Raw genomic sequence first — 57,671 nt, 5'->3', positions numbered from 1 at the left:
CACAATTATACATTAAAATATCTCGCAATAGCCCTGCTTTCTATCATTGTCTTGTGGGGCGTACTGTTTTATCTGCATATCAGGCAGCAGATAGGAGAGAGCCTGGACAGGAATCTCAGTAATTATAAACTGGATTTTATAGAAGCTGCGCAGAAGGACACATCCGTATTGACACGCTTATCTGTAGCTGGTAACTTCTTTCATGTACAGGAAATTGGTGAAGAAGATGCCTTACAGGTCCGTGACCGATATGAAGACAATACAATTGAACAGGATGGAGAAAAGATCGCAGCCCGCAGATTAGGCTCCGCTTTTGAATTGAACGGACGTTATTATACACTTGAAGTCACCACTTCAACCTTAGAAGAAGATACCCTGGTTAAGAATATCCTTTATGGTATTATCCTCTTGTATCTGGCCTTGTTACTGAGTGTGTTGTTTATCAATAATTTATTACTAAGGAAACTCTGGCGGCCATTTTATGCGGTTATCCGGCAGATAGAAAAATTCCAGTTAGGGAAGAATACCCGCATTGCTACTACACCCACAAAGATTGCTGAATTTGCATCCCTGAATGAGACCATTCAATCACTGGTAGCAAGGGCGGAAGATGCGTTCTCCGGGCAGCGGCAGTTCGTTGAAAATGCATCGCATGAATTACAGACGCCACTGGCGATTAGCTTAAACAGGTTGGAATTACTGCTGGAAAATGAACCGCTTTCTCCTGAAGGAGCGACGGCTGTTACACAGGTGATGAAAGGATTGGAGCGACTTTCCCGTTTGAATAAGACATTGTTGTTATTAACCAGGATAGAAAATAACCAGTATTTAGATACTACGGCGGTGAATTTCAACAAACTGATCGCTTCTCTGATACATGAGTTTGAAGATCTGGCAGGGCATAAGGGCGTTACTATCCGGTTTGTAGAAAATAATCCTTCACTGCTGCTTTCTATGAATGAAGATCTTGCCGGCATATTGATTGTCAATCTCCTGAAAAATGCGATAGTGCATAATGTAGAACAGGGAAATGTGATTGTGGCTACTTATGCAGACAGACTGGAAATTTCGAATACCGGCGCAGCGGAACCACTGGACGTAAAAAGAGTTTTTGATCGTTTCTATAAAAATTCAGCTAATAAGCAATCAACCGGATTAGGTTTGGCTATTGTAAAAGCTATTGCGAATCAATATGGACTGCATGCCATATACAGCCACAGAGATGGCTTGCATGTTATTACTTTATTGTTTCCAAAGAAGTCAGATCGTTAATTAGTCAGCTGTTATTCCCGGATTCTTCCGGTTTCGGGTCCTAATCTTGTCATCGTAACAAATTACTACGATGATGAAGAGAGCAATACTATTCCAGTTATTAATCATGTATACCATCACTATCAGCGCCCAGTCATCCGTCAGGCAAAATATCAAACATGTAGAGCCATTGCAGGTAGATCTGATACAGGACCTCAATGCGCGTAAAGGAGACAGACAGCTGGAGATTGATTTTGATATTGATCTGCAACAGCGTTATAATGCGGTAAGTGTTGAACTGGAATATGAGCATACTTTTTCACAAAGACTCGGTATGGAGCTGGCCGTACCACTGAGTGTATATGGTCCGAAGTCGGGCTATAATGCGGGCGCAGATCTCCCGCACAACAAAATTGAAGGACTTAAACTGGGGTTGCAATATACCTTTTCAACTATTCAGCGGGCCAGGACTACAATGGCCCTTGCGCTGATCCATGAAAGTCATTTTCATTCTTTTACATCGATGAAAAAGGGTAGTCACCTGATTAAAGGTTATTCCGAAACGGCGGCTTTTGTAGCGGCCAGACGCTGGGGCAAACGTATACACACCATGTTGTATACAGGACCGGAGTGGGAAGTAAAGCCTGGTACCGCCTTAAAGCCTGTTTTACACGGCGATATCAGTATTCACTGGCAAGTGGCAAAGCGTCAGTTTATAGGTGTAGAATACGTCTATAAAAGCGGAAAAGAAGCTATCCCGGAGATCTATCCGCAGCTGAAAATGGCACTGACCAGGCATACAGATATTTGTCTGGCGGCGGCTATTCCCGCAAAAAGAACACAGGAAGGAATGAATATTCAGGGAAGTCTGGAGATAAAATTATAGTCAATTCCAGATTCTTTCCGGTTTCAGGTGGCAACTTTGTTTTATCAATCAATATTATCATTGAAATAACAATAAAATGAAAAGCATGAAGAACAGATTATTAGTAATAGGCGTAGCAATGTTGACTCTTAGCACCGTATCGGTATCTGCACAGAAGCTGTCGTCGAGGGAGGTGCCTTCAGTGATACTCAACAATTTTCAGACAAAATTCCGTAATGCTGAAGATGTGGAATGGAAGCATAAAAACGGGTACTATAAAGTGGAATTTGAGGTAGCGCACCGTGATTATGAGATCAAATACGATACGAAGGGTGCGGTGATCTTTTACGAAGAGGAAATGGATACATCCGCCGTTCCGCAGGCAGTACGTGCCGCCGCCATATCTGAACATCCCGGAACCCGGTTAACGGAGGCTAAAAAGCGTGAGGCGGGCACTGTGACTTACAAAATTGAGGTAAAAAACAATACTGGTGAGGAATGGGACCTTGTAATAGACCCTGCTGGTAAAATTATCTCCGAGAAGCGTGACTAGCGCAAGAAATAGCTGTTCTGCTCCCCATTGCCTGCCTCTTCTTTCTGCTTAAAACAGCCAATTCTTCCTTTTCTTTCACAATTCTTTCGTAATTTTGGAACAATCATTCTAAAAAGACGAATTCATGGCCGACAGCAAATTAAGAATCAGTGTATTGGATCAATCGCCCATCAGAAGGGGCAGCAATGCAGTGGAAGCATTACAGGAAAGCATTCAGTTAGCCCAGATGGCAGACCGTCTGGGTTTTACCCGTTACTGGCTTTCAGAACATCATAATACGCGTTCTCTCGCAGGTGCATCACCTGAAATATTAATTGCCAGACTGGCGGCAGCTACCAAACATATCCGCCTGGGGTCAGGAGGGGTGATGCTGCCGAATCATAGTACCCTTAAAGTGGCGGAGAATTTCCGTCTGCTGGAGGCCTTATATCCGGGACGTATCGATTTGGGGATCGGTCGGGCACCAGGAGGAGACCGTCTGACAGCACATGTACTGAATCCTTCCAACACTTTCGAACCAAGGGACTTCGTACAGCAGATTAACGACCTTGAAGGATATTTATCCGATTCCAGGGAAGCAGGTACGGTTCACGAGAAAGTAATGGCTATTCCTCATATTGAAACAGCTCCGGAACTGTGGATGCTGACATCCAGCGGAGAAAGTGGTTTACTGGCTGCACGGCAGGGTTGGGCATTGTCTTTTGCACACTTTATTTATCCCGTAGGTGGACCACAGGCAGTCAGGAATTATCGGGAAAGATTTAAAGCCTCCCAGTTTTTACAGGAACCGGCCGCCAGTGTAGGCATCTTTGTTTTCTGTGCAGATACCCAGGAAAAGGCAGATGAATTACAGGCGATGATGGATTATCGTTTACTGAGTTTTGAAAAAGGTAGGTTCGACGAGTTTCCATCTTATGAAGAAGTGAGAGACTATGAATACAGTGATATGGAATGGCAGCGTGTCATGGCTAACAGAGGCCGTATGATAGCGGGTACGCCGGAACAGGTGAAAGAACGTATGTTAAAACTGGCAGCAGATTACAATGTGGATGAGATTGTGGCGGCTACCATGGCAGAACATGCGGAAGATCGTTTCCGGTCATATGAGCTGCTGGCAGAGATCTTTGAGCTGGAACCCAGAAAAGTTTAAATAAAATATCCCCTGACATTTACGTAGTATTGGCAGATATTGCCGATTATTGTTCCTTTACAGGATTAGCAAATTAAATTCGTCTGTTTATACTGCAATGGAACAAAGAGATAAGGAAGTAGATCCGGTTACGTACCAGGGTGAATATCAGGAGTGGATGCGCTTTGCGTTACAGTCTGCCGGGCTCGGTACCTGGGACATGGATCCTATCAATAAGCATGTGATTTGGGATGATCGTTGCAGAGAACTGTACGGATTTCCGGATGGTAATGTGACATCGTTTGATAACGTAATGGCCTATATTCATCCGGAGGATAAAGAGCTGGTGCAGAATGCTGTCAACCGCGCCCTTTCTGACGAACACGGAGGCCGGTACGATACGGAATTCCGTACGATCGGCGCTGCAGATCATAAATTACGCTGGTTGCGGTGTATCGGACAGGCTTATTTCAACGAAAATGGTGTTGCGTATCGTTTTGCCGGTACCGCTCAGGACATCACAAAACAGCGTAAAAGCAGGGAAAGACAGGCGATGTTGTTTTCCCTGGTAGAAAGTAGTTCTGATTGTATGGCCGCTTCTGACATGGATGGCGGCCTGTTTTATATGAATGCGTCCGGCAGGAAATTGCTGGGCATTCCCATGGACCTGGACATTGCACAACTGGAAGAAAAAGAGCTGTATAATGTTGAAAATTATCAGTCTTTCTGCAATGATGTACTCCCAGGATTGAAAAATGGCAGAAAATGGACCGGTACTATTTATCTGAAGCATTATCTCACCAAAGAAACGATTCCCTTTCACGCGGATTATACCGTTATCAGAGACCCGAGAAACAATAGTATTATTGGCCACGGGGCTTCTTTGCGTGACCTTCGTCCGGAACTGGAAGCCAAGAAGGAGCAACAGAAATTACTTGCCTTATTGGAAAATAGCCGTGATTTTGTGAGTCTGTCCGATGAAAACGGACACGTCTCTTATGTCAATGCTGCCGGTCTGAAACTTGTCGGACTGGATAGTTTACAGGAGGCAAAGATCCATAACAGCAACTACCTGATGCCGGAAGAACAGGAACGACTGAAAAAAGAGGTAAATGCGCAATTGTTCAACCGGGGACAATGGTCGGGTGAAATATCTTATCGTCATTTCAAAACAGGAGAAATCATACCGGTACAGGCGACTACCATGCTTGTATACGATCCGGTAACGGGGGTTTCTCAGGGAAGGGCCAGTATTGCACGTGATCTGCGGGAAGAGAAGGCGTTGCGTCAGCAGATGATCGATAATGAACAGGAACTGGAAAGGTTGGTGGAACTGAGAACAGATGAACTGAAAAAGGCCAATATCGACCTGAATATTGTGAATCAGAACCTGGAGCAGTTTGCGTATGTGGCCAGCCATGACCTGCAGGAACCGTTGCGTAAGATCAATATGTTCTCCGCCCTGCTACAGGATAAATATGCCAATGAACTGAATGAAACGGGTGTACGTAATCTGGGCATTATCCGGAATGCGGCTACCCGTATGACCACATTGATTCAGGATCTGCTGGCTTTCTCCAGGGTATCCCGTCAGGATCATCTGTTTGAAAAAGTCGATCTGCGGCAGATACTTGAGCAAGTAGTAGCCGATGTAGACGTCACAATACAGCAAAAAGGCGCCAGGGTTGAATACGACGGACTTTGTACGGTGAATGCCATTCCGCTGCACATGACACAGTTATTCCAGAATCTGTTAAGTAATGCCTTGAAGTTCAGTAAGGTAGATGAACCGCCGGTGATCACTGTCAGTTCCCGGATGATGGACCCTCAGGAGGTAGCGGCACATCCACAGTTACAGAACAGCACAACTTATTGTGAAATAAGGGTAAAGGACAACGGCATCGGTTTCGCCCCAACGTATGCGCGCAAAATATTTGTCATCTTCCAGCGACTGCACGGAAGAGGTGAATATGAGGGAAGCGGTATCGGGCTTGCGTTATGCCAGAAAATTGTGATCGCTCACCATGGTATTATCTACGCAGAATCAGCAGAAAAAGAGGGCGCTACCTTCACAGTTATTTTACCGGCGTACACTTGATTATATTTTTTTATATTTTTGCTGGAAATAACTGATCCTATCCTATGAGAAAATACTTCCTGCTGATTGCAGCTATAGCGCTTACGTTTGCTGCCTGTACCAAGGAATCCGGCGTGGGCGGTGGAACAAACAATCCGGGTGATTCAACGTCTACACCTGGAAATGGATCCGGCTCCAATGGTGGCGGAAAGACTGCTGATAGTGTAGTAACCTTTACAGATCTGAAATTCTCCCTGACTCCCGGTAATGAAAGTTATGGTCGTGCGTTCTCTTCTTTTAAAGGGAAAGTCTACCCGGATAAAGAGATTCCTGATACCATGGGAAAATACATTGACGTATTTTTCAACAACTTCGGTGCAAACTCTATGTTCTTTGCCAGTGCAAATGATGCCACCGTTGATCTGAGAATACCTGGTACGCTGACTACCCTGGTGCGTAACTATGTACCAGTAGATACATTTGATGTGAGTGCCTTTGATACGATCATGCACGCATCTACTATCAAGAAGCTTACTATAAAAACTGATGATCAATCCTTTGCAACAGCTGACCTTCCGCTGGTAGTGTTCTTCCAGAATGGGTTTGGTAAGAAAGGTATCATTAAAGTGAAAGCACTGAGTACTGACTACATAATTGCAGATGTGAAAGTAACGTACTGATATTAAGATATTTATGCAGAGAAAATAAAGGCTGTCCGCTGTGTGCGGATGGCCTTTTCTAATTTTAGCCCAGTAGGAGTGTGTAGGACAGTTGCCCCATGGTGTTTGTTTAAATTTGAAAGGTTCCACGAATAAAACAAACAATTCCACATTTATGCAAGCTATTTTAGGTGTATTCTTTCATTTTATCGGAGGTTTTGCCTCGGGCAGTTTTTATATCCCTTTCAAAAAAGTGAAAAACTGGTCCTGGGAAAGTTACTGGATCGTTGGAGGTTTCTTTTCCTGGTTGATCGTGCCTTTCCTGGCTGCCTGGATCACTGTGCCGGACTTTCTGAGCATCATCGGTGCGACAGATGGAACAACGCTCTTCTGGACGTATTTTATGGGTGTATTGTGGGGTATTGGTGGTCTGACTTTTGGGCTGGCGATGCGTTATCTCGGCATGTCGCTGGGGATGTCAGTTGCATTAGGATATACTTCGGCATTCGGGTCACTGATTCCACCGGTATACCGGGATATTTTCACAAATGATACAGAACATACTTTTTCCAATATGATCCAGAGTCCAGGCGGACTACTGGTTTTATCCGGCGTAGCCGTATGTCTGATTGGTATTGCGATTTGTGGCGCTGCAGGTGTGATGAAAGAACGGGAGCTGTCTGACGAAGCAAAAAAGCAAAGCATCAAGGAGTTTAATCTGCGTAAAGGGCTGATCGTGGCCACTGTTTCGGGTGTGCTGAGCGCCTGTTTCAATTTTGGGATAGAAGCAGGTAAGCCAATGGCGGCTATTGCTATAGAGCAGGGTAGTAATCCGCTGTTTCAGAACAACGTCATTTTTGTGGTATTGCTGTGGGGGGGATTGACGACTAATCTGTTCTGGTGTATGATCCTCAATGTACGAAACAGGACTTTCGGCGATTATGTAAATAAAGACACTCCGCTGGCGGGCAACTACTTCTTTGCCGCCCTGGCAGGTACCACCTGGTTTTTCCAGTTCTTCTTCTATGGTATGGGTGAAAGTAAACTGGGGAATGGCGCCAGTTCCTGGATCTTACATATGGCGTTCATTATCATGATATCCAGCCTCTGGGGCATAACCCTGAAGGAGTGGAAAGGCGTAAGCCGTAAAACATTTGGGACAATACTGCTAGGTGTATTGACCATCTTTTTGTCTGTGATGCTGGTCGGATATGGTAACTCTATCTGATACAGCAAGAGAATCATTGTAATTCATTTAAACAAGAATATATGTCGGTTTCTTCCTTAACAAATTTCAAACACGTAAGCTATCTCTGGGATGAACAGAAGGCCGCAGCATTGGCGGGGGATGAAGTAGCACTGCTGATTTACCGTTCTAACCTGCTGGGAGCCGATTTAAGGCTGACGAACTATGGTGGCGGTAATACTTCCTGTAAGGTAATGGCCAGAGATCCGCTTACTGGTAAACAAACGGAAGTCATGTGGGTAAAAGGTTCCGGCGGAGACCTCGGAACACTGAAACGCAGTGGCCTGGCTGCTTTATATGTCGACAGACTGCATAGCCTCGAAAACATCTACAGGGGAATAGAGCATGAAGATGAGATGGTGGAACTGTTCAATCACTGCATCTTTGACCTGAGCTCAAAAGCACCTTCTATTGATACGCCATTACACGGTTTTCTGCCGTTCAAACATATAGATCACCTGCATCCTGATGCTGCTATCGCGATTGCTGCAGCGAAGGATGGTAAACGTATCACGCAAGAGTTATTTGGTGGTACAATTGGTTGGGTACCCTGGCAGCGTCCGGGTTTTGATCTTGGTCTGCAACTGAGGCAATGCCTGCAGGATAATCCAGGTATCAGAGGTATTATGCTGGGTTCACATGGTCTGTTTACCTGGGGAGATACCGCATACGAAAGCTATATCAATACCCTGGAAGTGATTGAGCGTTGTGCTGCTTACCTGGAAGAACATTATGGCAAAAAAGGACCCGTATTTGGCGGTGCGCGTATTAGTGCTCCGGATGCGGAAGTGCGTAAGAAACAGGCAGCTGCACTGGCGCCGGTATTACGTGGACTCTGCTCTGGTCATACACGCATGGTAGGACATTTCACGGATGATCCGCGCGTACTGGAATTTATCAATTCAAAAGACCTCGACAGATTGGCTCCACTGGGTACCAGCTGTCCGGATCACTTCCTGCGTACGAAGATTAGTCCGCTGGTATTGCCATTAGATCCTCAGGCTTCGCTGGAAGACGTAGCGGCAGTCAAGCAACAGCTGGAACCGTTGTTTGCCGCCTACAGGGCGATGTATACCGACTATTACAGCACCTGTCGTCATCCGAACAGTCCGGCTTTACGTGATCCTAACCCTGTAGTGATCCTTTATCCGGGCATTGGTATGTTTACTTTCTCAAAAGACAAACAGACAGCCAGGGTGGCAGCGGAGTTTTATACCAATGCAATTAACGTCATGAAGGGCGCAGAGGCGATCTCTGAATATACCGCTTTGCCCAGACAGGAGGCTTTTGATATTGAATACTGGTTGCTGGAAGAGGCGAAGTTACAGCGTATGCCAAAGCCGAAGGCATTGTCTGGTCGTATCGCATTGATTACCGGTAGTGCAGGTGGTATCGGAAAGGCGATTGCAAAGAGATTTGCCGATGAAGGCGCATGTGTGATCATTAATGATAATGATGCCGGCCGACTGCAATCTGCAAAAGAAGAATTTACTAAACAGTACGGAGCAGATGTTTTTACAACGGCTGTGCTGGACGTCACAAAGGCGACAGATATACATGCGGCTTATGAGGTGGCCAGCCTGGCATTCGGCGGCGTTGATATGGTGGTGAATTGTGCCGGTTTGTCGATTTCCAAACCATTAGAGGCGCATACGGAGAAAGACTGGGATCTGTTGTATGATGTACTGGTAAAAGGTCAGTTCCTGGTAACACAGCAGGGCGTGGAAGTAATGCGTAAACAGGATCTTGGCGGAGACGTCATTAATATCGTCAGCAAAAATGCATTGATGAGTGGTCCGAATAATGCAGGCTATGGTTCTGCGAAAGCTGCTCAGTTACATCTGAGCCGTCTGAATGCAGCAGAACTGGGTAAAGACGGTATACGCGTGAATGTGATCAACCCGGATGCTGTTATTGCAGATAGTAAAATATGGGAAGGCGACTGGGCTGCCGGTCGTGCGAAAGCGTATGGTATTACGGTGGAAGAACTGCCGGGTTACTATGCGAAACGTACCCTGTTAAACCAGGTGATCCTTCCTGAAGATATTGCCAGCGCCTGCTTCGCTGTTACCGGTGGTTTGCTCGGCAAATCAACCGGCAATGTGATCAACGTAGATGGCGGTGTTGCGGCGGCATTTGTAAGATAATGTCATAAGTTCTTCAGTTACATCCCTTAACATTGAGACAACACATGCTTCTGGTTTCTACCAGAGCGGCATGTGTTGCCAATGTGAGGAGATTTGCCGCTACTAACGAAAAACTTTTCCTAATTTACTCATGACCCAAACCACCCGTTATGAATATAGAAAAATTCCAGGCCGCTGCTTTTAATGATTTCCATATACAGGCACATGAGCGCAATTTTGAGCATGTTGCAGCGAATGTTCCCGACATACAGAACCTCATTCAGAAATTACAGGATTTCCAGGTAGCGATTCCCAGTTGGGCACTGGGTACAGGTGGTACCCGTTTTGGCCGTTTCTCCGGAGGTGGGGAACCGCGTAATCTTGAAGAGAAAATCTCCGATATCGGCATATTACACGCACTGAACAGAAGCAGCGGGGCTATTTCTCTGCATATCCCCTGGGATATTCCGGAGAATGCAGCCAGCATTAAAGCATTGGCAGCGCAATATGACATCCGTTTTGATGCGGTTAATTCCAATACTTTCCAGGACCAGGCGGATCAGGCGCATAGCTATAAATTCGGCTCCCTGCATCATGTAGACAAGGCTGTCCGCAAACAGGCCATAGAACATAACATTGAAGTGATCAGATATGGCGTAGAACTTGGATCCAACGCGCTCAGTCTCTGGCTGGCAGATGGTTCCTGTTTCCCTGGTCAGCTGAATTTCAGAGGCGCCTTCAAACGTACGCTGGATAGTTTACAGGAGATTTATGCGGCATTACCGGATGCCTGGAAATTATATATCGAATACAAGGCATTTGAGCCTAATTTTTACTCTACCACCATCGGTGACTGGGGACAATCCCTGCTTTTCGCGAATAAGCTGGGTCCTAAAGCGTATACGCTGGTTGACCTGGGACATCATCTGCCGAATGCCAATATTGAGCAGATCGTTTCCCTATTGCTGATGGAAGGCAAACTGGCCGGTTTCCACTTCAACGATTCCAAATACGGTGATGACGACCTGACTGTAGGTAGCATCAACCCTTATCAGCTTTTCCTGATCTTCAATGAACTGGTGGAGGGAATGAATGCCCGTGGTATGAACCATGCGACTGACCTGGGTTGGATGATCGATGCTTCTCATAATGTGAAAGATCCGCTGGAAGACCTTTTACAATCCGTTGAAGCCATCATGATCGCGTATGCACAGGCGCTGCTGGTAGATACAAAAGCATTACAGACCGCCCAACAGAACAACGATGTGGTGGCAGCACAGGAAATATTACAGGCTGCTTACCGCATGGATGTTCGTCCGCTGGTAGCGCAGGCACGTCTGCAGGCAGGAGGTGTTTTACAACCTGTTGCGTTCTATCGTGAGTTTAAGATAAGAGAACAGCTGATTAAAGAAAGAGGGCTGAAGACCGTTGCTACAGGACTTTAGTCAATTAGGAATTAGGAATTACGAATTAGGAATTATGCATACAAATAAGAGAAGAGGATAGAATTTTCTTCTACGATTTCTGGTCAGGGCATTTACAATTGACTTGTCAGCTTCCTAATTTGCCGGTTCCCGGTTCCTACGGCTGAATTCCTAATTCTTAATTCCTAATTCCTAATTTCTCAATGAGATGTATTGCAATACTTGACATTGGCAAAACCAACAAGAAAGCCTTTCTCATAGATGAACACTACCGGATAGTCCGGGAGAGTGGGACCTGTTTTCCTGAAATAAAAGACGAAGATGGTGATCTGTGTGAAGATATTACGTTGCTGACCAACTGGGTAAGGGATAGTCTGCGTGAACTGGTTTCCTTACCGGAATATACGGTAACAGCGATCAATTTCAGTACTTACGGCGCCAGTATGGTCTACCTGGATGAGGAAGGGCATATACTGGCGCCTCTTTATAATTACCTGAAACCATTTCCCCAGGGGATGCAGGAGGCGCTCTGTGCCGGTAGTGGTGGATTGGATAAGGTATGCAGTGATACAGCTTCACCCGCATTGGGCAGTCTGAATGCCGGATTACAGCTGTACCGGATCAAACAGACAAAGCCTGCGCTGTTTGATAAGATCAGGTATGCATTGCACCTGCCACAGTATATCAGTTTCCTGGTGACGGGACAGCCGCTATCGGATATTACCAGTGTCGGATGTCATACGATGTTGTGGGACTTCTCACAACAGCGCTATCATGAGTGGGTGCTGAAAGAGGGACTTACGGAAAAGCTGGCACCGATATTTCCCGGGAACAGGGTCTTGCCAGCCACTATTGAAGGAAGTAATTATATGGCAGGTGTCGGACTGCATGACAGTTCTGCGGCATTGATCCCTTATTTATCCAGCTTTTCTGAGCCATTTGCCCTGATCTCGACAGGCACCTGGTGTATTACCCTCAATCCGTTCAATAATAACCCCTTGACGCCCGCCGAATTAGCGGCCGACTGTCTCTGTTATCTCACCTACGAAAATCGTCCTGTAAAGGCCGCAAGGCTGTTTGCCGGCAACGAACATGAGCAGGAGGTGAAAAGGCTGGCAGAATATTATCAGACACCGGTAAATTACTACCAGCAAGTCGTATTCGACCCTGCTATATTTGCTCAATTGCTCGCGGTAGCGCCGCAACACCAAACACCTGTACATGGTACAGGTCTGTTGCAGTCCTCCCGCTTTGCAGAAAGGCCATTGACTGACTTTATCAGTTATGAGATTGCTTACCACCGTTTACTGATGGATATCATGGAACAGCAGCAGTTTTCTTCATCGCTGGTATTGGCAGACACGCCGGTAAAACGGATTTTCGTGGACGGTGGTTTTAGCAGGAATACGGTATATATGCATCTGCTGGCAGCAGCATTCCCTCATATGGAAGTGTACGCCGCCTCAGTAGCCCAGGCTACAGCAGTAGGAGCCGCTCTCGCTATCCACAGGCACTGGAATACCCAACAATTACCGGCTGACCTGGTAGAGATGAGACACTATAGCCACGGCTCGATTTATATTTGAACAAGATGAAAGTAGGACTATTCATACCATGTTACATCGACCAGTTTTATCCACAGGTAGGTATCGCCACGTTATCGCTACTGGAGAAACTGGGTTGTGAAGTGGTATACCCGCAGGGACAAACCTGCTGTGGTCAACCCATGGCCAATTCCGGATTCGAACACCTCACTTCCGGTTGTAATACACTTTTCGTAGACCATTTCCAGGATTTTGACTACATCGTTGGTCCTTCCGGTAGCTGCGTACTGCATATCAAAGATCATCTGCATGTACCTGAACGGGAAGACCAAGCCACGCATATCCGCCAGCGCATTTACGAACTGGCCGAATTCCTGACGGATGTACTCAAGGTGGAAAGGCTGCAGGCCAGATTCCCTCATAAGGTAGGCATTCACCAGAGTTGTCACGGACAACGTGGTTTAGGACTCTCCCAGATGAGTGAGCTCGTGGCGGAGCCTTTTTCCAAACCACAGCAGTTATTGCAGATGGTAGAAGGACTGGAACTGGTCGAGCTCAAACGTAAGGACGAGTGCTGCGGGTTTGGCGGTACCTTCTGTGTGTTTGAAGAAGCCGTTTCGGTGAAGATGGGGAAAGACCGTATTACGGATCACGTCAATAATGGCGCTGAATATATCACCGGAAATGATGTGAGTTGCCTGATGCACCTGGAAGGGATCTTACGCAGACAGCAGAGCAATGTGAAGGTGCTGCATATGGCGGAAATCTTAAATGCTAGTATAGACTAATCAATTAGGAATTAAGAATTAGGAATTGTTCTATAACACCCCTAATTCTTAATTCCTAATTCCTAATTGTTTTCGATGGAACAGGATCATAAAGAACATTCACTGCTTGCTGAAGCCTTTAACGCCAATGAATCCCGTGTGGACTGGCATGATGAAACACTCTGGTGGGTACGGCAGAAACGTGACCGGATGGCCTGGAGCATTCCGGAGTGGGAGGAATTGAGGGAAGCGGCTTCCCGCATCAAACATAATGTGCTGGGTAATATGCATGATTACCTGCTTGAGTTTGAGACAAATGCGATTGCCAATGGCGCTGTAGTCCACTGGGCAGCTGATGCCGCCGAGCATAATAAGATCGTGCTGCAACTCTTACAGGAGCAGGGCGTGAAACGCATGGTGAAGAGTAAATCCATGCTCACGGAAGAGTGTCACCTGAATCCATATCTGGCAGAACATGGTATCGAAGTCATAGATACGGATCTGGGCGAACGTATTGTGCAGCTGGCAAAGGAGCCACCTAGTCATATCGTGCTGCCGTGTATTCATAAGAAGAAAGAAGAGATAGGAGAGTTGTTTCATGAACATCTGGGCACACCTGCCGGCAATGCAGATCCTAAGTTCCTGACAGCTGCTGCCCGTCAGCATCTCCGGAAAGAGTTTATTCAGTCAAGGGTCGCCATTACCGGCGTCAATTTCGCAGTTGCTGAAACGGGTGAGATGGTGGTTTGTACCAATGAAGGAAATGCCGATATGGGCGCTCACCTGGCGGACGTACATATTGCATGTATGGGTATCGAAAAGCTTATTCCACAGCGTAAACACCTGGGGGTATTTCTCCGTTTGCTGGCAAGAAGTGCGACCGGACAGCCCATTACCACTTACAGCAGTCATTTCCGTAAACCGAAAGCAGGACAACAGCTACATATCGTACTGGTTGACAATGGCCGTAGCCGTCAGCTGGGCAGGGAAGACTTCCGTAATTCCCTGAAGTGTATCCGTTGTGGCGCCTGTATGAATACGTGTCCTGTATATCGCCGTAGTGGTGGTCATAGTTACCATAATGCGATCGCCGGACCAATCGGTTCTATTCTGGCGCCTAACCTGGATATGAAAGATTATGCCGATCTGCCATTCGCCTCTACTTTGTGCGGTTCCTGTTCTAATGTTTGTCCGGTGAAGATCGACATACACCAGCAACTCTATAAATGGAGACAGGTGATCACAAAAGAAGGCTATACCAAAAAGACCAAGGCCGCAGGCATGCACGCCATGAACATTGTGCTGTCCAAACCAGGACTGTATAAGACAGCTGGAGGTGTAGGCCGCTGGGTGATGCGTACGTTCCCTGCCGTGGTGAACAATGGTATGAATCCATGGTATAAACAGCGCGAAATGCCGGCTCCTCCGAAAGAGTCATTTGCCGACTGGTATAAGAAGAACAGGAAATAAGCAGATTGTCCGGCAGTTATTCTCAATTATTAATTTGTAATTACGATATGTCACGCGAAGCGATACTCGCCGCTATAAAAAAGAATCAGCCTGAATACCAGGCATTACCAGATCTGTCAGGCTTCGGCCAGGCAGGCCCGGGAGATCCTGCTGCCTTTAAGAAGGTGGTGGAAACGCTCGGCGGGCAGGTATATGAAATCAACTCGTTCACAGAAATACAGGCACTCGTTGCAGCACATTATACTGATCTGAAACAGGTAGTAGCTATCAGAGAGGAATATCTCCCTGGCGCTGCTACGCAATGGCAGACAGGAGATGGCCGGCAGCTGGAGCATGTGGACCTTGCTATTATCCCCGGGCAACTGGGCGTAGCTGAGAATGGCGCTATCTGGGTGACGGAAAGTGAGATTGAAGTAAGAGTATTACCTTTTATCACGCAACATCTGGCGATTGTTATTGACAGTAAGGATATCCTGCCAACCATGCACGATGCCTATGCGCGTATTGGCGAGCCGTCGACTGGTTTCAGTGCGTTTATCGCCGGACCATCCAAAACGGCGGACATCGAACAGTCATTGGTATTAGGCGCGCATGGGGCGAAGAGTCTGACTGTCTTTATGATCAGATAACCCATCAATTTCCATGTTATGAAAATCGCTTTTAAAATGCAGTTAAAACCGGGCTGCATGGAAGAATACCGCAAACGCCATGATGCCATCTGGCCAGAACTGAAAGCGTTGCTGAAGGGCAATGGCGTAAGCGATTATTCTATTTTCCTGGATGAGGAAACCCATACTTTATTTGGCGTACAGCAGCAGATGGGGGAACAGTCTTCCCAGGACCTGGGAACCTTGCCCATTGTGCAACGCTGGTGGGCATATATGGCCGATATCATGGATACCAATGCAGACAATTCGCCTGTTACAAGACCATTGGTGCAGGTCTTTCACATGGACTGATTATTTTCTTTCCAGTATAAAGTGAATATCATCTATCACATCGCCTTCGCGTTTCGTACTGATATGGAGGTCGTAAGCCGCTTGCTGCGATTTTAGCTTCAGCTTTTTGAGCTGCGCCTTATCAGGTTGGATGACATAATTGCCCGGAGGCAGCCCCATATAGTTGAAATAACCATCTGATTCCGTCAATATGCATTTTACCAGGGTACTATCTGACCTGTAAATACAGATCTTGATACCGCCCTGTTCCTTCAAGGTAGCGTCTTCCCGCAGGCTGACACTCCCGGATACTTCTCCCATCACAGACACTGGTACATCGATACGACGTAGCTGATTCGGCTCTATTGTAATACGGATCGCAGGTTTACGGATCTGCCAGGATACACTTTCAAAACCCTTGGATTCCAGTTCGAACAGATAGGCTGCATATGGCTCCATATCGAGTATACAGATACTGGTATCTCTCAGACTGCGGATCATTCTTCCACCGTTATATTTCATTTGCAAGCCTTCCACTCTTGGTTCCCCTTTATCAAATTTTTCATTGTTATTGAGGTCGAGGAATGGTACGAATACTAGACCCCCTGAACCTACACTGGAGCGGTTGTGTGTACCTGAATAGCCGGAGGCGCCGTCATGAATGATACTACCCCTGGCTGATTCAACGAATGTTGTCAGGTTGTTGTTCCGCCAGAGGGAGAACCCGATCTGTGAAAAAGAGAAGTCGTAACGCAGACCGATACCGATATTGGTAATGTCGGTGCGATAATTCTTTTCGTAGGAAAAGTTCAGGTAGCCGTTTTTAAACAGGTACTTGCCTGCCTCACAGCGGACCGCCATAAAGCGGTTGCTGTTGTATTCATACTGCACCTGCGGCGTCAGCAGGATGTTGCCTGGTACCCGGAAGGTCAGGGCCAGATTGGTATATACAAAAGGTGTTTCGTCTTTGATAAAGATCGCATAGGTAGACAGACTGGTGCCCACTTTATAAAGAGCGCCCGACATCAGCCATTCAGTGGTGGTATAATAGGACCCTGGCAGAATGATCTGGTCGAGGGTCAGTCGCGTAAACATTGAGAAGTTCTTCGACGTAAAAGGCTTGGATATGATCGCTTTACGCTCTTCCAGCCAGTTATAGATGATGGCTGTCTGCCCTTTATTATACCGGGTATAGTTCAGTTCCGCCTGCAGGTTGTTCTGGGAGCGGTAACTCAGGATACCTCTCGATCGTACGCCATGGGTGTATTCGCCATAAAACAGGAGGTTGGATACCAGCCGGAGGGAAGCATTCACAAAAGGCAGCGTATTAGCCTTTCTGATCGAAGAAAGATACTCGACCCCTGCACCTACCGTAATTGTGTTTGTAAGACCGTAATTCGCCTGTATACGGGCTAATTTGCTGTTCACCGTATCTTCTGCCACACCGGCGCTGGCGGTATATTCAAATTCCTTCGCAGGAATGAAGTTGAAAGGGATGCTGATATTCTCTTCCTGGAAGCGTTCTTCTCCCCACGGACCATAGAAACGCAGTTTTATCTGTGAATTACCATACACCAGGGGGACCTGGAAGGTATAGAAGCCGGCGGCATCCGCTACTGTATAATCTACCAGTGCATTGTTGATATATAATTCCACGGTCCATCCCGGATCCGTGAAATTACTGAGTGTATAAGTGCCATAAGAGCGACGGTAGGTGGTAGGGGCATTCGTCACCTGGACACCCACTACCGGCGCGTAAAGGGAGGCGATAGTAGGAGTGAAGATCTTACCTAAAACGACCTGTCGCAGCCATTTTCTGTCGTTATTGACAAAGCGCAGGCGGTAGTATTGCTGGCGCTGGTCAAAAGGGCGGATGATGTTACTGTCCGGATGCGTCGGTTTCAGTTGCTGCCGTGCGAAGTTGTTATAGTTCAATGATACGGTGGCTTCTCCACCCGCAAAGGTGCCGCCCATGGTCAGATTGAACCAGGTATCATTGGTGCTTTGCAGTCGCTGGGTCGATACGACAGACCAGTCGGCCATACCGAATTTAAAGCGCTTATTGCTTCGGCCGATGGTGGTATCTGCGACAATATTCCCTTTGAGTTTGTTCAGGTTACGGTACATCAGCTGTTGCCGCATTTCCCTGATTGCCGGCAGTTCTACTTTGGATTCCACCTTTACAGATAAGCTGCGGAAGTTAAAATTACAGCTCAGCTGAAAGATACTGGCGAAATAGTCCGTACGCAGATACAGACCGGTTTCTGTTTTTACAAGGCCGTTTGCGCCAACTTTGAATACCTTATCCCGGAACCGGATCTGGTTATTTTTTTTATCAATCAGGAAGGCTGCATCCTGTGTGATAAAGAAGCCGGAAAGGGAGTCCAGTGTCTCAGAAGGCGTATTCCGGATCTTCAGGAAGTTGAACACATCCTGAACAGACAGATATGCGACTTCGTCCTGTACAACAGCAGGGATCTCGGCGCCGCCGACACCCTGTAATACAACCATAATAGAAGTTTCTTCATATTTGGGGTCTTCATCGTTATCGCCCTCTTTATCTCTGGCGGAAAGGGGGAGTGTACAAGCCGCCAGCAGCAGTATACAGACTGCTTTGCTGCAAAGCCGCTTCAATGGATTGGTATGGATAGTAATGCCTGTCATCAATGTGTTATTCCTGTATGAATGTGACCTGAAACACGCCGCTGTAATTGCCCGCGGGATTCGCCGGAGGTGGCCCCACTGTGAGGGTTCCTCCGATACGTACGATCGTGCGGGCTGGTGATGTAGCCGTAGCTATGAAAGGGGTGCCGGTACTGGCCGTCCCTATATGCAGGGATAAAAAGCCGCCGTTGCTGCCGGTCAGTGTCACATCCGGACCATTCATGATGGAAATGAGTGTGCCCGGATTTGCATCTACTTCAAAAATGGCGGGGGAGAATGGGTAACCCAGATTCGCCTGCACAATAGTCCCGGTTACAGATCGGGAGCCATCCGGATAAAGGATGACCGTACCGCCTGTGATACCCTGAAAGAATGCGCCGAAGATCAGTCCCTGCGCCGGATTGACGAACACAGAGATCGGTCGTGGAGGCGGTTCCTGCGCGCGAGCCACGCAAGGGGCCAGTAGCAGACCGCTGAAAAAAAGGTGATATATATGTTTGAATCTTCTCATCACACGGTTATTGGTTAGCGATAAACACTTTCTTCGATACCTGCTGTTTGTTTGCGTAGAAGGTGACGACGTAAATACCTCCGTTGTAATGTGACCCCAGCAGATAACGGCCATTGCCGGTATAGTCTTTTCGCAACAGTACCTGCCCGTTTACATTGCTGACTGTGATCGTACATTTCTCTCCGGGTATTTTGTCAAACTGAGCGTACAGATTATTGCCAGTCGCGTAAGCATGATAAAACGGTGTTTCAGCAGAGGTTGCGCCATCATCACCTGCTTTCAATACCAGGAAGAAACGGGTATCAAAACTTCCTTTACGCAGGAACAGCCGGTAGGGCGTCGTCTGATGCAGATCATGCGTTATGCCCGCCTCTTTATCGTACAGGTAGAAATGTCTGCCAGCCGGCATGCGCTCGATCAGTGGCATGGTAAAGCTGACGTATCCTTCCTGTTCAGTCGTGATACCCAGCGGGATCATTTCAGTACTATCTATGTCATTGGGCCATGCGGCAATTGATTGTCGTTCTGTGCCTGCCATGACATACAGATTAGGTACATGTTCGTCTGTATTGATAATTTTCAGGGCGTCAATGTCCTGTTCGAAATCTCTGGAATAGCTATTGTCGAAATAGATCACTGCCGGATCGGAAGGAGATCCTTCATCTGTAAAGCCCGCGCAAAGGCGCAGCAATGGTTCCGTCAGCGGTCTTTCCCTGTGGAAGTTAGGCGTGAGGTTATTGACCCTGGCGGTATTGTTGACCGTCAGCGTACCTGATACCGGGAATGTACCATTTGTCACGTGTACAAAGAAGCCCTGCATGGCAGGAACGATATTGTTAGCTACACCATCGCTGGATACGCCGTTGATGTAAGAGCTATAAGTACCGGTATATTGATTGGTTGTACCTGCATTGAAGTAATAAATTGCATTATCGACATTCACGCGTGTCCATCCACCGACTGCATCCCAGTCAACCGGCGACGGATAAGGATTCCCTACCAGGTTAAAGCCTTTGGTATAAGGCTGGTTATTGTTGGTAAGGGTAGGAGCTGTAATGGTACCGTTATTTACAGTACCAGTCATATCGAGGGTGACAGGGAACATGCTGGTACCCAGATTACCGGCATAGCCTACCATTGATGCAAGGATACCTGAAGCGGCTGTGTAGGATACCCAACCGGAAGAGGCCCTGTTTTCTATATAACGATAGAAAGACGGGAAGCTGGAATTCAAATTCACATCATCCGAAAACTCATTCACGGTAGCTGCGTTTAACGGCGAACTGAGATATACATAACCAAAGCTGTTCGGACGGTAACGCTGGATGGTGACGCTGCCCAATACGGAGCCGACACCGCTACCATCTATCAACGCCGTACGGGTAGCTGTGGACAATAAAGTCAGGTTGGTGCCTGTCACGAACAGACCTGCGGTGGCTTTCAGCACACCGGCAATATTGAGCGCTCCCTGTAGTGTTACACCCGCTACGTTGTTAGTTGTGAGGTTGAGCACTGTATTACCGGCAAAAGTATTTGCAGGTATTGTCTGGGAAGTGGAACCGGTCATTTCGATGCTGCCGTTGCTGGCGGTAAATGTACCGCTATTGGTGATTGCGCCGTAGATCTGTAAGGTACCGCCGCTGACGGTAACAGAAGCCCCGGTTTGTATGATCAGGTTGCCGGTCATTGCGGTACCCGTATTGATCAGCGGATAGTTGGTCAGACCTGTAGGGATCGTTGCGTTGGTTGTACTGACAGGTACCAGGTTATTGGACCAGTTGCCGGTCACGAACCAGTTAACACTTACAGCGCCCGTCCAGACGTTATCAGCGATTAGTTGTCCGACGGCAAGCGCCACACTTAAATTCGTCAGACCAGTAGCCTGTATGGAGGTTGGTAGCGGACTGGCGGTTGCTGGCGTCGTCCAGGCAGAGCCATTATAGCTCCCTACTTTGAAATTAGCCGTATTAGATCCTGCATCTACATCTGCTGCGTTCCAGTTCATCGTAACGGACGCAGTGGTAAAGCCAGTGCCTGTATTGGTGAATGACCAGTAGCGGTTGACGCTTCTGTTAGGATTCACCGGAGAGGTGGCAATATTAGGATGATCTGTTGGCGTGACTGTAGCCAGTATGCTGCCAGAGGTAGTCACATTGGCGAAAGTGATAGATGCAGGACTGTAATAAGTGGCATCACCCAGTTCAAAATTCCTGGTTGCACTACCGGTTGGAAAAGCTTTTTGTAGTCGGCCTATCACCCAGCCGGTAGATTGGGAGGCGCCGGTCACTGTACCGGTAGTAGGCTGAATCAGGGCGAATGTGCTGCCTGTATTGATCTTATTCAGGATGAAATTCAGGACACTGCTGACTGTCACGTTAGATTCGAGATTGATAATACCCGCTGATTTATTAACGGTCAGGTTATTAAATGCACCGGTAGAGGTGATAGTCTGCGTACCGAGGCCATTGAAATAAACCGTTGAACCGGTATTGGTATAAGTACCACTGCTCATTGTCCAGTTACCGCCGACCGTGTCCGTAAAACTACCCTGTACGAAAGTGCCGGTTGACAAGGTAAAGTCATTCAGAATTTTTAATACCGCAGATGCTGTTTTAGATCCTGTTGCAGAGATGACCAGGTTGCCATAAGGTGTAGCAGAGGAGATAGCCTGTGTACTGCCGCCATATTCTACGGTACTGAGCGTGTCCAACGTGTAGGTACTGAAGGCTGGTAAGGTTTGTGTACCACGCAGTATCAGGCGGGCATTGTCTTCAATTGTCAGTGAACCGGTCGCACTTGGTGTGATGGCAAATCCTGCTGCATCCAGTATTCCTGTCGAGATCGTGATATCATCTACCGCGGTGATAGCTTTAGCGAGGGTAGTTGTAACGCCGGGGTCTTTCTGGTTAGTGACCTGTGCCAGGTTGAATGAAGCAGCGGAACCGGTAATGACGGAAGGCAGGCCACCAGTCATGGTCAGGGCGCCTACCGTCCCATCATAGGTGCCGTTATTGGTGAAGTTATGGCTGACGTTATAGTCGGAAATAGCAGTGGTGGTACCCGTAATCGTCAGGTCATAAAAGGTAGTGTTCGGTGTACCTGTCAACTGTGCATCTGCTGCTGTCAAGGTAAACAGAGAGGTGCCACCGTTCAGTGTACCATTGCTTTCTACGTCACCACCTATTGTATATGTATAAGTACCTGCGTTGAAGACGGCATTGTTGGTGATCTGGAAATCTCCATTGACCGGCCAGTTCGAAGCAGGGGTTACACCGGACGTATTGGAGATCACAACGTGGGACAGGGCATTGGGGGTGCCGGTTACACTCATCGCACCGGTACCGCCGAATTGTACGGTCCCTGTACTGGTAAATGCGTTGCCGGCCAGTTTGATGGTTTGTGCCGCTGAGGGAATGAAGTTCATCGTACCGCTGCTGGTCACCGTACCATTGTTTGTGAATGAACCGAGCACATTATGCGTAGAAACACCGCCATTGAAAGTAGCGCCATTTCCGATGTTGAAAGCGATTCCGACGATCCAGCCAACGCTTGCCGTAACACCGCCGGTGTTATTGACGTTAAGTGTAGCGTAGGTGGGCGTACTGGTGGAGTTGAGCACAGGCGGTACAGTGCCGTTGAAATTGATAATGCCGCTGGAGTTAGACGTAATTGCATTGACAAAACGGATCGTCTGTAAGGTGGTACCGGTGAAGGTAGTGGTACCGGTGCTGGTAAGCGATCCATTGTTGGTCAGGTCACCATTTACAGTAGCTACTCCCGCACCTGCATTGAATGAGCCACCAGTGGCTATGGTCAGCAGACCGTTATAGGTAATGTCGCTGCTGCTGACGGTATAACTGCCATATATAGTCAGACGATTGAAGATAGTATTTCCTGTGATGGTTTTGGTAGGGCCATTGAGTGTGATCGTACTGGTAGCAGGAACGAAGGTGCCGCTATTGTTCCAGTTGCCATAGAGGTTGATGGTATAGGTTGCACCATTGAAAGTAGCGCCGCTGTTGATGGTCAGATCTCCGTTGACGGTGCAGGTAGCGGACAGTGTTTTTGTGCCGCCATTGCTGAAGATAAGATGACCGTACGGCACACCAGCAACCGCCTGTGCGACGGTTCCATTATAGTTGGTCGTACTGGTCGCGCCTAATGTATAGGTAGAATAGCCTGCAGGGAAATTGTTTGCCCCACCTGCCTGTAACGTAGCGCCATTCGCGAGTGTAAATGTACCGCCGGCTGAAGCCCTGTTGGCAGTAAAAGTAGACAGGTTCAGCGTACCGGTATTGACGGTCAGGTTACTGTTGAGCGGACAGTTGCCGGTTAGCGTAGCCGTTCCGGCGCCTTTGCTGATGATCAGGTTATTGAAAGTCGTGGCAGAGACGGTTTGTGTACCTGTACCATTTAACGTAACCGTACCACCGGAAGACGAGAAGGTGCCGCTATTGTTCCAGTTGCCGCCAACAGTTAGTCCGATGACCCCACTGTTCAACGTAGCACCGGAGGATATATTGACATTGCCCGTTACCGTAGTGGCAGCATTCATGGTCATGGAACCGCCGGTTATATTCAGGTCTCCTGCAACACTGGCTGTATTGCTTAACAATGCATCCCCGGCTGATTTGCCTATTTGCAGGTTATTATAGGCTAATCCTGCCACCGTCTGCGCACCGCTGCCATTATAGTTCACAGTCCCGGTGGCAGGTGTAAAGGTGCCATTGGTGTAGCTATAGTTGCTACCGATGTTCAGATTACCTGCACCGGAGAATATGATATTAGCGCCCCCGGATTGCGTCAGAGAACCACCTACAGTGACTGTTCCAGCACCGATGTTCAGGTTGATCGCATGTGCGGTAGTACCGTCGCTGAGGGCAAGGTCTCCGTTTACGGTGAGTGCCTGAGCGCCTGTGTTGATCGTATGGGTAACATTGGCAGACCATTTACCGGCAATATTACCCTGTGTGGTCAGACTACCTCCCGAAGCAAGAGTAAGCGTCGCTGCCTGTGTACTACCCAGGGAGATTGCTTTTACGGCTACAGCGGTGTTGATCGTCGGCTGATTGGTGAATGCTGCTGTACCAATTTCTACGATATCATTCGCGCCTGGCGGACGTGAAGGGCTACCCTGCACCACTGTCCAGTTGTTAGCATTAGACCAGTCGCTGCTCACAGATCCATTCCAGCGTACTACGTTTGAATTATCTGAGAAGGCCCAGCGGCCATTGATGGCCAGCGTAGCACCATATTCTACATAATTGGATGTTGTATTACCCGCCGTTCTGCCCTGGAATACCCAGCTGCTGCCACTGTTGTACCACAGGTTCATCGTGGACTCATTGTTACCGTTTAACTCGGCATCCTCATAGTGAAACCGGAGGGTAGTCAAACTAACTGTCAGACCAGTGCTGACCGTATATACGCGGTTAACGGCACTACCCTGCGGGAAGTCACTTACAGGGCCAATGGCGACAGAAACGGTGATGGCGCCTGTTAATGGAAGTCCCACAAGACTCAGCGTCGTATTCGGGCTCTCAAAGGCGTATATACCGCCTAGTCCGAAGGACTGTGTACGGCGTACGTTACCCAGAATGATCCCCGGTCCACTTCTATCCACCGTCATGTTGAAAATGTTAGTCCCGGTATTGATGGTACCGACATTCATGTTGACGGTAGCTACATTCACATCATTGTTCAGGTTGACCAGTGTCGACTGTAAGCTTTTGTTCAGGGTAAGAACGTTGAATGTAGTGACGCCGGTAATGGTAGATAGATTACTGCCTGTAAAAGTGAACGTACTTGTACCGGCGTTAAAGGTGCCGCTATTGACAAAGTCAATCAGTACCGTATGGCCAAAGGAACCTGCATTAAAGGTCGTTCCTGTTGCCAGTGTAAAATAGCTGGTCGTGATAGCTCCCGCCGCTGTTTTGACTGCGTTGCCGGAGAGTAATAGTTTGTTGTAGGTAAGGGCATTGATATTCTGTGCAGTAGTACCGTTGAAGTTGACCGTATTAGGTGCAGTAGAGGATACGTCCAGCGTACCCGCTGTAACAGTGAAAGTACCGGCTATACCGAGTACGGCATTGGTAGATAATTGAAGCGAAGTACCATTCAGCGTCACATTGAACAGATTGGCTGTACCATTGAGCGTACTGGTACCTGTGAAAGTAGCTGCGCCGGCGCTGGCACTGAATGTGCCGCTGACATCCAGTGTAGTGCCAATGAAAAAGGGGATGGCTGTAGTAACAGATCCTGGTATGATCAATGAACCAAATGTAATAGTACCTGCCCCTGAAATGGTTTTACTGGCGCCCTGCATCGTCACAGATCCGCCTGTGCCGGTAAAGGAGCCACTTACGGCAAGATTGCCTGTCAGTATGATACTGCTGGAACTGCTGACAGATCCGGATATTGTAAGGTTATCCAGTGTGATATTTGTTCCGGAGATGGTTTTGGTTGTACCTGTCATTGTCAGCGTACCACCTGACACATGTGTAAATACACCCGGACCGGTTGTCGCCAGGTTACCGGCGATAGTGACAGCCGTATTTGCGTTTGCAGTGATATTGGTGGCGGTGATATTGACGTTATTAAAGCCCTGTGTACCTGTACCGCTGATATTCGTACCGGGCCCGTTAAAATTCACGGTACCGGTGCTGCCGGAAAAAGTCCCATTGTTGGTCCAGTTGCCGCCGATGTCCAGTGTGAAACTACCGCCATTAAGCGTGGCACCGGCATCGACTGTGATGTTTCCTGTGACGATGATATTGGATGCAGCAGTGGAGCTTACGCTGGTCCCGGCTCCAGGAGTACAATAGAAATTACCAGCTACGGTAAATGCGGTCGCAGGCATCGTTTTGACGACAGCGCCACTGGCACTGGATAATGTCAGGTTCCCATAAGTTTCTCCGGAAACGGTCTGCGCGAGCCCGTTGTACTCGATCGTGCTTGTCAGTGCCAGCGAACGGGACGCAAAGTTAGCCGGAAAGGTACCTGTACCGCCAATCCGAAGCGTTGCCCCATTCGCGACAGTGACCGCTCCCCCGGCTACGGTGGTGCCTCTGTTCGCCGTAAAGGTGGAGAGGTTCAGGATGCCACTATTGACAACGATCATCCCCGATGTGCTGGTGGTAGCGTTCATCGCGTTAAGGTTGCCCGCCAGGGTTTTCACCAGTGCGCCACTGATGCGAAGGGTAGAGTAGGTGAGGTCATTCCGGACAGTCTGATTGACGGTTGTTGCGCTATAATCTACCGTACTGCCGGCAGAAAGGGTAGTCGTACTGGTAAGCGCATAATTGGTAGCGAAGGTCGCCCCTTTGACATGTAATACCCCTGTGGCGGTCACAGTAAGTGTACCGGCGCCGGATATCAGTGTCGTCGTGCCTTCCGGTGGAACCAGGTTGCCGCTGACAGAAAGCGCTACAATAACCGAAAAGTTAACAGCAGGAGTGACAGTAGCACCTGAGTTAATGGTCAGTCTCCTGAAGGAAATCCCACTACCACTGATACTTTGTGTAATTCCTGCCATGGTGATCTTGGAGGAGGTACTGGTGGTCGTATAGGTGCCGTTATTGACGAAGTCTCCTTTTACCGTAACGGTAACGCCTCTGTGCGAGATCGTACAGCCGCTGCCATTAGTGAGCGTACCGGATATGGTAATGGCTTTGGAGATGGTCAGTACCGGGTTTTTGGCACTGGTAACAAGTGTAAGGTTTCTACTGGCAGCAGTCGTAAGACTGATGGTAGGCTGGAAGGAACCTGTGAACGCAGCATCGCCGATAATGGCGTCTACAGATGCGGTAGGCACCCCCGCTGTCCAGTTGTCAGCAGTGGCCCATGCGGTGCTCACAGTGCCCTTCCAGCTTGTCGTCTGACCCCACACGGTAAGCGGCAGGCCGAGTGATAGAATAAGGAGCGTAAAACAAACAAGTGTAAATGTTCTGTCAGTATTCATGCGTTTTGTTATTGTTCAGGGCACATTACACGTATGCCGGAATAATACCAATCAATGATTAATGTAGCTGTAGTTCGGTCTGCGCCATCGGATCGGGAACAGCGTCTTTTGATGGTTTGATATATGAGATCCTCAGTTTACCGTTGTGATAATCGATGCCCGGCTTGTTATCCAGTTCCAGCTGAAATTGTCTGAACACATTGGGCGTATATACTGCCAGGCCTTTCACGCTTGCAACAGTGATGATCTTGCCTTTTTCAGATACATAATCAATATTAATATCACCATATACGGAGTGGTTACCGGAGCGGCGTACTACCATGTTCAGATGCGCCGGTGCATTTTCCGGAGTCCGTAGTGAAATATCGGTCAGGTTCACCTGTGCGTCCGACGGACCAGTTCTGATGATCACAGGAATACTTATACCAAATACGGGTGTCAGACTTACAGAAATGCTGGAGGAATCTTTCAGTTTGATGGGTTCTCCCTGCACTTTGGGATCTGGTACTGCCCTGAAATAGATATGCGAGCGGTATTCGCCGGCTTGCAGTTGTCCTGTTTTGATCAGCTGTACTTTGACCAGCTGTGCTTCACCCGGCGCAAGTGTGACGCTTTTGGGGAAGAAACGCAGGAAACTGCTGGCAAATAACTGTCCTGAATCAGGTTCGGTGATTTTATCGAAAGTGCCATTGCTGTTCATGCGTATTTCAATGATGGAAATCAGATACCGGGCAGTGTCCTGGCCGGTATTGGCAAGATTAAGTTCCTGTATTCTTTTCTGCCCGTCGAAAATGACCCTCATTGGCGTGATCAGCAGGTTGCCCTGAGCAGAAGAGAGGAGCGGGAAGAGTAAGAGTGTAATGAATGTCAGTAAATGGATAATGCGCATAAGCAGGATTGAAGTTAAATACCCAGGAGGCCCCTCCCGGGCATCATATATACCGGGAGGGCCTTTGGGTGAAGATCAGTGTACTATTAGTTATAGTTAACAGTAACATTGAATGGGGTACCGGATACATACTGACCAGCAGGTTGTGCAGCACTGACGTTCAGTGTAGCGCCTACATTAAGTACCTGTGTGCCACCGGTCAGCGTACCTGTACCGGAAGGATCGCTGGTAAAGGCTGTTACTGTCATCGTGTTAGCGCCACTGGTAATGGTTAACGGCGTCGTAGGTAACGTAATGACATACGTATAACCAGATGTACCGTTTACCGTAAATGAAGCTGCTGTTACTGTTCCGGCAGTAGTTGGTAATGTTACACCGCCGGTGGTGGTACGCGTACCGGCAGGTGTCAGTACAACCGTACCACCTGCGGAGGATCGAACGGCTACATTACCGAAGTTCATATCAACATCTTTGGTGATGCTGATGGGCGTGACAATAGTCGCCGTCACCGTAGCAGATGCCGTCTCCTGTGCCCGCGCTGTTGTTGCCGCGCATGCCAATGCAAACGAAGCAACGAAAAGCAGTCGTGTTCTTTTCATTTGTACTTTTTTAGATTGTTATAGTAAAGTCTTTATTGCATAGACGTGTCCTTACGTCTGAGGAGTGAGACGAGGTTGATAGAATGATGGCGCTGTGCTTCCCAACACAGTCTGCTTATTGCATTTTCCGTTTGACAGTGGGTTACCGCTTTGCTGCGGCGGATTAATTAAAATCCATAACGAATATATAGAAAAAGACAGTTATTATTATTTATGTAAGACATTTTTATGCCTACCGGAGTCTACAAGATACAGTTGTAAAGGTCGGTTTGTTTATTTTTGATAATCTTCAATGTGTTTTTAGCCGGTAAATTGTCGGAACCGCCCCACTACATTGTCCTGTTCACACCTTCGGCGCTTGTGATTACCTTGTTACTTTAGCAGTGATTACAATTATAGTTAAACAGATGTAATATGACCAGTGATCCAAAAATAGCACACCACCCTGAGCAGCCATATGTAGCGATTCGTAAAAGAGTGAAGATGGCCGACATTCCAGTCATCCTGCCGCCCCTGATACCGCAGATCGTTCAGTGGATGGAACAGCATGGTATTGCTCAGGCAGGCCCCGTATTTTTTCGTTATCTGCAATTCGACCATGAAGATCAGTTGCTCGTGGATGTAGGCGTACCGACACAGGGGCCTGTGAAGGTTAGCGGAGACGTGGTTGCCGGTTCGTTTCCTGCTGCGAATTATGTGACGGTGACGTATATGGGAGATTATAGCAACCTCAAAGAGGTGCATATGGGTCTGGAAGCCTGGATGAAAGAGAAGGGATTGAAGGAAGGCGGGCAGAAAGTAGAAGGGGCGGAATATGCTGCCCGGACAGAGTTTTATCTGACCGATCCGGATGAGGTGGAAGATCCGAAGGACTGGCGGACGGATGTAGTGATATTACTGGCGGGCTAAGTGACGACCTGCTCCGCCCTCAGACTCTTTACCGGATTCATCATTGCAGCCTTCACTGCATGATTACCGATCGTCGTCAGCGCCGTGCCGCATTACACACGCCTGCCAGCAGAAACGCCCACCTGGGTGTACTGATCCTGTAGGCAAATCCCTGTAACCAATACTGCATTGCCAGCCAGCTGATACCTGCTGCCAGCACCAGTGCTATACTACCGGATAGTTCAAAAAGACTCAATATTATAATCAATAGGATCGGATTATTGAAACAAATTGAACTGTCCGGTTTCAATATAGTTGCTGTCCGTTTTTACAATTTATTTATTTCGGCATCCATCCACTTTATCCGTTTGGCCAGCCAGTCTTTCATATACTGTACTTCCGAATCATACGAACCCAGTGATACGGCATTGGGCCAGGTGTAATTATATAGTAGATCCCATTTGTTGAAGTTCTCCTGCTGAGAATATTTCAGCTGGGCAGCACTCTCATTGATGAATGTATACAGGGTACTGATCTGCGTGGCTTTGAGTATATTCCATCTGTCCTTTACCTGTTTTACAAATACCGGATCATCAAATAAGCGGTTGATCCAGGCGGCATTTTTTACCCACCATCCTTCAGGGATGTTATTGCCGTTGTAGGTGACGTTGCCCAATGCCAGGTCGAAGTCCCATATGGGGCCCATGGAGAGTTTTGCATTTCTGTCTTTGTACATGAATACACTGCTGAAAAAAACGGCATCATTGTTTTTCAGCAGCTCATTGACCAGAAACCAGTTAATGAAGGTGGGCGTATTGATATACTTGCTGTAACCTTCCACCGGATCTGCGAAGCCCGGACTGTACAGTGTGTTTTCTGTCTGCTGGATGTAGTTTCTGATATAGTCGAGTTGTGCGGATGTAATATCCTCCGGCGACTTAATAGTAAAGGGTACCTGCAACTGACTCCGGAACCAGACTGTTTCGTCCAGTCGTTCATCCACTTCCAGCAGGTAGCCTCCGCTGATATCTGTGGCGGTAGAAGAAGGTTTCAGTTCGGGTATATTCACCCTTGTAGCCCCAACCTCCACCTGGTCTGTTAACAGGTAATTGCCCATGAACTCCCCGTTCAGTATGACCTCTACGAAGCGGGCGCGGGGCGTGAAAGCGGCTTCAAACCGGCGGCCGATCTCCAGTGCCAGATAGTTACGTAACAGGGTCTTGTCGGCAAAGTTGGCCAACAGCACCCATTTTTTGGCGGCAGGCATACCCAGCATTTCTGTTTTGGTATTCAGTTTTATGCGATAGGGCTTTTTAGGCATATTCCAGGTACTGCTGCCCCGGCCTCTCATTTCCAGTTGCATGTCGGTAACGGCCTGCGGATACTTGGTATTGGCGTCAATCGTCATGTGGCCTTTCACATAATCGTCTTTTGACACGACCGGGTTTTCCGTTTCAATATATAGGATAGGCAGACCGGTGAATGTAAAGAGTTGTAACGTGTAGTCTTTTGTGGTATTGTCAGCCGCTTTTACGGTAAAGGTGAGCGGGCGACTGAAATCATTGCTGGTTACACCTGTTTGCTGTACAACCCCGTTGACAATCACGGAGGTACCAGTGGTGTTAAATGTGGCTATCAGTGACTTGTTGCTGCTGAGGTAGGGGATACACCCACTGATATGGTCCTCGTAGACATGGCAGACGACGTCCCGTACCAGTTGTTGCGGATTGTTCTTTGCCTCAAACGTAAATGACAGTATTTCTTTTGCAGAGGGCACGACAGTATCTGCTATCGGATCGCCGCTGAGCTGTGTTGTTTCCTCTTTTCTGCAGGCAGGCAGTACAGTACATAATAAAACCAAAATGGCGTAGATGTTTCTGGTCATAAGTAGGAGATATTATCCGGGCATTGCCGGGTGAAATTGGAACATTCCCTGAAAGACGACAATAGTTGTTTCGGTGTCTGGCTAACTGTAACGTGACGCTGGGATGGGCTCAGGCGATTATAGTTGTGATGTCTTTATTGGTTCTGTCTGATGGCAAATTTGGAGCATAAACCTCTAGCAGCGCACGATGTTAATCATGGACATGGAATAATAAGCTGTTATTCTGGCAAAATACGAATGAGTAGAAATAGTCAATCGGGGCGCCTGATAGCTATCGGCGCACCTAAGGTAAGTTTTTTATAACAAGATGTATTTATTTAAATAGCGAGCAGATTTGCCCAATATCTTTCCATATAGCCCGAAATACCTCTGCCAGGGGTATATGCAGCGTAAATGGCGTTAAAATCGTTTCTGGCCATATCATAGGTAGCATTACCTAGCGCTTTTTTACGCGCCATGTATAACAGGGCAATGGAAGGGGAGCGGGAGATACCCCAGTTACAGTGTACGAGTACTTTTTTATCGTGGATATGCCGTTCGATGAACAACATAGATCTTTCCATAATGGGGTGGATATACTGTGGCGACAGTTCCTGGTCCATATCCACCATATTCAGATACAGGTGACGGTCACCATGCAGGTGCATCAGATAGGAGGGATGACTGGCCTTCAGATTGCCTTTGTAGCCAACTGCCTGACGGTGACAGGGTTCCTTGCACGCATGAATAGTGGCAAAGCCGGCAGTCACCTGCTGACAGTCTGTGTTAGTTCCTACATATAGATTCTCAAATACCTGTATCATGAAATTTCCTTGCTTATTGCGGCGTAAAAATACAGAAACCTGTCAATACACCGCATTTGTTATTATGCCGATTTCGGGGTAATAGCTGCACGGATCGCGCCAGATATCCGCGTGCGTAGATGGCCGCCTTTTTTCCTTCCGTAACCTCCTTCCCTGAAAAACCTCCGCAGCAGTATCCATCTCCTGTTGTATATACCCGTTTTTTTAGTTAAATTTCAATAAACCCTTCTCCACTTCAAGACAGATCGCAGAAACAATTAAAAAAGATGGTAATTCCACGATTCAGGGCAGCCCACAGTCCGCCTGTGACCGTCCGGAAACCCACGTCACGTTATTAAACTAAATCTCGAAGTAACCAAACTGAAAACCACATGAAAACACTTTTAAGCCTCAGCGCAGCCCTGCTACTATGCTGTACTGTACGCGCACAGAACTGGACCCTCATCTGGAGCGATGAATTCAACGGTCCTTCCCTTAATCTTGCAAACTGGTCTTATGAAACAGGTACCGGCGTTAATGGCGACTGGGGTACCGGTCAGTTAGACCGCGCGACAGACCGGTTAGAGAACGTTGGTATTGAATCCGGTATCGCCGGGGCCAATGGCAATGTGCTCAGAATATCCACGAGAAAAGAATTTTATATTGATCGTAACTATACCAGCGGAAGGATCATTTCCAAAGGGAAAGCCAGCTGGGGCCCGCAACACAGAATTGTGGCCAGGGTATGGCCCAAAGGTGTACGCACCATGGGACAGGGCTTCGCATTCTGGATGATGCCTGATGAATTGCCGCAGGGTCAGAGTACCATCAGCTGGCCCCAGGGTGGAGAGATCGATATCATGGAGTATGTCGGTAGTATCCCCACTTTTAACCTCGGTTCCACGCATTATGCCTGGGCATGGAATAATAACCAGTGGGCCGACTGGAATCATGGTCACCAGGGTGGTTATTATAGTTTCGCAGAACAACAGGCGCCTGATAATCCGGAGTATATCCGGGTAGATCTGGGAGCAGTCGTATCGGTGGACAGGGTAGAGCTGAACTGGGAAAATACCGGTAAGTCCTTCAAAATCCAGACGTCTACAGACGGGACCACCTGGTCAGACGCTTATACTACAACAGCCGGTGACGGTGGTATTGACAATATCACCTTCGGCGCCAGAAATGCGCGTTTCGTCAGAATGTATGGTACTCAACGTTCTAATGACTGGGGCTATTCACTCTTCGAATTCCAGGTATTTGGTGGCGGCAGTGCTAATCTTGCATTAAACAAGCCTGCTGTAGCCTCTTCTACCCAGGGAGCCGATGTAGCCGCCGGATTAGCTTTTGATGGTTCCGCGACCACCCGCTGGAGCAGTTCCCTGAGAAATCCTGATTACCAGTGTTGCGCGCAGTCTTCTGCCACAGATCCTGCTGTAGCCGCTAATGGCTGGCATGAGTATGGAATCGACTGGTTTGCCGACAGGATGGAGTTCTTTGTAGATGGCAACGTTTATCACATCCATTATTTTGAAGATGGCGCTGCCTTCGCGGCTGATGGTCAGAATGAAGCACAGGTACAGGTGATCAATGGTAAACGCGTACGCAAATCTGAGTTCTCCAACCTCTATCCCGAATGGCATCCTTTCGAGCATAAAATGTATGCTATCCTGAGCGCAGGTGTAGGCGGCAGTGGCAATACCTACGGTGGTCCGATAGTGGACCAGGCCATCTTCCCTGCTGACGTGTACATCGACTGGGTAAGGGTGTATTCCAATGGCACTACCTACAATCCTCCGCCAGCGGTTACGCTGACTGCTCCAACCGGCACAGAAACCTACGCAGCGCCGGGTAACATTACCCTGAGCGCTGCCGCCAGTGACCGTGACGGTGGCACTATTTCTTCTGTAACATTCTACAACGGCACTGCTGTTATAGGTACGGATAATACCGCTCCATATAGCGTTCAGTGGAATAATGTAGCCGCAGGTACTTATACCATTACCGCAAAAGCAACTGACAATGGCGGCGCTACTGCTACCTCTAATGCGGTGACAATTGCGGTGAATGGCGCAAGCTCTAACCTGGCCCTCAACAGACCAGGTACTGCTTCCAGCATAACCGGTACTTTTGCCGCTTCCAATGCGTTTGATGCCAGTGCCACCACCCGTTGGGAAAGTGCCTATGCGGATCCGCAATGGATCTATGTAGACCTGGGTAACACCTATAATGTGAACCGTGTGAAAATCACCTGGGAAACAGCAATGGGTAAAGACTATCGTGTTGAAATCTCTAATGACCTGAACAACTGGCAATTGCTGAAAACGGTGACCGGTAATACTGCTTTGGTGAACGACTGGACAGCGCTTTCCGGTTCCGGCAGGTACGTAAGAGTATATGGAACAGCCAGAGGTACCCAGTATGGTTATTCCATCTTTGGTATGGAAGTCTATGGTTCCGGTGCGTCTACTTCTGCTAATATTGCCCTGAATAAGACCGGTACCGCGTCCAGTGTGACGGGTGTATTCAATGCCAATAATGCATTTGATGCAGATGCCGGTTCCCGTTGGGAAAGCGCCTATACAGACCCACAGTGGATCTATGTAGACCTGGGAGGTAACTATAACGTCAATCGGGTGAAAGTAACCTGGGAAACTGCTTTAGGCAGAGATTACCGTGTTGAGATCTCTACTGATCTCAATAACTGGCAGGTGCTGAAGACGGTGACGGCTAATACAGCCCTTGCCAATGACTGGACAGGTCTCTCCGGTAGCGGACGTTATGTGCGTATCTATGGAACGGCCAGAGGTACGCAATGGGGGTATTCTATCTTCTCAACAGAGGTCTATGGTAGCGCCGCTTCATTGCCTGCCAATACCCGGGCGGCGTTCAAACCAGCTGAAGAGAAGATCATCACAGCGAAGTTCAGAGGTTATCCTAATCCGGTAATCAATAACTACAATGTGGAAGGTGTTGAAGACCGTTCCCGTGTGACAGTGCTTTACATGGATGGTACGCCTGCACTGAGAACACAGGTAACTGGCGAGAAGATCGATCTGAGTCAGCTGAAGTCCGGTATGTATATCATCCAGATTTTTGGTAAACAGGGTGTGATCAACCAGAAGATCATCAAACAATAATTCCACCAGCGAATACTGTCTTGAAGCAAAAGGCTGTCCGCCATCCGCGGGCGGCCTTTTATTATTTCTGTTTCAGCAGATTGGAAGCGAGTCTGACCGGTTTTGTAAAATAATAAAGGAAATAAGGCAATTCCAACGCATTGATATCATTAGCATTGGGTCGTAGCAGATAGGTCAGATAACGATGCGTAATACGCCATTTGGCGGATATATCCGCAGCCAATGACAATCGTACCCGGGCTTGTTGCAGGAGGGTATAAGATTGCCCCGGCTGAGCATGTCGTAATCTGCGTGCCAGCAATTGATAAGTGTTGTCATTTGCCGGCGCAGCATTTGTCTGGAATCCCAGTAGACCGGCTGCCAGTTGTCGCCATAATAATTCATATGGCTGCAATTCCAGGGATAAAGAAAAGGGCCCCTGCCTGTACAGCAATATCATATCCATTAATGAGCGGAGGTGCGGGAAGAAGTCGCTGGCACCGTTGTTGATCACCATCAGCTTATAATAGTCTTCAGCAGTATATGCTCTTTGCAGATAATCTGGCCCGAGCAGATCAGCAAATGAATATTGCAGATCCATTAATCCGTGAGTAGGCCGGTAATGAAATTCGAATGTGAATCTTCTGCCTCGCTGACAAGCTTTCCCGAATGCCACCTCTTTGATATGCCTTTGAAAATGGGCGGGATACTTTCTGAAATATTTTTCATGGTACATCTCATAGCCTTCTGCCAGCATGAGGGCAGTCACACGGTTAGTCTGACTGCTATCAATCATGATATCAATATCAATAAACTCCCGCATACCGATATCACGGTACAGTAGTAAGGCGTAATCCGTTCCTTTATAGTGCCGGGCCTGGATGCCCTGCTGTTGTAATAGGCTGATAATACGCGCAGCTTCCTGGTGCCGGTCAACGGCAAATAGGAGGAATTCCCGGCAGTAAGCCCTGAATTGTTGCAGGATCTCTGCCGGTACGTCGGCGGACAGTTTACTTAATACCTGGAATACCAATGGCCTCACCCGATGTTTCGTGCTCAGCTGATATACCTGCTGCCACTGGACGGGGTGCTGGCTGATAAAGGTTTTAAGTTCGGAGATGGCGCTGGTTTGCAGATATACCCTACAGCATAGTAATACTACAGTGACTTCGTTGTTCAGCATGAGGTTAGTCAACGATCAGCATCCTGTGCTGCATCATCTTTTGAAGAAAAAGAAGGGTTTCCTGCTCGCAGAGTTGCATACTGATCGCATATTCCTGCATCAGCGCGTTTACGACATCATGAATAGCTACAGGCTGTTCCAGTTTTTCCCAGATAGCGCTGCCAACAGCATTGAGACCTATGTATTGTCCGTTGTGGATGTCCATCAGGACGACTTCTTCTCCGATGCGGCTTACCAGGAAATTCCGCTCGTTCCGTCGCACGATCGTTTCCTTACAGAGGGACGTTTGTACACTTTCTGACATATGTTTAAACATTAATGATAAGTTGCGTGTATATAGTATTGGTAACATAAAATGACCCGAAATAGTTTAACCTACATGCACAAATATTGGGGCTTTGGCCTGTTGATATCATCCGGAATTGAATTCCCTGAACTGATGCCTGCATCGTCTCCGCATACAGATGTAACCATTACAATCGATGTAATTCCACAGATTCATGCGACGACAACTTTCAGTACAGGACGTATTACGTATTATATGAATGACCGTGAGCTGGTCTTTACGGTGGGAGATATTGCTTCCTATTATGTGGCTGACGGTACCAGGATTATCATCTCGCCGTTAACAACGGAAGCGGAAGACCGGTTTCTGCGGATGTTTGTATTGGCTGGCGCCATGGCCGGTATATTACAGCAACGGAAGCAGCTGCCGCTTCATGCAGCGGGTATTGTGAGCGCAGGTGGACTGACGCTGATCAGCGGACATTCCGGAGCGGGTAAATCTACTACGCTTGCGGGGCTACAGGAAAGGGGATACCGCATTTTTACGGATGATGTCACTGTTTTAAGACAGTTACCTGATGATGATTGTGTACGGGGAATCGCTTCTTATCCCATGTTGAAGCTTTGGGAACAATCCCTGCAAACCCTGCAATGGAATGACCGCTCTTTTCCGGTGATGCCAGGTATGGAGAAATACGGTATATTCTTTCACCAGCATTTTGATACGCAGCACTATCCTGTTAAAAAAATAATACTGCTTTCCGCAGGGGAGGTCAGTGAAATTCAGCAGGAAAAGCTGACCGGGAGTAAAGCATTTACCCATATTGTGCAACATATCTATAAAGAGGTACTGTTCCGGCAACCCGCTACCCGGGCTTTGTGTTTTGATACAATCAGCGCCGTGATCAGACAGGCGGAGACCCATCTGATCAGACGGCCTGCGGATTGTGATCCTGCGCATTTGTTGAATACGGTAACTGCCTTGTTATGAAAATGAAACGCATATTTAAAGCCTCTTTTCTGTTTGCAGAAGCCTGGGTATATCTCGGCGTCGCACGCGTCATGCTGGTATTTATGCCTTTCCGGAAAATAGCGCCCATGTTGGGAGAAACAATTTATACAGCCCCGGCTGCTCTGCCTTCTTCCCTGCGTCCTCACCGGATCAGGGCCGCTATCCGCAGAGCGGCTTCCTGTGCGCCCTGGCGTACAAAGTGTTTTGAACAAGCCCTGGCTGGTAAGCTGATGTTGCGTTACAGAAGAATGTCCGGTGTTATTTTCTTTGGTGTCAATAAGACCGGCGCAGAGCTGAAGGCTCACGCCTGGCTGGAGTCAGAAGGCGTTATCATTACGGGGGCAAAAGGAATCGAACAGTATACAGTTATCGCACGTTTTAAAAACTGAACCATGAGCGCGATCTATGGCATTATACATAAGAATGGAGATCCGGTATCACAGGAGACTGCTCATACCATGGCCACTGCCATGCGACATCGTGCGATAGACGGCGAAGGTAGCTGGCATGAAGGTCATGTGGTGCTGGGTCAATGTATGCTGACATTTAAGGCAGCCGATAAAACCCAGCGTATACCACTTGTAACGGACGACCTGGTCATAGTAGCAGATATACGCATTGATAACAGTCCCTATATCCGTAAACTGACCAATTCCCCCAAAGACGCTACCGATATAGAATTGCTGCTGGCGGCATTTCGTACCTGGGGACAGCATTGCGTATATTATCTCAATGGAGAATTTGCTTTTTGTATATGGGAGCGCGAACATAACCGCCTGTTTCTGGCAACAGATCGTGTGGGTTTCAAATCGCTCTACTATTATGATACGCCGGATGTGTTTATTTTCTGTACAGAACAGAAAGGACTGCTGGCAGCGAAACCATTGCCGCATTATTTCAATGAAGAAAGTCTGATTACCTATCATTTCCGTGATGGGGATCCTGTCGCAACACATACAAAGTATGTGTATGCGTTATTGGGAGGCTATGGCCTGACCCTGGAAGATCGTTGTATACGACAGGTGCGTTACTGGAATCCATCACCTGGGAAATACAGTTTTGATGACGGAGAAGAATGTGCCTGGGAGATGCGGAAACTGCTTACTACCGTTGTGAAGAACAGGATCAGTACAGACCGTCCGATAGGTATTACGCTTAGCGGCGGACTGGACTCTTCCTCTATCGCCTGTTTGCTGGCAAAAGAACTTGCCGCAGTCAATAAGCCCTTATATGCATTCTCTTCCGTGTTGCCTGAAACGGCGCAGGGAAAGGATGAAAGAGCGTATATAGAACGGATACTCCAACACTGTCCGAATATCATTCCGACCTTTGTGGATGCAGCTGCCTTTGGTCCGTTCGATGACATCAGCGATGCCTTCAACCACGATGAAACGTTCCCCAACCCGTTTTTCTATATGGACCATGCGATATTACGGGCGGCAAAGGAAAAAGGAGTGGGGGTGTTATTCACCGGTTATGGCGGAGATCACTGGGTGTCATGGCAGGGACATACTGTTATTTATAATATGCTGACAGCAGGTCGTTATCAGCTGGTTTATCAGTTGATTATGGAGTTTGCAGAACAGGAGCAACGGCATCCTTTCCAGATCGTAAAAAGAGAACTTGCGGCACAAACTTCTATCTATCGTGCATTACGGGGAAGAAGACGGAAATCGCTCAATGGCACGGCACTACGAAAGGGCTTTATCCGTAAGTACAGACAGATGATTGATCTACGTCCGGTAACAGATGTTTTCGAGACGATGATGGATAATGTAATGAGCGGCCGCGTAGGACAATTACCAGCGATGTTATCCAACCGGAATGAAGCGTATGGTATCATCTCTGCGGTACCACTGCTGGACAGAACCGTGCTGGAGTATATGATGGATGTGCCCGATCAGATGTTCGTATATAACGGACATAAGCGTAGCCTGATACGACATGCGATGGAAGGGATTGTCCCTGATGAAGTACTCTGGAGAAAGGATAAAGGTAAGTATTCACCTGATTTTATGGCACGCAGTCTGGCCGGAATATCACGAGCTGATGCAATCACACAATCGCCGGAATATGCATTGGCATTTGAAAAATATCTTTCAAAACCTGCTATGTCTCATCTGGCGGCAGGTACCGAATTATCTACTATCAGACTGATACAAGGTATTATATGCAGTAAGGTTATTTCCATTCTGCAAAAAAATGGATATCTGTTTGAAGGAAACTTTTCTTAACTTCAGTTCATTCCAATCTAATATCACATATGAAAAACGAAACAACTCAACAAAAGACCACATGGGAGACACCTGATATGACAGTGCTTCCGATTAATGACGTTACACTTGGCGCAGGTGCGGCCGGTACTGACTTTGCGTCCGAAATAAGTGTCTGATTTATTACTGTCTGGAATTCCAGACAGTAATAATTTTCTTCCGTTCCACTTAATCCTGATCACGTAATGAAAAACAACACATCACAACAACCACTTACCTGGGAAACCCCTGATATGATCGTACTCCCCATTGATAAGGTTACACTCGGCAAAGCTGGATCCGGTTCAGATTTTGCAGCTGAATGGGAAGTCAGTACCTGACATGGCAGTGATTTCTCTGGAGAATTATGTTAAGACTTACCCCAGTTTCATACCGTGCTTTATTCCATACATAGCGGCATAATAGACAGGTATGTATCCGTCCTGTAAGTACAGCATGTTTGTTTTGATGGTCGTACCGCCCGCACAGGCGATATGGAAGATGTCATCCTGCACCAGAATGGTACCGGGAGCAGCGTCGGTCTGTGTACTTGTGGGTGTGCTGTCCATCAGTTTCAATTCCTGTCCGTTGAAGATCGTAATAGCCCCTCTGTTCCACGGATTACACGCCCTTATCAGATTACATACTTCAACCGGCGTCATTTTCTCCCAATTGATCATTACGTCCTGCAGCTGTGGCCGTTTGTAGTATTTTGCCGGCGTATTTCCGTTATTAATTTCAGGAAGCGGCAGGCGTTGCTGTATAGCGGCCAGAATACCCCAGACGCCTTCTATACAGAATTGTGCGCATAACTGGTTGACCATAGCATAGTGATAATGCGGCTGGTCAGGAATGCTTTTTGCCCATACGACCGTACCCGCGTCAAACTTCTCAGAGAGTACATGTATGGAGAATCCCAGTGTGGGTTGTCCGGTCTTCAGTTGCCAGAATACAGGAGAAGGTCCGCGGAAAGACGGTAGCGGACCGCTATGAATATTAAAAGCGGGTATCCCGCCAAAACGTCTTACGTCCAGCAGATAGCGATATCCATATACAAACACCACCTCCGGTCTTGTGGTTTCCAGCCAGTAGTACACGTCTGTATCCGGGTCTCTTTCCGTCTGCATCGGCAGTTTGGTAGTATGAATAAATGCCTGTACTTTCTGTTGAGCCACAATGTCTTCTGTGGGTGAAAAGAAAATACACACTTGCATGCCATGGCTTGCAAGTGTGTAGGCGAGTGGAATGAAATAATCGCTGCCTGTGATAATTCCTACTTTCATAGCTGGTTTTAATGACTTGGATAGATGCCGTACAAAGCTATAATATAATTTATTGTTACGTATGGCATCATATTGTCGTGTGCCTGTGTGCCACCGGTCGGACTGATAGACGCAGGGTCCATCAGGGCATTGGGAATAGTGGTACCCCCACCAGGCAAAGGCAGGGTGGTATACAGATTCACGTCCGGATAGGCAGTAGGGCCGGTATTGTTATTCCCGTTTGTAACGGCCAGCATGTTGTTGACCGGATCGCCGGTAGTGGCTGTGGCATTGACCGCTACAAGCGGGTGTGTATGATTGGGAATGTTGCTGGTCAGCAATGTAATATTGGGAGTACCTGCCGCCTGGCCCAGCACGTAGTTGCCAGTTCCGCCGCTGGCAGAGATCTGTCCCATACTGATAGGTACCCGCACGCGCAGATCAGGCAAGGCAAAGGTAGTGATGCCATCTCCGCCGTATTGTGTGCCGATCAGGCTGAATAGCGCATCATACTGACTGATAGCTAACAAGGCTCCATTGCATACATTCCAGTTCACAGGCGCAAAATTGCCTGCAAATAATCTGATCTCTCCCAGATAATTATCCATAAAATCTTTTTAGAGGTTTGATATTTAGTTGCGTGAAGGGAATATGCCCTGTGTCGCGATGCAGTAAATAAGGGTCAGGTACGGCATTCTGTTGGCATGCGGAAGACCGCCGCCCGTCGATGTAACAGAAGGAGCCATCTCTACCAGAGGGGTAACCGCAGGGGAGAAAAGATTAACAGTACCTGTATTTTGTCCCGGTTGTGTCGGACTGCTGGGCGTGTTTGCGTTAGCGAAATAATTCGTGTTCGGGCTTCCCTGATCATAGGAAACATTCACTTTTACGGGGTGCGAGTGTGCGGGCAGATTATTCGTGACCAGTGTAACAGTTTCTGTACCACTGGCTTGACCGATGTTATAGTTCGTACCGCTGGTACTCTGGCCGGTACCGACAATCGCGCGGCCATTCAGGTTGGGTAACATAAAATTAGTGGTGCCATTGCCGCCATAATATACGCCCAGTAATGCAAAAAGGGCCTGGTTTTGCGCAATGGGCAATGTTTGTCCGCTACAGGATACCCAGCCTCTGGGAATCTGTGTATAAGGGAACAAACGGATTTCTCCTAGATAGTTTTCCATGGTTAGATGAGATAAGGTGAGGAAATGTAGAAAAAGTGATTACGGGCGTTGAGGGAACACACCGCTGGCGCATATACAATAAGTCATAGCCAGATAGGGGTCCATGTTATTGTGAGGGGTGCTGCTGCCGGTAATACCGATGGCCTGCGGATTTAATGTGGCGCCTGAGGTATTGTTGGAATAAGCAACAACGCCCTTGCTCGGCCCACTACTGAATGCATTCGTCAGATATGCATTGGGACCTGGTTGTGAAATAGCGGCTGCCGTCTGCGCCAGGCTGGTACGCACAACTGCCTGCATCATGTGCGTGTGCGCAGGTATGGTAGCGATTGTCAGTGTGACGTTCTCACTGCCGCCCTTAACCCCCGGGACCCCGAACGAAGGGTTTTGCAGGTTAATGCCTATTGCCGCAACGCCGCGAAGATCGGGGACCGCAAAGGTGGTAGTCCCATTACCGCCGAAATTGGTACCCAGGATCGCAAACAATGTTGAATAACTTTGAATGGGATAGAGGCCGCCATTACAGGGAAGCCATCCGGTGGGCGTAAAATTAAATCCAAAGGCTCTTATCTCGCCTATGTACGCATCTGCCATAAGGGGTGCTTTTTTTTGGGTGAATAATAAATGACAAAAGATTACAAAATGTATGACTACATCAAAAAAGTGGAGTTAGCGCATTCTGTTTTTCATGGAACTGGTAATTACTCAGGGAAACATTTTTAACTCTGTAGCAGGTATATTTTTCTGTTTAAGTTATTTCTAAGTTAATAGAACTGAATGGGAAATAAAAATTTAAGGGGAAATAAAAGACTTTTTATTTCCCCTTAAATTCGGTAAATATATATTAATAGGTATGACTTCGTTCAGACGAGTACGGAAAGTGCCACTTTCACAATATCATCCAGCGATTTCTTATCAGGTCTCGCCTGCCCGCTGATACGCAGACCACTATACGTATTGAACAGATGTTTTGCAATCGCCTGCGGCGTAAAGGTTTTGCTGATCTCACCCTGTTGCTGTGCATCTTTCACCCATTGCTGGAAAAGATGTACCATCGCATCTGTATTCTGTAACACCATCGCACCTACTTCCTCATCTACATTGGAGAGTTCTGTTGTGGTGTTGACCATCAGACAACCATCTCTTTTGTCATCCCGCAGGATTACATCCACCATGTATTTAAACGCGATCTTTATTTTCTTCAATGGTGAATTGGTTGCGCCTACAGCCTGCATCAGCATTTTCCCCTGATCTGACAGATAATAGTTCAGACAACGGATAAACAGACTATGCTTATCACCAAAAGAGTTGTACAAACTGGAACGACTCAGTCCTGTTGCCTTTGTAAGATCATCCATTGACGTACCATTGTACCCCTTATGCAAGAATAAAGCGGTCGCTTTCTGTAACACGGTGACTTCGTTGAATAATACTTCTTTAGGCATCGTACTGCAATTTGTTTGGAATAGTCGTTCCAAATGTACGGAAAAAAATTATAAAGTGCTCATGCCACCGTCTGCAATCAGTTCAGCTCCCAGCAGGAAAGTAGAATCATCAGATGCCAGGAAGAGGACTGTTTTCGCGATTTCTTCCGGTGTACCAAAGCGGCCCACAGGTATGCTGGATAATATACCGCTGGCAGTAGCAGATAGTTGCTCTTCAGACAGACCCAGTTTGCCATACAGCGGTGTCGTAACCGGACCAGGACTTACGGCATTCACCCGGATCTTTTTGCTCAGGAATTCTGCGGACAGATTTCTGATCAATGTTAACTGTGCGGCTTTACTTGCGGCATAGATAGCGGCATTCGCCATACCGATATGGGCATTGATAGAAGTATTCAGCACGATAGAGGATCCTTCTTTCAGTAAAGGCAGCAACTGCTGTACAGTGAAGTAAGATCCCTTTACGTTGATGTCGAACTGTTCATCAAAGAAAGCTTCATCCGCGTTTTCAATAGGGGAGAATTTTGCTACACCCGCATTCAGAAATATGATATCGATCGCCGGATGGATCGCCGCTACCTGCGCCTGTAACTGTTTGATATCTTTCATACTTCCAGTATCAGATACGATACCTTTTGCTGACTGACCCAGTTCTGCTACCGCTTTGTCAACGGATTCCTTATTACGACCGGTGATAATCACCTGTGCGCCTTCTGCAATGAATAACTGTGCTGTAGCGAAACCAATACCGCTGTTACCGCCGGTAATCACTGCCACTTTATGCTGTAACCTGTTCATAAAAATTGATTTAATCGTGAGTTGTTGTTGATGATTTATATTCTTTTGTTTGTTTGGAACGATCGTTCCGGATGTAAAATTAAGTATGTGGAATGAATGTTCCAAATAAAGTTTTATAAACGCCATAAGAACGGAAACGTAAAAAGTGAAATGTACAACTGAGGGAGCTTTCGGATGGGGGAGCAGGGGCGTATGGGTGCTTTTTTCCCGGTACTCGTTATATAAGCGTCTATTTCGGTCATGCAAAGCATGGCGGCCGAGACTTCCTTTTGGCGAATCAGAGGGGCAACATCTGGTGGGAAAAAAGAAAAAGACCATTCTTTATCAGAGAATGGTCTTTTTTTTCGTTAAATTAGGAGTAACCTGATTTTCCGATGTCCGAAACTGTAACACATCCGTCCGCTACCGCGGAGGAGCCATCGTCCCTACCTTTATTTGAGACGAATCTGTTTTTTGGTGATCTTCTGATCTGCATCTCCTTTGCCACAATATCTATCATTGCGGCAGTCGTTTGTATGTATCTCATGTCACCAACTTCATGGGGCGGCCAGCTCACCATGGCGCTCTTTTTCCTGTTAATTGCCGGCTGGATCCTTTTTACGCCGCATACTTTCCATCTGTATGGAGACAAACTGATTATCAAAAAGCCGCTGACACACCTGTCAGGTACTACCACCGTCATTCCCTTGTCGGCGATCAGACAGGTACAGTTCACCCGCTTCAGTGGTCCGCGCAGAGGTACCTTTATGCGCATAAAAACGCATGGCAAAACAATCGAATACCGCATAACTGACAGACCATATATTGACGATATGATCTGGCACCTGCAGCAACTCGGTGTGAAAGCCAGAAGGAATAGTATTTCCTGACCAGAAGCAGGTAAATAGTCAGCCGTTTATGGTGTGCGTCAGAAGGGTAATCCTCCTGAATACACACTCTTGTGAAGTACCCGCAAGAGCTATAAACCATTTGATACTCCTGAAAGTAACATACATGCGTAATATCAGGCAATTCCCCATATACATGCCTGAAAGCGTAATTTCTTTCTGTTCAGGCATATAAAATCTCACTCCCCGGTAACGATACCGGAAGAAAAGATGAATAGTTTTTTACAGCATGTAATCAGGCAGTCATTATCAATCAATTAGTTCCTGATAATTCTCCCTATTCATGGCAATCAACTATTGAACCCATAAAAGATCAGTTCTTTATTCCTCGCCCGGATGATCCTGAAAATCCACAAAGTCTTCTACCGCACTTCTTGTTAACGCATCCAGTTCAGGATGTTGCAGCAATGCATGCATTTTCTCCACCAGGGTCTTATGCTCCAGGTAATTCTGGTCAGCGTTTGTCAGCCGGTTCAGCATCCATACCGTCAGCGGCGTAGGACGTCTGTCCAATGAAGCAAAAAGTGGTTCATGATAGAATTCATGGAAGGATTCCAGCGTATGTGCCAGAGGGCCGGGGGAGCCGTAATCAAGATGCGGATGCTTTTCTATCAGCCGGAAAATAGGTTCGATCGCCTTGTCTTTGTCCGCGTTATGTTTCAACGCTTCCATCAGTTCGTAGAAATAAGAAATATTGTCATCATTGGAGCGTCCGTCAGGCGCAAAGGAGCTAAGTGCCTTGATAATCTCATCAGTTGTCATTATACAATTGTTAAGGGTTTGAAACGTGAAAACTATCAGTTGTGTGTAAGCAGGGTTAATGATTTAAATGTAGGTAAATTTACCGAAAGCATCACAAGTTAATCGCCCGGTCTCCCGTTAAAAAACGGGTATTCCTGACTGCGCCCGGTCCCTGAAAACGGTATTGGACACCCACTATCTCCGTAGGAAGATAATCTGCCGTAAAAGAACAGGCCACTTCTCCGTCAACCAATATACGCACCTGATGATCTTTTGCTTCCACCTGAAGCCGGACCCATTCATGCAGATCTCTTCCAAACTTTGACAGGTCAGTATCTTTACTCTGGAAAAACCGGTTGCCTGCTCTCAGGTAAAGATCTCCCTCACACCCCTTCGCGCAGAGTGGAATAATAAACACATCGTTTTTGCAGAGGATCAATACCTCTATCCGCTGACAGGCAGCGGCGCCTGTACTATAAGTACTTTTCACCCAGGTGTCAAAACGGAAATCGGCGGTATGTAGTCCGCCCATATCTTTTACATAATAGAAACGCAGGTCCGGTAGATTGGGTTGCACCGGGATATTATATGCATCCAGCATGGCTTTGTCTACCATCACCGTACTATCGCGCAGGAATTCTTTTTTAGCAAAGTAAACGGGGATCTTCTGCTGATCTGCCAGTGCCAGCCAGCCATTGGAACTGATCATCAGGTCATGTTCCTTTACGATCTCTTTGCCGACCATCAGTTTCGCCCTGAAATAACCCGGATAGTAGTAAATGGAAGAATACGCCTTCTGGTCTTTGGGTACGGCAAATTTCCGGCTCACATCCCAGGATTGGGATATATACACCGTATCCTCTCCCGCAGCGCTGGCGTCGTATCTGAAAATCACCGAATTCGGCACCCCATTCAGCACCGTTTTATTACTGCTGAACTGATAGTTGGCCCCCCTGCCTGGGCTTGTCGTTCTGCCGTCTGAACGAAGTCCGAGGTAGAGCACAAAGGCAAGTGCGAGCACCGCCAAACTCCATAAAGGCCATCTGCGTCGCGGGTGCTGTGCCGCTGGTGCCTGGACAGGAGCTACTGCAGGAATGATCCTCACCGGTTCATTTACCTGTTTTTCTGCCGGTTCTGGTTGTGACCTTAAAGTACTCCAGTCTTCAAAACCGGCATAACGGGCCAGGGTATTCAGCGTTGTCGTTGCAGGCGTATTCGTATAAGACAATTTCCCCCAAAGGCGTTTTAAAGTTGTCACACTCAATACAACACCGGTTACCTCCTGGATGGATTCACTCAGTTTCTCAAAGTCATAGGTCGTCCATCTGTCACTGCTACCCCGGTTAAACCGCTTTTCCGCCAGTGTCAGGCAGTGTTGTATGTGATCTGTTTCTAAATTGTTTTCCATTTGATAATGAGTTTATTATCTCCGTGAACAGACTTGCACAAACTTGAACATCCCTTGAATTGTCGTCAAGTTACTTATTATTCAGCTTTGCGGCATTATCATCTGAAAACTTAAAACGACAGACCATGTACAAGACATCCGCCTTTTTATTATTACTGCTTTCCTCCCTTATTGCCGCCGCACAACCCAGGGTGAGCAGACAACAGGCCAAATCATTATCCGCACCACACAGAAACAGTATTGCATTAACGCCCGACAACTGGGAGGTTAAACCCAATTCCGTTGAATTCCTGACCTGGCAATCTGTCCCTGCTATGAAAATAACGACCAGCGACGGCTCAGCCGTACTCAAAGGGGTAGATTTCACTGACGGGACCATCGAGTATGATATGGACCCTGTTGACCCACGTTTTACTTCTATGTACTTCAGACAAAGTTCCACCGACGAACGGGAATGCTTCTACTTCCGTACCAAAGCTGCCGGTAACAATACCGCTATGGATGCTATTCAATATGCTCCCTTTATCGCAGGTGTCAATCTCTGGGATATGCTGCCCGCTTATCAGGGGAATGCGACCTATGAAAGAGGGAAGTGGAACCACGTCAAACTGGTGATCTCCGGAAAACAGATGTGGGTCTATATCAATGACACCGCCCGGGCGGCACTTAAGATTCCCCGCCTGGAAGCAAATGTACAACATGGCAGCATCGGTTTTGAAGGACAGGTCATCATTGCCAATCTGGTGATCAGACCTGGTGATACAGGTGGTCTTTCTCCTGCAGCATCTCCCGATCTTACCGATAGTGATCCACGTTATCTCCGCGAATGGAAAGTAACGAGCCCTTTAGTGACGACTAAAGATATAGACTTCAGCAGCAGCTTTATGCCGGCAAAAGAAGCTGCCTGGGAGGATATCTGGACAGAAAGAGGCGGACTGGTAAACCTGACCCGCAAATTTGGGATGAGTAAGGAACGTCGTATCGTATGGCTGAAGACAAAGATCCACGCGGATAAACAACAACTGAAAAAGCTTAACCTGGGCTTCAGCGATGAAGTATGGGTATTTATCAATGGCAGATACCTGTACGTGGACAAGAACCTCTACGGTATGCCGATCATGAAAACGCCGGAAGGAAGATGTTCTATTGAAAATACGGCCTTTAACGTTCCGCTGAACGAAGGTGACAACGAACTGCTCATCGGCGTAGCCAATAGCTTCTACGGCTGGGGGATTATTGCGCGACTCGACTAAGTAGTGGAAAGAATGATGCCGCAAGGCTGTTCCGTCTTCCGGCGGACAGCCTTGCCCTTTTTCAGGATGCTGCTCCCAGTAGTATCCTGAACTTTTCAATCTGCCGCCTGTGCCGCATCACATGTACGATGGCATGTTCCATCAGTTGCTCGATATCATACACCTGGCCCCAGCGGGTCAGGATCTTCTGAGCGTTGTCCGCCTGTTCCAGTTCGCTATCTTTAATATCCTGGAAAACCATCAGGGTGAATGCAAAAGCCTCCTGTAAGTCGCTGATATAGTCGTTTACAGTCAGATGGTAACGTTTCTCCGGCCTCACCATCTGATACCCATAGGCGTGAAGAATATAGATCGCATAACTATGCGCAGAATTGACTACATGCGACAGCACCGTCTGTATAGAACGGCAGTTGTCATCCTGCGTATTGGGGTCCGTAACTGTTGTTAATTCCTTGTCGCTGAGCCCTGTGATCGCTTGCTGTAATTCGCCAATAACCCGCTCATATTCATCTAATAAGGCACCCTTTGCGCCCTGCCTGTAAACTTTATTCATATGTAGTTTTATATATTAAAATTATTTTATTATAATATTGATATTCCCGTTTTTATTCTCTATTTTCATACTTTTTCCCCAACGCTGACACACTTAACAGACTGTAAATGCAAAATTATGTAGTGCTTCCCACAGAGGAAGCCGAGGCACTAAAAGTTTTTCAGGATTTGCTGGATCAACCTGACCAGCTATTACTATTGATTTTGGGGGATGACGAGGTAGCCGCCGAGGCAAATGATACCGCCAACTTTATCAGGTCCAGGATCGGTAAATCAGGGATGGGAATGTATGACATGGTTATCTTTTTACGGGTGACCAATCCCCAGGTCATTCTGCCGGTACTGAAGAAAATGGAATGGCATCCCCGTGTCAAACCATCCGACTATGACAGCTTTGTATTGCTGTCTGTTTCCCCATTCAGGAACGTCGTTTCAGAAGGCGTTACCAAAGCTCGTTTTATGAAAGGCAGAGGTAGTATGCATACCGCTGTCATGACTGCTTACGCCAATGGCTGATGCTCTGTTTACCTTAATGAAAATCCAATATGCGACGTCTAATCTTGCCATGTGCCATCCTGTTCCCTGTATTATTAGGTAGCAGTGCTGCTGCACAGTCTATCCTGACTATCCGGGAAACAGATCAGAACAATAAAACCTACGACAATAAAAATAATGCCGATATCAATAGCCGGCTGAATATCCGTTTTGACCGCGCTGCATTTATCAGAAAAGTGAATACAGCCGGTATTGGCAGTCCGCTGCCGGAAGATGCCGTTAGCCTCCTCAATGTACTATACGAAGGCACAAGGAAGGTGGATATCTGGGCAAAAGGAATGGAAGAAGCTGTCCGCCAGCATGTACGTGGCGATAAAAACAGTCTGCCGGCCTTCCTGGAGAAAACGGCTTCTATCGCACAGGAAATCACCACTGTCTTTGACCGCGATCCGGCTACGCGGGATTATTTCGAAGCCTATGATGATGTGACCGATATCTGGGGCGGTATTACCTACGCACTGAACAGACGTATCGCTGATCTGGAAAAGCAGCTGACGGATGGCGGTGCTTATAATGATGTACGGGTACAGATCGGTGGATGGCTCATGCATAATAACCAGCCTTCTCCACTGCATTTCAACGGACTGGATGATAATCCGCAGGGAGAGTATTATGAAGTACAACGCTGGAAGTTCACGCTGTCTGACGCACAGCTTTCCCAGCTGGAAGACATTCAGAAATGGGTAAAAAGCAGTCAGCAGCGGGAAATGAATGTCAATGAAATCTTACGGGGAGAATACATACGGCAGTTCACCGATATCCTGCAACAAAGACTGAAAACAGACTACGAAGACTTCAGAAAAGAAGGAGAGAAGGTATTGAGCACTTTGCAGGATGAACAGATCATTACCGACGTGCAGCAGGCGCTGGCACAAGGAGAACTGATCAAGTCCCTGCTGAATGAAAAAGTGAAGTATTACCAGTCCATCGATAATACCAGCAAGTTTGAATTATCCGGATTTATGTCGCGTTTGCAGTCAGACGTTACAAGTCTGAACAGCGAATTCACCAAAATGAAAGGACTGCTGACCGCCATAAAAACAGATATCCCGGCAGCTTCCGCAGCTGTGCAGACCCAATGTGCCAGCCTGTTATCGCTGGCTTCCGGTAAGTTGACCGCCCTAGCCGATATGGTGATCCCGGATGATATATTGCAGTTTGGTAAGGAAGAAAGAAAACTGGCAGAACTGGCGCTCCGTTTCTCCGATAAAGTATTTTCCCTGGCATTGGGCAATATCCCGTCAGAGGCTGCCACTGATCTGCTCTATTCCGGTTACCGGGAATCAGGCGACAGGGTAGTGATCAAAATGCAGGTGACCAATGGCAGTTCCAGAAGAAACCTGATGGAAGAAACACATAGTCTGACGTTATACCGTATCCTGGCTCATATAGAAGCCACCGTCGGTGTAATCTTCGCCCATCCGCTGAAAACAACAAAGATTGAAAAGGATGTCCAGATGGCGCCTTATTACAATGTCCTGTTTAAAGGGATATTTGGCATGAGTCAAAAATGGAAACGTAATTCCTCGTTGCCGAATAACCTGCTGGACCTGAACTTTGGTTTACACGTATCCTCTCCCGACTTCGATAAGGACGATGTGCCTGAATTGGGTTTGGGTATAGTAGCCTCTACGTTGCATGATTATCTGCAGGTAGGCTGGGCATATAACCTCTTTTATGGCGCGCATTATGTATTTGTGGGTTTCAGACTGCCTATCCCTACTATGAGTCTGGGGGGCAATAATGCAGGGGCCAAATAACAACGCTTTAATCCTACAGTTATATACAATAAAAGGCTTTCGTAGTTACACGAAAGCCTTTTTATGTTCTAACCCATGTGAAAAGCGATGCTGATATTAATGACCATTGTAGCTGTTTCTATCTTATGTAGGCGATCAGGAGGATATCAGATAATCATATGGTAGATGAGCCCCATTTACCGTCCATGCAGGCAAATGTCGCTTTTACTGCATATTTACGGGAAAGATAGTTCTAAAACGGATGGCTTTATGATCGTCAGCAGATAACATCCGCATAATAATATCTCAATGTGCTCAACAACCAGGAGAAGTTATTGTTTACTATATATGTAGTAGTTTATGATAAGGCGAGCCTCGTAATTGAAATACCTGTGTTTTTTAAGCAGTCAACGATGCAATTTGGCATGACTAATGCTGCTATAATGCGACTTATAATTTATCCTCCATTAAACAATAATGATATGGCAAAGCATGGTCCCCTGCTGATATTGGAAGATGATGAAGATGACCGCGAAATATACGTGAATGTGTTGAAGGAGATGGGAATGCGTAACGAAATCTTTTTTTTTGATGCCGGAGATGCGTTGTTAACTTATCTGCAGACAACCACCGACAGACCGATGATAATTATTGCAGATATAAATGTGCCGAGAATGAATGGTTTGGAGCTCAGACGCCAGATCAACCTGGACGAAAGGTTAAGAAAGAAAAGTATTCCATTTGTATTTCTTACTACCATTGAATCACGAGAAATCGTTGATGAAGTTTATGATCTGACCGTACAGGGATATTTTATCAAAAAACCATTTTATGATGATATAGCCAGGCAAATCAGGACTGTTCTTGAATATTGGCTGATCGCAAGACATCCCAATCAATAGGATCATTACTGTTTAACACAACGATTCCACACCCCGTGCATTCCTTACACAGACCCCTATACTCACTTATTGAATAGTAACTTCGTGCTTTTTTTTATTGACAACTGGCACTCAATATAATAGCTGAATGGAAGAATGTATGCAATGCAAAGAAAAGTTAAGATTTATAAATGCATATAAATCGGTTCTAAATTTGCGTTAAAGCAGGGACAGGTCAGAAAAAATAAACCCTCAGGGCCAAAGTAGATGCCTATGTACGACGCTGCTAATTCCATCAGAAGACCCGCAGGTTATGTCAACCAGGAGATAAAAGTTCCGGCAATGCTTAAACGCCGAAACCTGGTGCATGAACTGCTGTTTGCCATTGTTTATCTTGTCAGTCTTTTGCCTGTATGGGCGCTGAAAGTCATTGAGAAATTGTTGTATTGGATCCTCTATCGGGTGATCAGATATAGAGCTGATGTAGTAGTGCAGAATCTTTCACGTTCCTTTCCGGAAAAAAGCTACCGGCAGATAAGGGGAATGGCTCGTTCCTTTTACCGCCATTTCAGTGCATTGATACTGGAAACCTTACAACTGTTATCCTTATCGGAGAAACAGCATCGTAAACGGGTACATCTGCATAATCCGGAGGTACTGGAACACTGTCATAAGGAGGGGAGGAATATCATCATTGTGATGGGGCACTATGGCAACTGGGAATGCCTGAATATCCTGCCGAAATACCTTTCCTTTGACGTGTATGCGGTATATAAACCAACGCCTTACCGATTGCTGAATATGGTGTTGTACCGCATCCGGTCGCGCTTTGGCATTAAGTTGCTGGCTACCAATGAAACCGCCCGTTTTATGTTGTCCAACCGGCAGCATCCGAATGCCTATGTATTCATTGCAGATCAGTCGCCTGTAGTAAGACCCAGGTACCAGACGCATTTCCTGCACCAGTCCACCGGCCTGTTTACCGGTGCAGAACAACTGGCGCGTTCCCTGGATGCAGTCGTATTGTATGCCTCTGTCAGGAAGCGTAATTGCGGTACAGGATGGGATATCTGTTTTTCCCTGATTACAGAAGAACCGGCGGATATTGAATCCTATGAGATCACCAGGACTTTTGCCTGGTACCTGGAACACGATATCATGCACGCCCCGGAATACTGGTTATGGACCCATAAACAGTGGGAGCGGGAATAATATTAAGCCCCAGTCACTTCCACCTTGCTTTTTCCATTGGCCATCCTGATCACTTTTATCTGCGTGGGAATACGTTCCGTCATTTCCTGTACGTGAGAAATCACCCCCACCTTACGGCCCTGATTATGTAAACGTTCCAGTGCATCCATCGCAATATTCAGCGTGTCAGGATCCAGTGCGCCAAACCCTTCGTCAATAAACAGGGATTCTACTTTCATCTTGCTGGACGATAGGGATGCTAATCCTAATGCCAGTGCCAGTGAGACAAGGAAAGATTCTCCTCCGGAAAGAGAGAAAACCGTCCTTAGTTCATCCCCCATGTCTTTATCCAGCACCTGTAAAGCCAGGTTACCGGGTATTCTCAATAGCTTATAACGGCGGGTCAGCATGGACAGGTGCATATTGGCATGATCCAGCAGCATATCCAGGGTGTATTCCTGTGCGATCTGCCGGAACTTTTTACCATCCGCAGAGCCGATCAGTTCATTTAGTTTACTCCAGTTTTCATGTACGGCTGTTTTCGCATCGATGGTATATTGCAGGTCGCCGATCTTCAGTTTATTTTCTTCATCCTGCCGTAACCTGTAGGCCAGGTTGTTCTTCTCCCTGCCCAGGTCTTCCAGTACCTGTTTCGCTTCATTGGAAGAAGCAGTTAATGCTTCCAGGGATTGATCGCTTACGCGCTTTTCCTGGTGATTACTTAACTGTAAGGATCTTTCGATCAAGGTAGCCTGGGTGGTATTAACCGCATCCCGCAGAGCCGTGATCGCCTTTCTTTCTGTTTCTATCCAGGCGGCCGTGTGGGAGAGGAGTTGCGTGAGTGTTTCTTCCGTCAACGTGCTGCCATAGGTCGCAGTATAGTTTTTTAACCATGCTCCGATGGCAGCCCGTTCTTTGTCGATATTACTGCGAATGTTGGTAATATCTGCCGTTGTGGTGTCTTTACTGGCGGTGTAGGCCCGCAGATCTTCTTTTCCTGTATTAAATACCTCTGTCGCTGTCTGCTGTGTGAGAACTGCCTGTTCGATGACCTGTTTCAACCTTTGTTCAAAGCTGATAACAGTCGCTCCGTTCAGTAATGCCTGCCGTTCCTGTTGCAGGGCATTAAACGCCGCTTGCTGCTGTTGCAGCGCATTGATCTTTTCACTTAATGCAGCCGCGATGGCCGGTCCCTGTCTGCCCATTTCCTGTAAGGCTGACTGGTGCTCACGTAACTGCTGATTATTCGCGATAATAGCTTCTGCCTGTTGTTTCCATTGTTGGGCAAAGGCCACTATTTTAGCATTGAATCCCTGTGGATCTTTTTTCCAGTTATCTACCCAGTCTGGATTGCTGAAATGGGGGGCCAGTTGTTCGGTCATGGTCCGGAGACTTTCCGTTATATGCTCCAGTTGTCTGGCAATACGTTCCTGCGCTTCTTCCTTACTGGTCTTTTCACGTTGCCTGTCTTTCAGCTGCTCTTTATTTGCAGACAGTGCCTGTTGTTTTATATCCAGCTGGCTTTTCAGGGTTTCAACCGCATTCCTTTGCGCGTCATAAGCCTTCAGCTGTACCGCTATTTCCTTTTGAGCGGTCTGTAATTGCTGCACCTGTTCTTCCAGCCATTGCGCCTTGTTTTCATCCGGGGCGGCTTTACTGGCAGCTGCCAGACTAAACCCCGCCCATTTCTCTTCCAGGGAGGCTATCTGCGTCACTCGTTCCTGTAAGGATTTGTTGAATGTTTCGCTGTCAAGTAATAGTTTTTTGCAGAATTGCTCCAGGCTGCTGATATCGCCTGATAACGTATTGTAGTACCTTAAAGCAGCATTGTATTCTTCTTCCAGTGTTTTCAGCATGGCGTGTGCCAGCGGATTGTCCGTAACGAAAGGATGCGCTTTACTGCCACATACCGGACAAGGTTCATCCTGCACCAGTTGTGCGCGCAGGGATTCTACATTTTCTGCTACCTGTAACCGTGCCTGATGCAGCAGTTTATCTGACTGCTCCTTTTTTGCCTGGGCGATGGTCAGTTCGGCCTGTTTCTCCTGAAGTGCGGCTGTCTTTTCTTTCAGTTCCTGTGCACAGTTTTCCAGCTGACGTGCGGTTTTCTCTTTCTCCTGCAGACTACCAAACAGTCTTTCCCAATGGATTTTCGCGGCTTCGCCTTCTCTTATCTGCTGATCAAGACGGGTATCTTTTTCTTTCAGGGTTTCCAGGGGAACAGCTTGTAGCAGCTTATTGGCTTCGTCCAGTTCTGTCTGTAAACGGGCGCTCTCTGCCTGTTCTTTGTCTGCTTTTTCCTGTAAGTCTGTTATCTGCTCCTGTGCTTTCCGGATAAAACTGGCATTCTCCTGCTGCTCTTTCAGCGCCTCCTGTTGTACGGGCAATAGTTTGGCAGTATGCCCCAGTTGTGCGCTGATTTCTATAATATTCTCTGCAATATCTTTTCTGCCGAGATGATCCCTTTGCCAGTCCTCCAGTTTGCTGATGGCCTGTGCAAGTGTATGGATCTCTTTTTCCTTTTCCTCAAATGCTTTCAGATGGGCATCCTGTTGTTTTTGTGCGTTGGCTGCTTCCGTTACTGCCTGTTGCAGCTGCCGGTCCTTTTCGCCTGTCAGCGTATCTAATTCCCTGGCACGTGTTATATCAGGCTGGTGTTTCGCGGCTTCCTGCTGTGCATGTAATACCGCTGCATGCGCAGTTTCCAGTGCTGTCGCTGCCTGTTGTTGTGCTTCCGTAGTTCGCATAATACGGGCATCGATCTCCTGTAAAGCCTTCTCTTTCTCGGCCAGTTGCTGCTCATGCGACCTTCTGGCTTCCACCGGACCTCTCGCTGCCTGTACATGTTCTACCAGTGTAAAGTTGCGGATCCTTTCTCCCGCATTTTCCATGGCCAGGGTAGCCTGCTGGTATTGATCGGTGGCCTGTTCCCTGTTCTTTTCCAGGGTATCCAGCAACTGATACCAGCTGATCGCAGCGCCCAGTTCTGCGATAGTGATCTGCTGGCTGCTGATCTTAGCACCCAGTTCTTCCTGTTGTGCGTGCAGGGCCATTCTTTCCTCTTCTGTCAGTCGCTCAATACCTGCAACCTGTTGTTTCAGATTCCTGAGTTCCGTATCCGCCTCTTTGAATTTATTATAGATGCCTACGGATATTTCAGAATAGATATTTGTCCCCGTCAGCTTTTCCAGGAGGGAAGCCTTGGCATCTTTATCTGCTTTCAGAAAGGCGGTGAAGTCGCCCTGTGCCAGTAATACCGAACGGGTAAACTGTTCGAAGTTCAGTCCGACCACCCTTTCTATTTCCCGCAGGGTTTCTGTTTTCTTGCCCGGGAAAACACCGTTGGTCGTCAGATTAAATAATTCCACCGTATCCGCCTGCAGGTTACCATCGATCTTATTGCGGGCACGTTTAACGGCCCATCTTGCTTTATAGTTATTGCCGTCAACTCCAGCAAATTCTACCTCTGCAAAACCTTCTGCTGTACCATCACGTAAAATACCTCTGACGTCACCCTGGCTGATTTTATTGCCTCCCTGATCCTGTATTTCTATACCGGTTTCCTTAGCCTGCAGATAACGGGGCGTTCTTGCATATAAGGCCAGGCAAAGGGCATCCAGTAAGGTGGACTTACCAGCGCCTGTCGGACCGGTAATAGCAAAGATCCCTGCTTTGCTCAATGGTTCTTTTGTGAAAT

General features: G+C 47.4%; 46 protein-coding genes (2 of these 46 cut by a window edge). 26 read left to right on the top strand and 20 right to left on the bottom strand.

Features of this window, described 5'->3' with window-relative positions:
- From CPIN_RS24455 to rhaM, 14 genes are all read left to right on the top strand, one after another.
- A protein-coding gene (locus CPIN_RS24455; RefSeq protein ID WP_012792533.1) for a sensor histidine kinase crosses the window boundary here: on the top strand, positions 1-1,272 show its 3' portion. Its footprint begins 9 nt before the window's first position; only the last 1,272 of its 1,281 coding nucleotides appear in the window; the start codon falls outside the window, past its left edge; the stop codon is at positions 1,270-1,272.
- Positions 1,273-1,342: 70 nt separating this feature from the next.
- Complete coding sequence (locus CPIN_RS24450) at positions 1,343-2,137, top strand: HAEPLYID family protein (RefSeq protein WP_148230634.1); 795 nt, start codon at positions 1,343-1,345, stop codon at positions 2,135-2,137.
- 85 nt (positions 2,138-2,222) lie between these two features.
- Complete coding sequence (locus CPIN_RS24445; protein ID WP_012792531.1) at positions 2,223-2,669, top strand: PepSY domain-containing protein; 447 nt, start codon at positions 2,223-2,225, stop codon at positions 2,667-2,669.
- Positions 2,670-2,793: 124 nt separating this feature from the next.
- A complete protein-coding gene (locus CPIN_RS24440) occupies positions 2,794-3,819 on the top strand; it encodes an LLM class flavin-dependent oxidoreductase (protein WP_012792530.1) in 1,026 nt (341 codons plus the stop codon).
- Positions 3,820-3,916: 97 nt separating this feature from the next.
- A complete protein-coding gene (locus CPIN_RS37000) occupies positions 3,917-5,896 on the top strand; it encodes a PAS domain-containing protein (protein ID WP_012792529.1) in 1,980 nt (659 codons plus the stop codon).
- Between the two features lie 44 nt (positions 5,897-5,940).
- On the top strand, positions 5,941-6,555 hold the full coding sequence (locus tag CPIN_RS24430) for a hypothetical protein (protein WP_012792528.1): 615 nt from the start codon (positions 5,941-5,943) through the stop codon (positions 6,553-6,555).
- A 154-nt stretch (positions 6,556-6,709) separates the two neighbouring features.
- A complete protein-coding gene (gene rhaT, locus CPIN_RS24425) occupies positions 6,710-7,762 on the top strand; it encodes an L-rhamnose/proton symporter RhaT (protein ID WP_012792527.1) in 1,053 nt (350 codons plus the stop codon).
- A 41-nt stretch (positions 7,763-7,803) separates the two neighbouring features.
- Positions 7,804-9,927, top strand: coding sequence for a bifunctional rhamnulose-1-phosphate aldolase/short-chain dehydrogenase (locus CPIN_RS24420; protein WP_012792526.1), 2,124 nt, complete (start codon positions 7,804-7,806; stop codon positions 9,925-9,927).
- 149 nt (positions 9,928-10,076) lie between these two features.
- Positions 10,077-11,351, top strand: coding sequence for a sugar isomerase (locus CPIN_RS24415; protein WP_012792525.1), 1,275 nt, complete (start codon positions 10,077-10,079; stop codon positions 11,349-11,351).
- Between the two features lie 182 nt (positions 11,352-11,533).
- Positions 11,534-12,916 (top strand): FGGY-family carbohydrate kinase, encoded by a 1,383-nt coding sequence (locus CPIN_RS24410; protein ID WP_012792524.1) that lies wholly within the window; start codon positions 11,534-11,536, stop codon positions 12,914-12,916.
- Positions 12,917-12,921: 5 nt separating this feature from the next.
- Entirely contained in the window at positions 12,922-13,662 is a 741-nt protein-coding gene (locus CPIN_RS24405) for a (Fe-S)-binding protein (protein WP_012792523.1), read from the top strand.
- A gap of 75 nt (positions 13,663-13,737) precedes the next feature.
- On the top strand, positions 13,738-15,111 hold the full coding sequence (locus tag CPIN_RS24400; protein ID WP_012792522.1) for a lactate utilization protein B: 1,374 nt from the start codon (positions 13,738-13,740) through the stop codon (positions 15,109-15,111).
- A gap of 47 nt (positions 15,112-15,158) precedes the next feature.
- The gene (locus CPIN_RS24395; protein WP_012792521.1) at positions 15,159-15,740 is read left to right on the top strand and encodes a LutC/YkgG family protein; all 582 of its coding nucleotides are present in this window, start codon (positions 15,159-15,161) and stop codon (positions 15,738-15,740) included.
- 18 nt (positions 15,741-15,758) lie between these two features.
- On the top strand, positions 15,759-16,070 hold the full coding sequence (gene rhaM, locus CPIN_RS24390) for an L-rhamnose mutarotase (RefSeq protein ID WP_012792520.1): 312 nt from the start codon (positions 15,759-15,761) through the stop codon (positions 16,068-16,070).
- Here rhaM and CPIN_RS24385 read toward each other — a convergent pair whose 3' ends face one another.
- From CPIN_RS24385 to CPIN_RS24365, 5 genes are all read right to left on the bottom strand, one after another.
- Complete coding sequence (locus tag CPIN_RS24385; protein ID WP_012792519.1) at positions 16,071-18,713, bottom strand: hypothetical protein; 2,643 nt, start codon at positions 18,711-18,713, stop codon at positions 16,071-16,073.
- A gap of 7 nt (positions 18,714-18,720) precedes the next feature.
- Positions 18,721-19,224: a DUF4402 domain-containing protein gene (locus CPIN_RS24380; protein WP_012792518.1), complete on the bottom strand. Its 504-nt coding sequence runs from the start codon at positions 19,222-19,224 to the stop codon at positions 18,721-18,723.
- A gap of 7 nt (positions 19,225-19,231) precedes the next feature.
- A complete protein-coding gene (locus CPIN_RS24375; RefSeq protein ID WP_012792517.1) occupies positions 19,232-27,184 on the bottom strand; it encodes a DUF8693 domain-containing protein in 7,953 nt (2,650 codons plus the stop codon).
- Between the two features lie 58 nt (positions 27,185-27,242).
- Entirely contained in the window at positions 27,243-28,073 is an 831-nt protein-coding gene (locus CPIN_RS24370; RefSeq protein ID WP_012792516.1) for a fimbrial biogenesis chaperone, read from the bottom strand.
- An 86-nt stretch (positions 28,074-28,159) separates the two neighbouring features.
- Positions 28,160-28,672: a DUF4402 domain-containing protein gene (locus CPIN_RS24365; RefSeq protein ID WP_012792515.1), complete on the bottom strand. Its 513-nt coding sequence runs from the start codon at positions 28,670-28,672 to the stop codon at positions 28,160-28,162.
- A 414-nt stretch (positions 28,673-29,086) separates the two neighbouring features.
- Here CPIN_RS24365 and CPIN_RS24360 point away from each other — a divergent pair, with 414 nt between their 5' ends.
- Positions 29,087-29,581, top strand: a complete 495-nt coding sequence (locus tag CPIN_RS24360; RefSeq protein WP_012792514.1) for a GyrI-like domain-containing protein — start codon at positions 29,087-29,089, stop codon at positions 29,579-29,581.
- A 76-nt stretch (positions 29,582-29,657) separates the two neighbouring features.
- On the opposite strand, the gene CPIN_RS39045 is transcribed toward CPIN_RS24360, so the two are convergent.
- The 3 genes from CPIN_RS39045 to CPIN_RS24350 form a co-directional block, all read right to left on the bottom strand.
- Positions 29,658-29,828, bottom strand: coding sequence for a hypothetical protein (locus CPIN_RS39045; RefSeq protein WP_187294690.1), 171 nt, complete (start codon positions 29,826-29,828; stop codon positions 29,658-29,660).
- Positions 29,829-29,888: 60 nt separating this feature from the next.
- Positions 29,889-31,445, bottom strand: coding sequence for a CotH kinase family protein (locus CPIN_RS24355; RefSeq protein WP_012792513.1), 1,557 nt, complete (start codon positions 31,443-31,445; stop codon positions 29,889-29,891).
- A 317-nt stretch (positions 31,446-31,762) separates the two neighbouring features.
- Positions 31,763-32,248, bottom strand: coding sequence for a dual specificity protein phosphatase family protein (locus CPIN_RS24350; protein ID WP_012792512.1), 486 nt, complete (start codon positions 32,246-32,248; stop codon positions 31,763-31,765).
- Positions 32,249-32,619: 371 nt separating this feature from the next.
- Here CPIN_RS24350 and CPIN_RS24345 point away from each other — a divergent pair, with 371 nt between their 5' ends.
- A complete protein-coding gene (locus CPIN_RS24345) occupies positions 32,620-35,367 on the top strand; it encodes a galactose-binding domain-containing protein (RefSeq protein ID WP_012792511.1) in 2,748 nt (915 codons plus the stop codon).
- Positions 35,368-35,428: 61 nt separating this feature from the next.
- Here the strand turns inward: CPIN_RS24345 and CPIN_RS24340 are convergent, their stop codons facing one another.
- Positions 35,429-36,529, bottom strand: coding sequence for a nucleotidyltransferase family protein (locus CPIN_RS24340; protein WP_012792510.1), 1,101 nt, complete (start codon positions 36,527-36,529; stop codon positions 35,429-35,431).
- A 4-nt stretch (positions 36,530-36,533) separates the two neighbouring features.
- The gene (locus CPIN_RS24335; RefSeq protein ID WP_012792509.1) at positions 36,534-36,833 is read right to left on the bottom strand and encodes a PqqD family peptide modification chaperone; all 300 of its coding nucleotides are present in this window, start codon (positions 36,831-36,833) and stop codon (positions 36,534-36,536) included.
- 75 nt (positions 36,834-36,908) lie between these two features.
- On the opposite strand from CPIN_RS24335, the gene CPIN_RS24330 reads away from it, so the two are divergent.
- From CPIN_RS24330 to CPIN_RS39485, 4 genes are all read left to right on the top strand, one after another.
- Positions 36,909-37,805, top strand: coding sequence for an HPr kinase (locus tag CPIN_RS24330; RefSeq protein ID WP_012792508.1), 897 nt, complete (start codon positions 36,909-36,911; stop codon positions 37,803-37,805).
- 2 nt (positions 37,806-37,807) lie between these two features.
- Positions 37,808-38,215: a lasso peptide biosynthesis B2 protein gene (locus CPIN_RS24325; protein WP_044222358.1), complete on the top strand. Its 408-nt coding sequence runs from the start codon at positions 37,808-37,810 to the stop codon at positions 38,213-38,215.
- A gap of 3 nt (positions 38,216-38,218) precedes the next feature.
- On the top strand, positions 38,219-40,060 hold the full coding sequence (locus tag CPIN_RS24320; RefSeq protein ID WP_012792506.1) for an asparagine synthetase B family protein: 1,842 nt from the start codon (positions 38,219-38,221) through the stop codon (positions 40,058-40,060).
- Between the two features lie 224 nt (positions 40,061-40,284).
- A complete protein-coding gene (locus tag CPIN_RS39485; protein WP_012792504.1) occupies positions 40,285-40,419 on the top strand; it encodes a hypothetical protein in 135 nt (44 codons plus the stop codon).
- Between the two features lie 36 nt (positions 40,420-40,455).
- Here the strand turns inward: CPIN_RS39485 and CPIN_RS24315 are convergent, their stop codons facing one another.
- The 6 genes from CPIN_RS24315 to CPIN_RS24290 form a co-directional block, all read right to left on the bottom strand.
- Positions 40,456-41,361, bottom strand: coding sequence for a methionyl-tRNA formyltransferase (locus CPIN_RS24315; RefSeq protein ID WP_012792503.1), 906 nt, complete (start codon positions 41,359-41,361; stop codon positions 40,456-40,458).
- A gap of 8 nt (positions 41,362-41,369) precedes the next feature.
- Positions 41,370-41,948 carry a phage tail protein gene (locus CPIN_RS24310; protein WP_012792502.1) on the bottom strand — a complete coding sequence of 193 codons (579 nt, stop codon included), beginning with the start codon at positions 41,946-41,948 and terminating at the stop codon, positions 41,370-41,372.
- A 24-nt stretch (positions 41,949-41,972) separates the two neighbouring features.
- The gene (locus CPIN_RS24305; RefSeq protein ID WP_012792501.1) at positions 41,973-42,524 is read right to left on the bottom strand and encodes a phage tail protein; all 552 of its coding nucleotides are present in this window, start codon (positions 42,522-42,524) and stop codon (positions 41,973-41,975) included.
- A 39-nt stretch (positions 42,525-42,563) separates the two neighbouring features.
- A complete protein-coding gene (locus CPIN_RS24300) occupies positions 42,564-43,118 on the bottom strand; it encodes a phage tail protein (protein WP_012792500.1) in 555 nt (184 codons plus the stop codon).
- A 269-nt stretch (positions 43,119-43,387) separates the two neighbouring features.
- Positions 43,388-43,969, bottom strand: coding sequence for a TetR/AcrR family transcriptional regulator (locus tag CPIN_RS24295; RefSeq protein ID WP_012792499.1), 582 nt, complete (start codon positions 43,967-43,969; stop codon positions 43,388-43,390).
- A 48-nt stretch (positions 43,970-44,017) separates the two neighbouring features.
- The gene (locus CPIN_RS24290) at positions 44,018-44,767 is read right to left on the bottom strand and encodes an SDR family oxidoreductase (RefSeq protein WP_012792498.1); all 750 of its coding nucleotides are present in this window, start codon (positions 44,765-44,767) and stop codon (positions 44,018-44,020) included.
- A gap of 374 nt (positions 44,768-45,141) precedes the next feature.
- Between CPIN_RS24290 and CPIN_RS24285 the strand changes: the two genes are divergently transcribed.
- Positions 45,142-45,636 (top strand): hypothetical protein, encoded by a 495-nt coding sequence (locus CPIN_RS24285; protein WP_012792497.1) that lies wholly within the window; start codon positions 45,142-45,144, stop codon positions 45,634-45,636.
- A gap of 339 nt (positions 45,637-45,975) precedes the next feature.
- Here the strand turns inward: CPIN_RS24285 and CPIN_RS24280 are convergent, their stop codons facing one another.
- Positions 45,976-46,416, bottom strand: coding sequence for a hypothetical protein (locus CPIN_RS24280; protein WP_012792496.1), 441 nt, complete (start codon positions 46,414-46,416; stop codon positions 45,976-45,978).
- 91 nt (positions 46,417-46,507) lie between these two features.
- Positions 46,508-47,803 carry a hypothetical protein gene (locus CPIN_RS24275; RefSeq protein ID WP_012792495.1) on the bottom strand — a complete coding sequence of 432 codons (1,296 nt, stop codon included), beginning with the start codon at positions 47,801-47,803 and terminating at the stop codon, positions 46,508-46,510.
- Positions 47,804-47,928: 125 nt separating this feature from the next.
- On the opposite strand from CPIN_RS24275, the gene CPIN_RS24270 reads away from it, so the two are divergent.
- Positions 47,929-49,056 (top strand): hypothetical protein, encoded by a 1,128-nt coding sequence (locus CPIN_RS24270; protein ID WP_012792494.1) that lies wholly within the window; start codon positions 47,929-47,931, stop codon positions 49,054-49,056.
- A gap of 61 nt (positions 49,057-49,117) precedes the next feature.
- Here CPIN_RS24270 and CPIN_RS24265 read toward each other — a convergent pair whose 3' ends face one another.
- Positions 49,118-49,609 (bottom strand): DinB family protein, encoded by a 492-nt coding sequence (locus CPIN_RS24265; RefSeq protein ID WP_012792493.1) that lies wholly within the window; start codon positions 49,607-49,609, stop codon positions 49,118-49,120.
- Positions 49,610-49,716: 107 nt separating this feature from the next.
- On the opposite strand from CPIN_RS24265, the gene CPIN_RS24260 reads away from it, so the two are divergent.
- The 4 genes from CPIN_RS24260 (at position 49,717) to CPIN_RS24245 (ending at position 53,995) form a co-directional block, all read left to right on the top strand.
- Positions 49,717-50,124, top strand: a complete 408-nt coding sequence (locus CPIN_RS24260; protein ID WP_012792492.1) for a hypothetical protein — start codon at positions 49,717-49,719, stop codon at positions 50,122-50,124.
- 29 nt (positions 50,125-50,153) lie between these two features.
- Positions 50,154-51,923 carry a hypothetical protein gene (locus CPIN_RS24255; RefSeq protein ID WP_012792491.1) on the top strand — a complete coding sequence of 590 codons (1,770 nt, stop codon included), beginning with the start codon at positions 50,154-50,156 and terminating at the stop codon, positions 51,921-51,923.
- A gap of 461 nt (positions 51,924-52,384) precedes the next feature.
- Positions 52,385-52,804, top strand: coding sequence for a response regulator (locus CPIN_RS24250; protein WP_044219594.1), 420 nt, complete (start codon positions 52,385-52,387; stop codon positions 52,802-52,804).
- Between the two features lie 252 nt (positions 52,805-53,056).
- Entirely contained in the window at positions 53,057-53,995 is a 939-nt protein-coding gene (locus CPIN_RS24245; RefSeq protein ID WP_187294689.1) for a lysophospholipid acyltransferase family protein, read from the top strand.
- A 2-nt stretch (positions 53,996-53,997) separates the two neighbouring features.
- On the opposite strand, the gene CPIN_RS24240 is transcribed toward CPIN_RS24245, so the two are convergent.
- Positions 53,998-57,671 carry the 3' portion of an AAA family ATPase gene (locus tag CPIN_RS24240; RefSeq protein ID WP_012792488.1) on the bottom strand. The gene runs 61 nt beyond the window's last position, so 3,674 of the gene's 3,735 nt are visible here — the last part of the coding sequence; its start codon lies beyond the right edge, outside the window — the gene reads right to left on this strand; the stop codon is at positions 53,998-54,000.

Origin of the sequence: Chitinophaga pinensis DSM 2588 (assembly GCF_000024005.1) — a bacterium.
GTDB classification, from domain to species: Bacteria; Bacteroidota; Bacteroidia; order Chitinophagales; family Chitinophagaceae; genus Chitinophaga; species Chitinophaga pinensis.
This window is presented reverse-complemented; position numbering and strand designations above follow the sequence as displayed.

Excerpts from the sequence above, each read along its gene's own strand:
- CPIN_RS24410 (WP_012792524.1), top strand. The coding sequence starts at position 11,534 with ATGAGATGTATTGCAATACTTGACATTGGCAAAACCAACAAGAAAGCC.
- CPIN_RS24420 (WP_012792526.1), top strand. The coding sequence starts at position 7,804 with ATGTCGGTTTCTTCCTTAACAAATTTCAAACACGTAAGCTATCTCTGG.
- CPIN_RS24250 (WP_044219594.1), top strand. The coding sequence starts at position 52,385 with ATGGCAAAGCATGGTCCCCTGCTGATATTGGAAGATGATGAAGATGAC.
- CPIN_RS24375 (WP_012792517.1), bottom strand. The coding sequence starts at position 27,184 with ATGAATACTGACAGAACATTTACACTTGTTTGTTTTACGCTCCTTATT.
- CPIN_RS24335 (WP_012792509.1), bottom strand. The coding sequence starts at position 36,833 with ATGTCAGAAAGTGTACAAACGTCCCTCTGTAAGGAAACGATCGTGCGA.
- CPIN_RS24245 (WP_187294689.1), top strand. The coding sequence starts at position 53,057 with ATGTACGACGCTGCTAATTCCATCAGAAGACCCGCAGGTTATGTCAAC.
- CPIN_RS24395 (WP_012792521.1), top strand. The coding sequence starts at position 15,159 with ATGTCACGCGAAGCGATACTCGCCGCTATAAAAAAGAATCAGCCTGAA.
- CPIN_RS24365 (WP_012792515.1), bottom strand. The coding sequence starts at position 28,672 with ATGAAAAGAACACGACTGCTTTTCGTTGCTTCGTTTGCATTGGCATGC.
- CPIN_RS24345 (WP_012792511.1), top strand. The coding sequence starts at position 32,620 with ATGAAAACACTTTTAAGCCTCAGCGCAGCCCTGCTACTATGCTGTACT.
- rhaT (WP_012792527.1), top strand. The coding sequence starts at position 6,710 with ATGCAAGCTATTTTAGGTGTATTCTTTCATTTTATCGGAGGTTTTGCC.
- CPIN_RS24290 (WP_012792498.1), bottom strand. The coding sequence starts at position 44,767 with ATGAACAGGTTACAGCATAAAGTGGCAGTGATTACCGGCGGTAACAGC.
- CPIN_RS24325 (WP_044222358.1), top strand. The coding sequence starts at position 37,808 with ATGAAACGCATATTTAAAGCCTCTTTTCTGTTTGCAGAAGCCTGGGTA.
- CPIN_RS24380 (WP_012792518.1), bottom strand. The coding sequence starts at position 19,224 with ATGAGAAGATTCAAACATATATATCACCTTTTTTTCAGCGGTCTGCTA.
- CPIN_RS24295 (WP_012792499.1), bottom strand. The coding sequence starts at position 43,969 with ATGCCTAAAGAAGTATTATTCAACGAAGTCACCGTGTTACAGAAAGCG.
- CPIN_RS24450 (WP_148230634.1), top strand. The coding sequence starts at position 1,343 with ATGATGAAGAGAGCAATACTATTCCAGTTATTAATCATGTATACCATC.
- CPIN_RS24300 (WP_012792500.1), bottom strand. The coding sequence starts at position 43,118 with ATGGCAGATGCGTACATAGGCGAGATAAGAGCCTTTGGATTTAATTTT.
- CPIN_RS39485 (WP_012792504.1), top strand. The coding sequence starts at position 40,285 with ATGAAAAACAACACATCACAACAACCACTTACCTGGGAAACCCCTGAT.
- CPIN_RS37000 (WP_012792529.1), top strand. The coding sequence starts at position 3,917 with ATGGAACAAAGAGATAAGGAAGTAGATCCGGTTACGTACCAGGGTGAA.
- CPIN_RS24305 (WP_012792501.1), bottom strand. The coding sequence starts at position 42,524 with ATGGAAAACTATCTAGGAGAAATCCGTTTGTTCCCTTATACACAGATT.
- CPIN_RS24260 (WP_012792492.1), top strand. The coding sequence starts at position 49,717 with ATGCAAAATTATGTAGTGCTTCCCACAGAGGAAGCCGAGGCACTAAAA.
- CPIN_RS24340 (WP_012792510.1), bottom strand. The coding sequence starts at position 36,529 with ATGCTGAACAACGAAGTCACTGTAGTATTACTATGCTGTAGGGTATAT.
- CPIN_RS24430 (WP_012792528.1), top strand. The coding sequence starts at position 5,941 with ATGAGAAAATACTTCCTGCTGATTGCAGCTATAGCGCTTACGTTTGCT.
- CPIN_RS24415 (WP_012792525.1), top strand. The coding sequence starts at position 10,077 with ATGAATATAGAAAAATTCCAGGCCGCTGCTTTTAATGATTTCCATATA.
- CPIN_RS24275 (WP_012792495.1), bottom strand. The coding sequence starts at position 47,803 with ATGGAAAACAATTTAGAAACAGATCACATACAACACTGCCTGACACTG.
- CPIN_RS24445 (WP_012792531.1), top strand. The coding sequence starts at position 2,223 with ATGAAGAACAGATTATTAGTAATAGGCGTAGCAATGTTGACTCTTAGC.
- CPIN_RS24370 (WP_012792516.1), bottom strand. The coding sequence starts at position 28,073 with ATGCGCATTATCCATTTACTGACATTCATTACACTCTTACTCTTCCCG.
- CPIN_RS24400 (WP_012792522.1), top strand. The coding sequence starts at position 13,738 with ATGGAACAGGATCATAAAGAACATTCACTGCTTGCTGAAGCCTTTAAC.
- CPIN_RS24330 (WP_012792508.1), top strand. The coding sequence starts at position 36,909 with ATGCACAAATATTGGGGCTTTGGCCTGTTGATATCATCCGGAATTGAA.
- CPIN_RS24310 (WP_012792502.1), bottom strand. The coding sequence starts at position 41,948 with ATGGATAATTATCTGGGAGAGATCAGATTATTTGCAGGCAATTTTGCG.
- CPIN_RS24285 (WP_012792497.1), top strand. The coding sequence starts at position 45,142 with ATGTCCGAAACTGTAACACATCCGTCCGCTACCGCGGAGGAGCCATCG.
- CPIN_RS24405 (WP_012792523.1), top strand. The coding sequence starts at position 12,922 with ATGAAAGTAGGACTATTCATACCATGTTACATCGACCAGTTTTATCCA.
- CPIN_RS24255 (WP_012792491.1), top strand. The coding sequence starts at position 50,154 with ATGCGACGTCTAATCTTGCCATGTGCCATCCTGTTCCCTGTATTATTA.
- CPIN_RS24355 (WP_012792513.1), bottom strand. The coding sequence starts at position 31,445 with ATGACCAGAAACATCTACGCCATTTTGGTTTTATTATGTACTGTACTG.
- CPIN_RS24270 (WP_012792494.1), top strand. The coding sequence starts at position 47,929 with ATGTACAAGACATCCGCCTTTTTATTATTACTGCTTTCCTCCCTTATT.
- CPIN_RS24315 (WP_012792503.1), bottom strand. The coding sequence starts at position 41,361 with ATGAAAGTAGGAATTATCACAGGCAGCGATTATTTCATTCCACTCGCC.
- CPIN_RS24385 (WP_012792519.1), bottom strand. The coding sequence starts at position 18,713 with ATGACAGGCATTACTATCCATACCAATCCATTGAAGCGGCTTTGCAGC.
- CPIN_RS24350 (WP_012792512.1), bottom strand. The coding sequence starts at position 32,248 with ATGATACAGGTATTTGAGAATCTATATGTAGGAACTAACACAGACTGT.
- CPIN_RS24265 (WP_012792493.1), bottom strand. The coding sequence starts at position 49,609 with ATGAATAAAGTTTACAGGCAGGGCGCAAAGGGTGCCTTATTAGATGAA.
- CPIN_RS24440 (WP_012792530.1), top strand. The coding sequence starts at position 2,794 with ATGGCCGACAGCAAATTAAGAATCAGTGTATTGGATCAATCGCCCATC.
- CPIN_RS24320 (WP_012792506.1), top strand. The coding sequence starts at position 38,219 with ATGAGCGCGATCTATGGCATTATACATAAGAATGGAGATCCGGTATCA.
- CPIN_RS24280 (WP_012792496.1), bottom strand. The coding sequence starts at position 46,416 with ATGACAACTGATGAGATTATCAAGGCACTTAGCTCCTTTGCGCCTGAC.
- rhaM (WP_012792520.1), top strand. The coding sequence starts at position 15,759 with ATGAAAATCGCTTTTAAAATGCAGTTAAAACCGGGCTGCATGGAAGAA.
- CPIN_RS24360 (WP_012792514.1), top strand. The coding sequence starts at position 29,087 with ATGACCAGTGATCCAAAAATAGCACACCACCCTGAGCAGCCATATGTA.